We start from the raw sequence: 56084 nt of genomic DNA, 5'->3' as shown, positions 1-56084 counted from the left end.
CCCACCACCCGGTCGCCCGGTCCCACCCCGAGATCGCGCAGGGTCGCGGCCACCGAGGCGACTTGGGCGCGCAGCCGCTGTCCGGTGACCTCGTACGCGGCGCCGGTCTCGTCCAGGGCCAGGATCGCCACGCCGTCGTCCGGCACATGGCGCAGGGCGTGGTGGGCGTAGTTGAGGGTGGCGCCTGGGAACCATCGGGCGCCCGGCATGGTCTCCTCGGCCAGGACCCGCTCGTACGGCGTGTCCGCGTCGATGTCGAAGTACTCCCACACCGCACCCCAGAAGCCCTCCAGCTCGGTGACCGACCAGCGGTGCAAGGCGGCGTAGTCGAAGCCGTCGACCCCGACGTGCCGGGCGAAGTCCACGATCCGGCTGGCGGCCGCGTCCTTCGGGTCGGGGGTGAAGAACGGTTCCGGGTACGGCGTGTTCATCGCGTCGTGCTCCTCAACAGGCTTTTCTCGGCGGTCCGTGGGGAAGGGTGGGGGCTGCGTGTGGTGTGCAGCAGGGACGCCCAGGCGGCGGCGTCCGTGAAGTCGCGGCCGCCGGCCGGGACGACGTCCATGACGACGCGGTCGGGGCGCAGCAGTACGGCGTCCGCCCGGCCGGCGTGCAGCCAGGCAGCGAGCGTGCCGTCGTCGCGCAAGTCGGCCGCGGGAATCGCTCTCACGCCGAGCCCGTGGGCGAGCGCGGTCAGCGAGGGCCACGGGTCGGTGGCGGTCAGGACGGTGAAGGAGTCGCCGAGCACCTCGTCGAGACGGGCGCACCGCCCGTCGGCGTTCACCCAGGGCTGCGGGCAGTGGGTGCCCGCAAGACCTCGGCGGGCACGACGCCGTACCAGAGGTCCTGCGGCCAGGGGCGGGCTGAGATCGCGGCCGGCCAGTTCGGCCAGGCCGGGGATGCGGCAGGCGGCGGCCAAGAGGTTGCGGCGCAGTGCGGCAGCGCCGTCCTGGCCGCCCGTCATGGCCCAGCCCATGGCGACCGCCAGCCGGATCACATGCCGTGCGTGCGGCTTGCGCTCGCTCTCGTACGTGTCCAGCAGCCCTTCGTCCGCCCCCTGTCGGAGGACACGGGCGAGCTTCCACGTGAGGTTGTAGGCGTCCCGCAGGCCCGAGCACAGCCCCTGCCCGATGAACGGCGGGGTGAGGTGGGCGGCGTCGCCGAGGAGGAAGACGCGTCCCTTGTGCCACCGGTCGGCGACGCGTGCCCGGAAGGTGTACTGCGTCTTGCGGACGACCTCGAAGTCCCCGTCGTACGACGGCGGCACCCAGGGGGCGACCAGCTCGCGGACCGGCTCGTCCCCGTCCCGCAGGCGGAACTCCCAGCGGTAGCGGTCCTCGCCGACGCGCATGAACGTCGCCGGCCGCTCCGGGTCGCAGACCTGGTCGACTCCCTCCCAGCAGCGGACATCGGCGTTCGTCCGGACGTCAATGACCGTCCAGTGTTCCTCGAAGCGCAGGTCCTCCCAGACGGCCCCGATGGCGCCGCGCGTGATGCTGTTGGCGCCGTCGCAGCCGAGGACCGCCTGCGCCCACACGTGATGCTCGCCGTCGTCGTCGCGGTAGGTCACGCGCACGGGACCCCCGGTGTCGGGGCCGACAGCGGTGACCTCCACGCCGCCCCGCAGTTCGCACTCCGGGCGCCGGGCCAGGGCGTCGCGCAGCAGGCGTTCCAGCTCGGGCTGGTCGAACATGCTGGTCTGCGGATAGCCGTGATGGCCGTGTCGGGAGCGCCGGAACTCGGCCATCACCCGGTGCCGGTCGTCCAGCAGCCGCAGCCCCTTGGCAGGACGGGAGATGGCGGCGAACTCCTTCTCCACGCCCGCGGCCTGGAGGATCCTGCACACCTCGTCGTCGGTAGCGACGGCGCGTGGCAGCGGGTAGATGTCCCGGTGGCGTTCCAGGACGACGCTGGGGACTCCCCGCCGGGCGAGGAGGAGGGCGGCGGTCACGCCCACCGGCCCCGCGCCGATGATCACGACGGGTGCGTGCTGTGCGGAGTGCGGGGGTGGGGGCTGGTCTGCGGTCATGTGCGGCTCACCTCGGGTCCTACTTCGCGTCCGTGACGGGCGTGCGCTGCTCGCCGAGGTCGATGCGGCCGTCCGGGGTCGCGATCGTCGCCGTGATCACGTCGCCCGTGTGCAGGTAGTGCGGGTTGCGGGCCTGGCTCCTGAAGAACGCCTTCCATTTCGCGGCGGGCGGCAGCAGGGAACCGATCTTCTCCACCGCCTTGGGCGGAGCCTTGAGGGCCGTGCCGCCGGGGGTGCCGGTGAGCAGCAGGTCGCCGGGGTCCAGGGTCTGGAAGCGGGCCAGCAGGGTCAGGGCCTGTGCAGGGCGGACGATCATGTCGGCGAGGGTGCGGTCCTGGCGCAGCTCGCCGTTGACGGACAACTTCAGCCGCAGGTCGAGGAGATGGGCGAAGTCCTCCGGCTCCAGCAGGGTCAGGTACGGGCCGGTCGGGGTGAAGGTCGGGTAGGACTTGCTCTCGTAGAACTGCGTCTTGGTCAGCTGTACGTCGCGGGCGCTGACGTCATTGGTGATCACCAGCCCGGCGACGTACGACGGCAGGTCCCGCGCCTCGACCACGGTACCGACGGGCAGCGGTGCCCCCATGACCAGGCCCAGCTCGACCTCGTAGTCGAGGAACTTCACATGCGGCGGCCGGACGATGCTCTCCTGGGGTCCGCTGACCGAACCGGACGCCTTGCGGAAGAAGGCGGGCGGGATGTCACCCGTGAATCCCGAATCACGCGCGTGGCTGCGGTAGTTGACCATCTGGGCGACCACCCGGCAGGGGGTCGTGACCGGCGAGAGGGCGACCAGGTCGGCGACGGGCGTGCCCGCGTCGTCCGAGAGAGCCGCCTCGCTCACGGCTGCTCGGTCGGCGATCAGTTCGGCGGTGGTCGCGGCTTTGGTGTCGACGGGTACGGCGCGGTGGCCGCGGACGGCCCACCAGCCGTCGATGGTGCGCAGGACGTTGGTGCTCATGGCATTTCCTTCTTGTGAGGGGGATCAGGAGTTCGCGGCCTTCAGCAGGCCGAACAGGCGCGCGCGGTCCATCTCGTTGTCGCCGCGCAGGACCTCGATCACGTCGCGGATCCGCTGCGGGGAGGGGCTCGCGCCGAGGAAGTCGCGGGTGGCCGGCGGGCCCCACTGGGCGAGGCCGCTCGTGGACATCGGCGCCCAGCCCGGTTCGACGTCGCAGGAGAACAGGTCGCCGTCGGCGAAGTGCTCCAGCATGAAGTGGTCGGGGTCGCGCCAGTAGTCGAAGAGCTGGCTGCCCTGGATGTGCCGACCGATACCCCAACTCCGCTTGTAGCCACGCTCGCCCAGGTACTCGCCGCCGGCCGCGATCGAATCCAGGTCGGTCACCTGGCAGGCGGAGTGGACATAGCCGATGCCCGGCCCCAGGTGCATGGCGAGGGTGTGGTGGTCGGCCGGCACGCTGCCCAGATCACAGCGGATGAACGCCATCGTCGGACCCCGGTCGCGCTGGCCGTCCAGGAAGAGGAAGTCGGACACGATCATGCCCAGGGTGTCCAGGTACCAGTCCAGGGCCCGGGCGAACACCCGGGTCTCCAAGACGACGTGGCCGAGGCGCTGGATGCGGGACGGCTCGCGCGGCGGCCGCTGGGTGGCGTTCGTACGGCGGTGATCCGTTCCGAAGTTGAGCAGCAGCGGCCGCTGCTCGGGCAGCGCCGGCAACTCCTCGCCGCAGTGCACCACCCGCACCGGGAAGCCTGAGGGGTCGAGCAGGTCGACCGCCTTGCCACCGCCGGGCACGTCGGCGTCCCGCACGGACGTGCCGGTGGCGCGGGCCAGCCGGTCGAGGTCGGCTCGCTCGGCGGCGCGGAACGCCGGGCCGATGAAACGGGACGTACGGCCGCGGCGGATCACCATGCAGGGCGAGCCCGCGAAGGTGCCGCGCAGCCACAGCTCCCGCTCGGTGCGTGCGGCGATCTGGAAGCCGAAGTCGCGGGCGAAGATCTCGGCCCGGTCGAGGTCGGGCTTCTCGAACTCCAGCCAGGCCAGGTCGGCGACCTTGATCAGCGGGTTCCGGGACCTGCCCGGATGCTCGCCGCGCAGGGCGCCCTGTTCGCTGTGGAGGTCCTGGTGGGCCGTCTTGACGTCAGCCCCATGGACCCGGGTTTCAGACATGGTGCCCTCCGAGCAACATTGCCGTAATGAGAAAATCATCAACTGTGATAGTTCTGACGTCAAGGTGCACCAGGCGGGAAATGATGAATTCATCAGGACTGCAATCGCGATCGCCCTGCCGATAGGATCTGCGCATGCCTACGTCAGCCCCGCCCAGCAACCGATTCGAGCGACGCCGCGCCGAGACCCGTCGCGCGCTCGTCCGCGCGGCCCGGCAGATCCTCGCCGAGACCGGGGACACCAGCGCCAGCATCCAGGCGATCGCCGAACGCGCCGACGTCGGATTCGGCTCCTTCTACAACCACTTCGATTCGAAGACCGAGCTGTTCGAGGCGGCCGTGGTGGACGTTCTGGAGGAGTTCGGCCAGACCTTCGACGAGCACTTGACGGGGATCGACGACCCGGCCGAGCTGCTGGCGGCGGGTTTCCGGCTCAGTGCGCGGATGGCCGAATCCCACCCGGAACTGATGCAGGTCCTGCGCCGCCACGGCCTCGGTCACATCCACTCGGACAACGGCCTGTCGCCCCGGGCCCTGCGCGACCTCCAGGTCGGCATGGCCTCCGGCCGCTTCACCGCCGTCGAGCCGACGGTCGCCCTGTCGGCACTGGGCGGAACGCTGCTGTCCCTGGTGGAGCTGCGGTTCGCCCGCCCCGACCTGGACGGCGACGAGGCCGCGGTCAACCTCGCCGAGATGGTCCTGCGCATGCTGGGTCTCCCGGCGGACGACGCGCACGAGGTCGCCCGGCGACCCCTCCCCGACCTCGCCTGACACTTCACGCGACTGACGACGAACTCGGGCGGAAAGTAACGGACTTGCCGGTGAAGCGGGCATCCATCCCGCTCTTCGTGGGGGTCACCGAACGCAGGCGCAGGCCCTCGGGGACGTTCTGGAGCGGGATGGGCTTCGACAGGGCCGTCTCGAGCAGCGCATTGGCCGGAGGGATCAGTTCGCCCTGCGTGACACGGATGTCCGAGAAGGCGATGCGGTTGCCGCTGGCCGCCGAGACGGCCGCGCTCACGGTCACGTCCCCGGCGAGCGGCAGACCGGCCGTCGCGTCGACCCGTCCTGGCTTGTCGCCCTGTGAGATCTGCACGCCGAGGGCGCTCGACAGGTCGTCGTACGACAGGAAGGCGGTCGCCTCGACGCTGCGCGCATGAGCCTTCTTGGCGTTTCCTGAGGTCTTGAGCCCGTCCAGGCCGACGGTCAACTTCGTCACCGGCAGCGGCCGGGTCGCCCCCCGGGCCGGTATGTCGTTCGCTGTGATGTCGACGTGCCGCAGGCTGCCCTGGGCCAGCTGAGTCAGCACGGGAAAGCCGCCGACGTGCACCGAAGGCCGGCCGGGCGTGCCCATACCCTCCTGGAACCCCTCGGCCGTACGGCTCTCCGCATGGGCCGCGGCGATGCGGTCGGCCACGACGGCGCCGACCAGCAGCGCCGCCAGGGACGCGGCGATGATGATCCTGCGCCACCTCCGGGGAGGGGGCGGGCTCGCGTATACGGCGGCGTCGCCGTAGTACGACTCGCCGACGAACTCGCCATCGGGCTGCGACTGGTACATGGTGCCCTCTCCATCTCTGTGACGCGCTCGGGAACTTCTTGGGACAGGTGTCCGGGACTAGGTGCCGACCGGCTCCGGCCGGCCGAGGCTTCGGACGCGGGTGACGGCGAGGTCGCCGTCCATACCCATGGCGATCAGTGCGGCAGCCGCCGTGTATGTGCCGTCGTCGCTCCAGGTGCCGGCGTTGACGCACTCCAGGAGCCCCAGCAGATGGCCCTCCAGTGCCCGGCTCAACGGCCCGGCAGGCACGCTGGTCTGGAAGACCCCCTGCCGCTGCCCTCGGGCGATGATCACCGCCGCCGTCTCGCGCGCGGGGGCCAGGACCTCGGTGACCCGCTCGGCCCCGAGGTCGTGTGGGGCCAGGCGTAGGAGCATGCGGTACCGGTCGCCGACGGGCCATACGGCGAGGACGAAGCGTGCCAGCGCCGTGACCGCGTCCGCGTCCGGAACTCCCGGGTTTGCGAGCGCCTGCCGCAGTGCCTGCGCGGCGTCCTCCACCAGACCGTCCACGAGCGCGGCCCGGCCGTTGAAGTGGCCGTAGACCGTACGGCGCACCACCCCCGCGGCTTCGGCGATGTCACCGAGGCTGCTGTCGGGGTCCCGGCCGAGTTGCTGCCTGGCCGCTTCGAGGATGCGGGCCCGGGTGAGGCGGGTGCGGCTGCGTCCCGGGGTGTCTGTCACAGGTGCGCTGGTCATGCGGGGACCTCCGGACGGCGGTGGGGTGCGGATCGATAGTTGCACATCGGCGGGCAATAAACTAGCCTGCACATCAATGGGCAATTAACTGCCCCGCCCCGGTGCCTCGCAGGCCCATGGCCGCGCCCGCACCGCTCACCCCGATCCGCGAATCCCGAAGCCTCCGCTTCCCCTCCTGCCGAGGAGCTTTCGATGCCGCTCTTTGCCGACACACCCGCCGAGAAGATGGCCGGGCCCTATCCCCGGCGCTGGTGGGCCCTGCTGGTGCTCTGCCTGAGCCTGCTGATCGTCGTCATGGCGAACACCTCGCTGATCGTGGCGGCGCCGGACATGACGAAGGACCTGGGCCTGTCCAGCAGTGACCTGCAGTGGGTCATCGACGGCTACACCGTCCCGTACGCCGCGCTGATGCTGGTGCTGGGTGCGATCGGCGACAAGTACAGCCGCCGCGGCGCCCTGGTCCTGGGTCTGCTGATCTTCGCGGGCGGCTCGGTGATGGGCAGCCAGGTCCACCACACGGACCTGGTCATCACAGCACGGGCGATCATGGGCGTGGGCGCCGCCGTCGTCATGCCGGCCACCCTGTCCCTGCTCGTCGCGATCTTCCCGAGGGCCGAGCGGGCCAAGGCCATCACCGCCTGGTCCGCCACCTCCGGGCTCGCGATCGCCGCTGGCCCGCTCGCCGCGGGTTGGCTGCTGCAGCACCACGCCTGGGGCTCCACTTTCCTGATGAACGTCCCCATCGCGGTCCTCGGCATCGTCGGCGCGCTGCTGCTCGTGCCGCCGTCCAGGGCCGAGGGCATGGGCCGCATCGACTACGTCGGTGGTCTGCTGTCGATCGTCTCCATCGGCTCGCTGGTGTACGCGACCATCGAGGGCCCGCACTTCGGCTGGGGCACCGGCCCGATCACCGCGGCCGTGGTCGCCGGCGTGGGCCTGCTGGCCTTCGTCGCCTGGGAGCTGCGCCACCCGAACCCGATGCTGAACGTGCGCAAGTTCACCGAGCGCCGGTTCTCCGGCTCGATGATGGCGGTGCTGTTCTTCTTCTTCGGCACCTTCGGGTCGATCTACTACTCCACCCAGTTCCTGCAGTTCGTCCTCGGCTACGACGCACTGGAGACCGGCGTACGACTGCTGCCGCTGGCCGGAGCCGTGTTCGTCGGCGCCGCGGTGACCGCGAAACTGACGCCGAGGCTGGGTGTGAAGGCGGTCGTGGGCGTCGGCATGGTGCTCGGGACTGCGGGCGTCGTTCTGCTCACTCGCATCGAGGCGGGGTCGACGTACAGCGACTTCCTGCCGTCCCTGCTCGTGCTGGGCTTCGCGATCGGCCTGAGCCTGTCCCCGGCCACCGACACCATCATGGCTTCCTTCCCCGAGTCGGAACTGGGCGTCGGCGGCGGCGCCAACGACACCGCGCTGGAACTCGGCTGCTCCCTCGGCATCGCGATCCTCGGCTCGCTCCTCGCCACGACCTACAAGCACAAGCTGACCGACCTGGTCGGCGGCCACCTCCCGGCCGCCGCGATGGACACCGCCAAGGACTCGGTCGGCGGCGGCCTCGCGGTCGCCGAACAGGTCGCCAAGAATCCCCAGGGCGGAGTCCAGCAGGCCCAGGCCCTGGTCGCGGCGGTGCACGAGTCCTTCGCCCACGCCATCGCCCACACCAGCCTCATCGGCGGCATCATCATGGCCGTCGGAGCCGTGATCGTCATCGCGGTCCTGCCCGGCCGGGGGCACACCGGCAAGCACCGTCAGCAGGACACGCCGGTGCCGGCGCAGGAAACCGAGTCCGTGGGCGTCGCCTGAGCCCCACGAGGTGACGGGCCGGACACCTGTTCCGGCCCTCACCACCCCAGGACGGACCGTGCCTGAGCGGCGCACGGTCCCGGACGGTGCCGGGAGGGGACGCCCGGCACCGTCCCCTTTTGCTGTCCGCGCCAGGGAGCCGACCACCGGACGCGCCCATGCTGCGCAGCAGCCCGGAGGACGACAGCCAAGAGTCCTCGACCGCACTCGTCGGTCGAGGACTCGGTGTTGACCGGCGCCAACGAGGTCCTACTGACCACCGGGCGTCGAGGCCGGCGTGGTGGCCACACCGGCGGCCTGTGTCCCGCCGCCCGACGGCTGGCAGCTCATGTCGTGGGCGATGAGAACCACGGTGCCGGCCGCCTCCATCACGGGCTTCGGTCTCCCGCCCCAGCGCCTGCTCCGGCGAGAGATGTTGGGCCGTCCCGGTCACGACCGACGTCTGCGTCGTCCCGTGTCGCCGTACTCCATCACGAGGTACGAGCAGGAGGGGCAGCGCGTGCCGACGGGCAGGCCACAGGGTGCGACAAAATAATTGCACACTCGGGAGTAGTTAAATCTTGGTGCACATGAAAGAGACCCCGGCGCCTTCACGCCGGGGTCTGTCCTGACCACTGCCTCAACGGGGCGCACCGGGGCTCAGTCGTCGGCAACATGCTCCGCCGCCGCCGTGGCAGCGGCGACGTCGACCACGGCGAGCGCCTGCTCCTCCGGGACACCGGCCGCGATGAGCGTGGCAACGGCCACGCGGGTGCCGTCGTCCTCGAACGCCCCGGTGTTGACCTCTTCCAGCAGGGCGACCGCCATCGCCTCCAGACCGGCGCTGAGCACGGCGGGCGGCAGATGGGAGTGGAAGACGCCGTCGCGCTGACCCTGCTCCAGGATGCCGGTGACCCTGACACGGGCGGGCTTGAGGATCTCGTCGACACGTTCCACGCCAAGATCCCGACGGGCCAGCGCCAGGAGCATCCGGTAGCGGTCACCCACGGGCCACATCGACAGGGTGAAGTGCGCGAGCGCCCGGTCCGCCGGCTCCCCCACCGGCGCTTCGACCGCCACGGCTGTCTGCAGAGCCTCGGCGGCCTCCTCGGCCAGCGCCTCCAGGAGCGCCGCCCGTCCGGGAAAGTGCCCGAACAGGGTGCGCCTGACGACACCGGAGGCGCGAGCCAGCTCCTCCAGGGTGATGTCGGGGTTCCGCCCCAGCTCCTGACGTGCGGTGGCCAGGATGCGCGCCCGGTTGGACCGCGCGTTGCGTCGCTGTGGCACGCGGCCGACGGACTGGGACACGGAAGAACCTCGCTGCAGGCGGGCGGAAGGACAGACGCCTTCATTCTGACACGCGAGCTTCGGCCCGATCCGTGGCCGCATCCACGGACCGGGCGGTCCTGATCAGGCGGGGAGCTCCTTGATGTCGGACGGCTCCTGCGGCTCGATCCCGTTGAAGCGGTGGCGGAAGTCGCTGGAGGCGGGGTAGGCGGCCCGACGCGAGCGCATGATGGAACCCAGCGGGCGGTGGGCCTCCAGGGCGTGCCAGGGGCTGAACGAGAGGACGTCGTCGGCGTACCGGCGGCGGGCGTCGCTGTAGGCGTCCTGGGCGGGGAGGTGAAGCACCGCCACGACCTCGTGCGGTGACAGTTCCTCGGGCCACAAGACGGAGGCGTCCTCCACAGGCATGCGCTCGATGTCCGTGCAGAGCTGGGCGCGGATGTCGTACTCGGCGCTGTTGTGGGCGAAGAAGTCGACGACGAGATCGCGCAGCGCCGATCCGCCTGCCTTCTTTTCGACAGGGCGGCCCGTGAGGGCCTTCACGTTCGCCGAGCGCGGGGCGGCTGACACCTTGGCGACGTGGTCGCCGTAGCGCAGGGCGGCCATGGAGTGGAAGGTCTCGCCGAGGATGTGGTGGTTGGCGGCGGCCAGAGTCTCGACGGCCGGTGGGAGTGGGCGTCCGACGCGAGTGAGGGCCTTGGCGGCGGCTCGGGCGGCCAGGCCGGTGAGCTGAAGCTGCTGATCGCTCTGGCGGGGCTGTTTTTCCAGCAGGTCCTGGAGTTTGGCGTACTCGGCGATATTGCCGAAGGGCAGGGTGGGGTGGTTGACCAGCAGGAAGTCCTGGGTGGTGAAGCCGTCGTCGAGGGCGCGGGGCCCGGGTACGCCGATCACCTTGATCGCGATGCCACGTTGGACGGCTACCTGGTCGGAGCGCAGGTCGCCGGGGGCGGAGGAGAAGCGGACGATCACCGGGTAGGTGGCCGGTTCCGCGAAGAGGCCCTGGGCGAGGTGGGCGGGAAGGTTCGGCTGGATGCGCAGTTCGCCGGCGAGGACGCCGTGGCTCTTGGCGTGGGCGTCGCGCATGCCGTGCCGGTGTTTGTCGGCGACCTGCTGGTTGGCCTTGCCCATGGCCTCGACGACCTGGCGGACGAGTTCCTGCTCGTTCGGGAAGGGCTGTTCGAGGTCGGGCCGGTAGCGGACGTACGAGGTCATTGATGCCTCCGCGCGGGGTGGGGGTCAGATGGTGCTCAGCCAGCGGATGGCGGACAGGCTGGGCATGAAGAAGTACTCGCCGCCGAGCAGGGTGTTGAAGGACTGGATGTTCTGCACCCGGCGGGGCGGGGTGCCGGGCACGGTGAAGTAGGCACCCTTGTCCTGGAGCGAGATCATCGGGTCCTTCTCCTTGCCCAGGCCCATGAAGTTGCCGGAGCCGACCCACTCGCTCTGCAGGAACTCGACGTTGTCGATCGCACGAGCGCCGAGGGCGATGAAGTCCAGGCCGCGCGGCTTGCCGTCGTCCTTGAGGCGGTCCGGGGGCAGCGAGGTGCCGTAGGAGGTGCCGCGCCGGATGATCCGGCGGATGTTGACGTCGGTGAGGACCGTCAGCTTCGTGTCGCGCGGGTTCATGCGGCGGATGTGGGAGCCAAGGGGGGTGCACAGCCCACGCGGGTCGGCGGCGTAGTCGAAGTCGTTGATCCGGTTCGGGTCCTCACCGATCGCGGGGTTGTCGCGCTCCGGGGCCAGGGCGAGTGGTGCGCCGCTGCGCCAGCGGCCGACGAGTTTGGCGGCCAGCAGTTCGCGTTCGGCCTCGGTGCGGGCGTTGTCGTGCAGCCACTTGTTGAAGGCGGCTACATGGGAGTGGTACTTCCGGAAGACGACGTACGTGCCGTTGCGGCCGAGGACGTCCGGAGCCGGTACGGGCAGCGCGTGGCCGGTCTCGCTCGGGTAGCCGAGCACGAACTCGCCTGCCTTGATCGGTCGGCCGTCGCCCGGCAGGGGTTCGGCGCCGCTGCCCTCGACCACCGGCTGGCTGAAGCCGTCCCGGTAGCCGAACACATTGAAGCCGTCGGCCGCGAAGTCCTGGTGCGACAGCAGCCGCACGCCGGGGACATCCCGCAACTCCTTCTCATAGGCGGCGACTTCGGCACGCCAGTCGCCCTCACTCGCGGCGTAGACCGTGACGGCGACGTGCACGCGCGGCGTGCCGAAGGGAAACTCCCAGTTCGCCGGCGCGTTCACGCCGGTGTCACGCAGCCGTTCGGCACGGGCGGCCATGCCGGCACGGAAGTTGGCAGGAAAGGAGGCCAGCGACTCCTGCGGCGCGCCCAGGGCGACCAGTCCCTGGTAGCTGAGGGCGAGGGCCAGCCAGGACGGCCGCGGTTCGTCCCAGCGGGCCGCCGAGGTCACCCTCGGGGCCAGCCGGCGCAGCAGTTCCTTGCCCGCCGATGGTTCGGTGATCTCCAGGATCGCGTGGGTGCCGAAGTAGGGTTCGGGCCGGGCACGCAGCAAGGTTGCCTGGATATCGTCGAGATCCAGCGTGGGCGGGCGGCGCAGGCGTCGGAAGACGGACATGGTGCGCCTGCCCTCAGTTGAGGTCGGACAGGAACCGCTGTACGGCGGACTCCTGCCGCTTGAGGCGGGCGCCTTCCGCGACAGTGAGGCCCGGGTGGGCGACGAACCACGCCTCCGCCGGGATCTGGTACTTCACGATGAAGTCCTTCACATCGGGCGAGGTGATGCCGGGCCAGCCCTCGACGTTGCTGAACAGGTAGTCCATGAAGTCGGGGATCTTGGTGGCGAAGTCGTCGATGTAGGGGTCCCACTCGCCGTCGAATGCGGTTGCGAACAGCAGCTTGGTGTCGTTGTCCAGGAACACGAACCGCATGTTGTGCAGCGTGCCGACCTGACCGGCGCCCGCCAGGTTCCCGCCGACCAGCTTGAAGAACTTCCGCAGCCGCTCGGCACCGTGCGGCTTCAGCGGCAGGATCGTCGTCAGCTCCGACACCTCACCGCTCTTGGCGCCAATCCGGCCGGCGGTGGTGACGGCATGCTCGGTCACCTCCTCCTTGTCAGCCAGGATCTCGGCGACCTTCAGCTTGAGCGCGATCTTCGCGTCCGCCAACGTCGCGTCGACCTTCTCACGGACGGCCTCGGGCAGCTTCTGGAACTTCGCATGCAGGTCCTTCTCGCTCATGGCATCTCTCCTTGGGGTGAGGGCGCCCGCCCTGTCGGCGACGCCGTTGATCAAAGCTGCATAACTGATTACATCATCAGTTCATCTCGCCGGTCCTGTCAACGCGACACGCGCAATCGATCGCATGACCCACGCCACCGTGAGGCAAGTCGACTCACAATCCTCTATGAGTCGGCCCTGTCTCACAGATGACGGATCCTTCCGATACGGGCGGCGCAGCCAGCTCCAGCAGACGATGCTGGCGGTGATCGGCCGGTTCCTGACCGGGCGGGCCGGGGCCCGCCTCGCGGCCATGCTGCGCTGCCGGGTCAGCCCGAACACCCAGCTCAGCCTCGTCCGGGCCCTGCCGACAGGGCCGGAGCGGAGGCCGCGGGTGCTGGGTGTCAACGACTTCACCCTCAAACGCGGTCACGTCTACGGGACTGTGCTGATCGACATTGAAGCCGACCGCCCGGTGGACGTGCTGCCGGACCGCAGCGCCGAGACCTTCACCGCCTGGCTCCGACAGCACCCCGGAGCGGAGATCGTATGCAGAGACAGGGCCAGCGCATATGCGGAGGCAGTCCGCACGGCCGCGCCGGACGCGGTCCAGATCGCGGACAGGTTTCATCTCTGGCTCAACCTGTCAAGACGCTCGAGAAGTGCGCCCTCGCCCACCTGCACCGCCTCACGCCACCACAAGACGAGGCCCAGGGCGCGGTTGTGGAGCCCTCCGTCGCGCCCCCGGCCATCGAGGGAAAGCGGGCAGCGAACACCCGGCGCCACTTCGCCGCGGTGCACGAGATGTAAGACAAAGGCGTCGCCATCGACGTCATCTCCAAGCCCCTGCGGATGGACCGCAAGGTTGCGGGCAGCGTCCGGCAGCGAGCGGCGCGTAGCGATGCCACCCGACTACCAGACCGGCAAAGCAGTGCGGCCGCGCGATGAAGAGAGAGAAGTCCTCGGCGGTGACGCGTGAGAGGCTGGCGACCGCCGTCTCCGGCAATGCCGCGGCGGGCGTTCCGATGCTGCAGACATCTCCAAAGGCGTTGAGATTTGCAGGAGTGAAGGATACAGCCTGGTTGTTCGAGAAAGTTCGGGCCGCATGCTGCACATCGGCCATAACAGGCGCGTCGTCTCCGTGGCCTTGCTTCGGGTGCTTGAGAGAGGAGAATCCGAGTGCAATGGTGCCCACGACGGACACTGAATCCCACCTACTCAGAAGCCCCGCCGGGGCGCCCCTGCGGGGCTCCTCGTCGCACGGGCGCTCTCACACGTCTGTCACCAACTACGTCGACTCCCCCGGACCGCGATGCCCTGACCTGCTATTTCGCGGCCGCCCTGGACTGACGTGGACCCCCCAAGACGGTTCCTACAACCTGTGCCATGTGGTACCCAGTGAGGGACCCAAGATCAGGACCGGAGCGTCTTCTGGCCCGTCAAAGCGGTATTGCAGGGTGTTCGGGGGTGTCTCGCGGCGCGGCACGCCCGGCGCTGCCGGGACCCTCGTGGGTCCACGGACGAGTTCTTCGCACTGTGCAGGCCGCGTCCCACGTTGTGGCGGCTCCGCGTGGCGAGATAAGGGCCACCGGGTTCGGTGGGGCGGGGTCAGCCTGATCCCCTGGTTCGAGACGAAACGGGCTCGTTGTGCCCCACTGGGGTCGCGCCCACCCGGGAGCCGACGGAGAAGTAGCCGTGTGCGGCCCGGCATTGAAGAACGGCGTACCCCCGGCCTCTTCCTTCATTCGCCGGTCATGGCTGCGCTCCCGTCGGGCGGTTCGCTGCCATGGGCATAGACGACCAGTGTCTGTTCCGGCTGTTCGGCCAGGTGAAAAGCGGTGTACGCATAATCGATCGCTCCCCGTTGCGGGTGTCGTAGCCGTTTGCGACCGCTGTGCCGGGCCTGCACCTCGTACTGCGGCCACCAGTCCCGTACCTCTGGGCTGCCCTCGTTCAGGTCCTCGATCAGCCGGGTGTACCGCGGGTCGCCGGAGTGGCGTGCCGCTAGCGTCCGAAGCCGGCCGAGCAGGCCGCGTGCCTCGGGTTCCCAGTCGACCAGGATGTCCCGGGCCACCGGTTCGAGGAACACCCAGCGGGCGAAGTTGGCGGGCCGGTCCGCCTCAGTGATCGCACGAGCCGTGTCGTACCGATGTCGTATACGACATCGCCGTGAGACTAGCGCCTGGGTGTGTGGTGCTCGTCGAGCTCCGGTTGGACTCGACGCGTTTCAGTGGTCCATCCGTCTGTGGTGACGGATCTTGTTGCCGTTCCTCTGTGGGCTGGTCGGCCCACTCCATGGCCTGGGCGGCGCACAGAGCCGGCGAGCACGAGATATACGGAGGTACCAGTGAAGGCAATCGTCGCGACGGATCCGTCCGCGGAAGCAGCCGGGATCACACTCGCGGAGCGGCCTGAGCCGACGCCGGCGATCAACGACGTCGTCGTTGAAGTCCATGCGTCGGGCTTCGTCCCCGCGGAGTGGGAGTGGCCCTCGACGTGGGTCGATCGCGCCGGTCGCGATCGAGCCCAGGCGATCATCGGCCACGAGTTCGCCGGAGTGGTCACCTCCCTCGGCTACGGCACGACGGGGCTCTCGCTGGGACAGCGGGTGTTCGGGATCACGGACTGGCACCGCGATGGAACCCTGGCCGAGTACGCGGCCGTGGAGGCACGCAACCTGGCGCCGCTGCCGGGGAACGTCGACTTCACGGTGGGTGCGAGCCTGCCGATCTCCGGCCTGACCGCGTGGCAAGGTCTGTTCCAGCACGGTCGTCTTCAGGCGGGGCAGAGCGTCCTCGCACACGGCGCCGCCGGCGCAGTCGGGTCCGTGGTTACGCAGCTCGCCCGGGAGTTCGGCGCCTACGTCATCGGTACCGGGCGGGCGGCGGACCGCCAGGCGGCGCTCGACTTCGGCGCGAACGAGTTCCTCGACCTCGCCACCGAGGATCTCGACGACATCGGCGGGGTCGACGTGGTCTTCGATGTCATCGGCGCTGACATCCAAAGGCGCTCGGCGAGAATCCTCCGGCCTGGCGGGACGCTGGTGTCGGTGGTCGGGCCTGTTGAGGCTCGCCCTGCCGACGGCTTGGCGGTCGACTTCGTCGTCGAGTCCGTTCCGAGTCAGCTGGTGGAGATCGTCGAACGGGTGCGGGACGGGCGCCTTCGCACGCACATCGGAACCGTCGCGACCCTCGACGACGCCGTCCCTGCGCTCAACCCGGCCGAGCGGCGGAAGGGCAAGACCGTCATTCGCGTGCGCCCCTGAGCGCCGAAAGCCCAGGTCGCAAACGATCGACAGGTCGGACGGGGCAGGGTCCTGCAACAGTGAACCTTGAGCGTGCGCCAACGAAGTTCGGGTGGCACGGGGGGTGGCCGGAGGGCTTGCGGGTGCACCGGATCCCCGCGCCAACTCGCCGACGAGTTCGGCGCCTCGGACGACACACCGACCCCCACCAAGCCGGTGTCGCCCGCCTACGCCGCAGTGCTGCGCGGCGAGGGCAGGCGGCCATCCCGCCCGTTCCCCTGGAAGCCGACGGCCCCAGCGTCGGCGCCGACGAGAACGACGCTCCTGCGTCCGGTGAACTACTGGGTCGTGCGGTCGATCAGGCGGGCGAGTTCGGTGACGTACGGTGGCTCGAACAGGGTTAGGTGGTCTCCTTCCAGGACGTGGTGGGTCAGCCGGGTGGGGGCACAGACACAGGACCAGGAGCGGATCGCGGTGCGCCGGAAGTCCGCATCCTGTTTGTCGGCCTGGACGAGTGCGACCGGGCCGGTGTACCGCGACGGGCGGTAGGCCCGGGCGGCCCGCAGATGGGCGCGGTTGGCGCGCCGCCGGAGGTCCAGCCGGAGCAACTCGGCGGCGCTCATGTCCCCTTCCGCTACGGGACCGGGCTTCTCCCGCTCGTCGTCCTCGTCGAACTCCGGGAGCTGAGCGGAGAGGTAGCTCTCGACGAGGAAGACCATCTCCGTGCGCTCACCCTGCAGTTCGAGCAGCCGGGCCATTTCGAAGGCCACCAGCCCGCCCATGGACCAGCCCAGGAGCAGATACGGGCCGGTCGGCGCCACCGCGCGTACGGCCGTCAGATAGCGGGCGGCCAGCACCTCGACGCTCTGGTCCTCGTGGTCGGCACCGTCCGCCGATGTCTGGAGGGCGTACAGCGGGCCGCGCAGCTCGGGACAGGCGGCGAGATGGCGGAAGCCGGTGGCCTCACCGCCTGCCGGGTGGACGCAGAACAGCGGGGTGCCCTCGCCCCGGGACCGCAGTGCCACGATGTCGTCCGGAAGGGTGTGCGGGACGGTGTTGCGTGCCTTGAGCAGCCGGGCCAGGTGCTTCGGCGTGGCCGCCCTTCCGGGCCGCCCCGCCTCGTGATCCGGCCCCGGCCTCGCCTCCGGTTCTGAGAAGAGCACGGGGACCGGGAGCTCGGCGTGGAACTCCCCGTTGAGCCGTGCGATCAGCCGTACGGCCAGCAAGGAGTGACCGCCGAGCGTGAAGAAGTCGTCGTCCGCGCCGACGGGGGCGACACCGAGCAGTTCCTCGAAGACCCGGGCCACGGCGGCCTCGACCGGGTCGGCCGGCGGTGTGCCGGCCCCGTCCGCCGACGAGACCGGGGAACCGGTGGGGCCGGCCTGGACGAGGGATCTCACCGCGGCCTGGTCCACCTTGCCGTTCGATGTGAGGGGTAGTACGGGCCCGCTGCCGAGGGCGAAGGGCCGACCGCTCTCTTTTGCGAGTACACCCCGCAGCTCCGCCTCGGGCACGGACCCCAGTTGCCGCAGCGGCACGTCGGCCGTCGCACGGACGGTACGGCGCGGCCCGTCCCCGCGATCGTCGAAGGTACTGCGGAGCAGCTCATGGCGGGAGACACAGTCCCGCAGGGCGGACGCCAGTCGACCGGCGTCCAGCGGGCCTTCGACCAAAGTGGCGGCGGACACGTGGTGGACCGGCGCAGCGACGGCGATCTGCTCCAGGTACCAAAGTCTCTTCTGGCCGTGGGAGAGCGCCAGCCGGGGCGCCCCTGCCGAGCGGGCCGTCGGTCGTGTTTCCAGGTCGTCGTGCACGATGGCCTTCCCTGGTTCGCGGTACGGCGGGTGCGGTGACGGACCGAGAGTCAGCCGGCCCGGTCGGCGCCCTCCGCCACCGGTCCGTCCTGTCCGTTCCGTCAGGCCGGTGCGTCCTGTTCGCCCGCCCGCAGGCGACGGCGCAGGCTCAGCGGACGCATGTCACTCCACACGTCCTCAATATGAGCGAGGCATTCGGACTTCGGGCCGGTCCTGCCCACGTCCGACCATCCGGCCGGATTGTCCCGGTCGGCGGGCCAGACGGAGTACTGCTCCTCATGGTTGACCACGACCTTGTACAGCCGGTCGTCATCGTCGGGTTTCGGCGTCATCCCCGTGACTCTCCTCTCGTGGTAGCGGCGCATCAGTGGGCCGCGTCTGCGGGGGCGGTACGGCGGTCTGCTCCGGCCGGCGCTGTCGAATGGGGGTGAAGGCGGCGGCCACCACCACGGCCAGGAAGACGACCGCCACCGCGGTCAGCGGCCCGCGTGTCCCCAGCCGGCCGATCAGGGCGGTGAGCAGGGCCGCGCCGAGGGGCGCGAGGCTGCCGTGGATCGTCCAGAACGCGGAGGTGACCCGGCCGAGCAGATGGTCCGGCGTGACCTGCTGCCGCAGGGACATCGAGCAGACGCCGGCCAGTGCCATGCCGAAGGAGTAAAGACAGATCGTCACGGCCGCCACGGACACCCGCCCGGTCTCGCCCAGCACCAGCACCGACACCGAGCACAGACCCATCGCGCCGAGCCAGCAGGGGCCGAACCCCCAGGAGCGGCGCAGCCTGGCGGTCGCGGCGGCGGCCGCGCACGTGCCGAGCCCGGCCAGCGCGAGGACGTAGCCCACCGTGCGTTCGTCCTGCCCCAGACCGTGCCGCAGGTGGTAGATGAACACATCGGTCATGCCCAGGCTGAGGAAGGTGGTGACGGTCAGCAGCACGGTGAGCGCCCGCAGCACCGGCGTGCGCCACAGGAACGCGGCGCCGCCCCGGAAGCCGGAGCGCAGGTCCTGGGCCCGGGCCGCCTTGCTCTCGGCCTCGTCGGCCGGCGGCCGCGCGATGGGCCTGAACCTGATGAACGCAAGGCCCGCCAGAGAGATCCCGAAGCTGCCCGCATTGATCGCGACGGCGGCCGTCGGCCCGAAGAACCCGGCCACCACACCGGCCAGGGCCGGGCCGGCGATGTACGCGATCGCGTTCGTCGCCTCCAGCCGGCCGTTCGCCGAGACGATCTGCTCCTTGGCGACGAGGTTCGCCACGGCGGTGACATATGTGATCTTGAACAGCATCTCGAAGACCGAGGCCAGCGCCATGACCCCGTACAGCAGCCAGATCTGCGGGCTCAGGGCCCAGCAGACCGGGATCGCGCCGTACAGCACCAGCCGGGCGGCATCACACAGCATCAGCAGGCGCCGCCGGTCGAAGCGGTCGACCCAGGTGCCGCCGACCAGACCGGTGAGCAACGAGGTGGCGCCGGCGACGGCCGTGAGCAACCCCATCTGCGCCGCCGACCCGGTGGTGTGCAGCACCAGCAGCGGAAGCGCCACCAGGGAGAAGGCGTTGCCGACCTCGGACAGCGCCTGGACCGCCCAGAAGACGGAGAAGTCCCGGTTGGACCAGAGTGAACGCGCGGACATGCGAGGGTCTTCCGTCCTGGGGCTAGCGGTCGGGGGTGTACGGCTCCGCCATGGCGACCGCGATCCGGCGGGGCCCCGTGAACGGCTCGCGGCCGTGCGAGACCAGCATGTTGTCGATCACCAGGACGTCGTCCGCACGGTAGTCGAAACGGGTCGCCGCGGCCCGGTAGCAGGCCCGGAGATGGTCCATGACGGCGTCCGGGATCGGTCCGCCGTCGCCGTAGTAGGTCTGGCTGGGCAGATTCTCCTCGCCCAGCATCTCCAGCAGCCCGAGCCGGACTGACTCCGGCAGCGTCGTGACGTGAAAGACCGTCGCGTGGTTGAACCACACCGGCTCGCCGGTCACCGGATGCCGGTGGACGACCTCCCGTACCGCCCGGGTGCGCAGCCCGCCGCCGGGCAGCCACTGTGCCTCGATGTCCCGCTCCCGGCAGTACCGCTCGACCTGCGCGCGGTCCTCGGTGGCGAACGCCTCCTGCCACGGCAGGCCGACCAGGTCGCCGTAGTTGCGTACGACCGTCCAGCCGCGCCGGTCGAACTCCCGGCGCACCTCGTCGTCGACGGCGGCCAGCACCCGCCGGGTGTCGGCCAGCGGCGTGGCGCCCCGGGTCAGCGGCGGGCGCACACAGTGGAAGTACAGGGTCAGCGGCCAACTCGCCTGGTACGAGTTCTCGTTGTGCAGGAAGATCTCTTCACCGGGCGGGTAGTCGGTGGACGTGTAGACGTTCCCCTTGATCACACTCCGGGGGGAGGAACGCTCGGTGTACGGCAGCGGCTCGCCGGAGAGCGCGCGGACGATGTCCGCGAAGCCGTCGGCTCCCCCGACGTCGAAGCCGCGCAGCAGCAGCGCACCGCGTTCGCGCAGCGCGGCCCGCAGTTCCTCCCTCCGGGCGCGCAGCCGTTCGACGGCCGACTCGCCGTGTCCCTCGAGGACCAGCGGGAGCATCGGGGTGGTCTCGACCGTCATCGCGGTGCCTCCGACAACAGCGGCAGCAGCCGCCGGGCGCCGACCGTGGCGCGCTCCTGCCGCGCGGGTTCCTCGATCTCACCGTCCGCTCCGGTCAGCACCAGGCTCATCACCCGGCCGTTCTCCGCGAAGAGGAACCGCTGTTCGGTCAGCGTGTCCAGGCGTTGCCGCAGATCGTCTGGCCCCTCCGGCCAGTCCCGGGCCAGCTGCTCGAGCTTGGCCGGCGAGGACAGTCGACGCAGCAGCCGGCCAGTCACCGAGTCGACCGGGTGCGTCCGCAGGGCCCCGGAACGGGAATCACGAACCGTGAGCCGGCCGTCGTCATCGGCGACCAGCCGCAGTTCGCGACGGGCCGCTCCGTCCTCCTCGTACCAGGCCGCACGCCACTGGGTGACCAGCCCGCTCAACTCGTCATGCCACTCGACCGCGTCGAGCATGTACGGCGCCAGGTTCTGGTCGGCGAAGAAGTACGCGAGATCGGCCAGCGCCGACTCGTCGAAGGGATACGTGAGGGAGTAATAGTCCACCGGCTTCAGGACGAGCCCGTACTCGTCGCTCCGCTTGAAGTAGGGACTGAAGCGGTCGAAGCGCACCATGTACACGCCGTGCGGCGGCACCAGGTGGACGAAGTCGCGCAGTTCCTCGGCGTACTTGCGGTAGACCGTCGGGTCCTCGCCGGGGAAGCCGATCAGCAGGTTCCACTCGGGCTTGATCCCGAACTCCTCACAGTTCTTGAGGAACTGCAGGTTCTGGAACGCGGTCGTGCCCTTGCCCATCAGTTTGAGCGTCGAGGAGGACAGCGCCTCGATGCCGGGCTGGACGACGGTGACGCCCGCGTCCGTCATGGCGTGCAGGTCCTGACGGCTCAGGGGGAGCTTGACCTCGTAGAAGATCTCGACCCCCGGCCGCGGGTCGAGTCGAGGGAAGACCTCACGCGAGTAATTGCGTGGCATCACATTGTCCGTGCAGAAGAACGAGGTGTAGGCGGGCGCGAAGCCGAATAGCCACTCGAACTGCTGGACTGCCAGGTCCGGAGCCATGGCCCGAAAAGCCATGCTTTCGCCGTTCAGCCCGCAGAAGGTGCAGTGCGAACGCTGTCCCCACCAGCAGCCGCGGGACGTCTCGAAGAACAGCATGGGTTTGCTGGTACCCGTGCGCCGCAGTTCCGGATGGCCCTCCAGCGCCTCGAAGAAACTGTCGTAGTCGGGCAGGAAGAAGTCGTCGATATCGCGTTCCGCGCCGATGGCCTTGCGGAAGCGCGGGTCTCGGCAGTTCCGCTCGGAAAGGATTCCTGGAACGGCATCGGCGCGCTCCAGATCCTCGTCGAGGACACACCGCAGGAACTCGCCAAAAGTGTTCAGCGCGGGCCCGGAGAAGACGAAGTCGACGGCCGGCACATGCTCGGCGACCACCGAGCCCATGGGCGCCTCGCAGTTCGCCCCACCGAGCACGACGAGCGTCTGGGGGCTGCGCTCCTTGATCAGCCGCGCCAGGGCGATACTCGGCACATGCTGGGCGAACATCGAGCTGAACCCCACGATGTCGGCCTCGTCAAGCCGGTAGCGGTCAATCAGTTCCTGGCAGAACTCCCGCAGTCCGTCCCGCGCCGACAGGATCTGCTCACGGAAGTCGGCCCACCGGGCACCCCGATAGTAGCGCTGAAAGTACTCGGTGGCAGTGTCAACCTCGCCTGGAAAGGCGATGTGCCGGAACAGCCAGTCCCCGATCCCTGTGTCCACATGATCGTGACTCACGGAGAGGGCCTCGTACAGTCGTGTCCCGAAGAACTCGGCCATGTCCTGGTTGAGATAGCACACGTGCGCTCGCGCCCGGTCGTCGAACTCCCGGTGAACGAGAGTCGACAACTGCCCCAGGGCGAATGACGGACGATTCCAGTCGGCGAATGGCATGTTCACTAAAGCGACATGCAACAACTGCGGCCTCCCCGTGATCATTCGTTCTGAGTCTAGTGCGCCATGGCTTGATTCGGCAGAGATGTTCAGGCCGACGGGGATTCCGACGGGCGCGGGGTGAGGTCCGGATGGAATCGGGTTCTTTTCCTGCTGCCGCACAGGTGCGTTCGCAGTGGTCCGACGTGTGTTCGCCGAAGATTTCGCGGGCGTGGCGGCCGGTCCTCACGCTGGATGACGCGGTCGGGGCGGGGTAATGATCTGGCCATGTGCAACAAGCGCTTGCGCCGGCGGACGGGAGGCCCGGACTCAGGACGTACGCCTCGTCACCGCGTCCAGTGGACGATGTTGCAGAAGTGGGCGGGCGTGGACTTCGACGGCGGGGAACCCCCTCGGATCCCCTGCCGTGCCGGTCCACCCCCACCGCCATGCCTCCGATCGCCGAGCACGGCGGCTGCCAGGCCGGCCAAGGCGGACACCCTGCCGCCGGAGCCGACACCGGAGACGCTCATCGCTGCTCGGGAGGCACCTGTCGAGTCGGCGTTTTCACCTTTCACTGGGTGGTCGTGTCTCCGCCCTTCTTGTCAGAGCCTGCGGCTACGGAAGCACGCGCGGACGCCCGCTGTCGGCCTCCCCGCTCCCCGACGGCTCACCGTGCGCCGCTCGTGGAGGGCAGGTCCTGTTCGGCCCAGACGACCTTGCCGTCCATTGCGAAGCGGGAACCCCATCGGCGCGAGAGCTGCGCGACCAGGTGGAGGCCGCGGCCGTGCTCGTCGAGCGTATGGGGAAGGCGGGGGCGTGGCTGGCCGGTGTTGCTGTCGGAGACCTCGCACGTCAGCACCCGGTGCTGGATGAGCCGCAGGCGGCTGGGGCCGTCGCCGTGGCGGATGGCGTTGGTGACCAGTTCGCTGACGATCGACTCCACGGGCGTCACGAGCGGCTCCAGACCCCATTCCCTGAGCTGACGGGCGGCCAGGCGCCGGGCTGTCGCGACGGTGACCGGTTCGTTCGGCAGGTCCCAGGAGGCGACCTGAGCGGGCTTGAGCGCGCGGGTCCGGGCAAGGAGCAAGGTGACGTCGTCGGCCGGTGCGCGGCCCCGCAAGCCCTGCATCGCTCGCGAGCACATGTCCTCCAGCGACCCACCCGGCTGGGCCAGGGTGGTGCACAGGCGGCGCAGGCCGACGTCGATGTCCTCGTCGCGGGACTCCACCAGCCCGTCGGAGTAGAGGGCGAGCACACTTCCCTCGGGCAGTTCCAGTTCCACGGACTGGAAGGGCACCAGACCGAGGCCGAGGCCGAGCGGGGCTCCGGCGGGCAGGTCGGGAACGGTGACCTCGCCCTGTGCACCGACGATCAGGGCCGGTGGATGCCCGGCCCGCGCCATCGTGCACCGCCCGGTGACCGGGTCGTAGACGGCGTACAGACAGGTGGCGCCCACCACCGCCGGGGCTTGGCCGGAGTCATCGGTGTCCTCGTCGTTCAGCCGCCGGACCGTGTCGTCGAGGTGTGCCAGCAGTTCGTCGGGGGGCAGGTCCAGGTCGGCCAAGGTGCGCACGGCGGTGCGCAGCCTGCCCATGGTCGCCGCGGCGTTGATGCCGTGGCCGACGACATCGCCGACGACGAGGGCCACCCGGGCCCCGGACAACTCGATCACGTCGAACCAGTCACCCCCCACTCCGTGGTCCATGTCGGCCGGCACATAACTCGATGCGACCTCGACGGCTGCACCGCCCTGCACCCGGTGGGGCAGCAGGTCGCGTTGCAGCGTGAGGGCGGCGGTGCGTTCACGGGCGTACTGGAGCGCGTTGTCCAGGCAGAGCGCCGCACGGGTGACCAGCTCCTCGGCGAGGAGCAGGTCGTCCTCCTGGAAGGGCGTCTGCTCCGCGGAGCGGCCGAAGAGCGCCAGTCCCATCACGCAGCGCCGCGCACGGATGGGTACGACCATCAAGGAGTGGACGCCGCTGTCGCGTACCCTCTGCGCCCGTACCGGGTCGTGGTCGACCCAGGGGCCGGTACGGGTGTCCAGCACGGGCTCCAGATAGGACCGGCCCGTGCGTACGGCGGCGGTGAACGGTGAGTCCGGGTGGGCGTGGACCACTTCCTCGCGCACCCACGGCAGCTCCAGGACACCCAGGTCGACGGAGGCCACACCGGCGCGGCGCATCAGCGGCGGGCGGCCGCTCGTCGTGCCGATCCGTGCCGACGGCTCGACGCCGAACGGGACGGACTCCACGAGGTCGACGAGGGCGTGGTCGGCCAGGAGGGGTACGGCGAGTTCGGCCAGTTCCTGCCCGGTCTGCATCACGTCGAGGGTGCTGCCGATGTGCGTGCTGGCCTCGCTGAGGATGGCGAGGCGCTCGCGTGCCCGCCGGTTGCCGGTGACGTCCACGGTCATGGAGCACACGCCCAGGGGCGTGCCGTCCGCGCCCTGGAGGCAGAAGAACGAGGCCGAGAACGCATGTTCACGGCGCCGGTCTGCCGGCGGCCAGGCCCGGTACTCGTGCACCCTCGTGATCCCGCTCTCCAGCACCTGCCGCATCACCACCTCGAGCGCTTCGGCCTCGACGGCGGGCAGCGATTCCTTGAGGCCACGCCCGAAGCGCCGGTGCCGAGGCACGCCGTCGTGACGCTCCATGGCGTCGTTCGCATAGACGCAGCGCAGCCGCGGGTCATAGACGACGATGCCCATCGGAGCGCGGGTGAGGAGCGACTCGCGCACCGGTCCTCCGGCCGTTCCCGAGGACAGGGAACCTATGTCCGTGACGGACACCAGCCACCGGGTGTCGGCGTCCTGCCCGCACAACGACGAGACTCGCAGCGTCATGCTGAGCATGTGACCGTCGCGGTGGCGTATCGCCGTGGTCCCTGACCAGCCACCTCGCGCCCGGCACTGCTCGGCGAAGGCCGAAGCCCTCCGTACCTCCCCGGACGACGGCAGCACGTGTGTGGCGGACCGTCCCACCACCTCCCCGGCCGGGTAGCCGACAAGCTGCTGCGCGGCCTGCGTCCACCCCACCACGATTCCCTCCGCATCGAGCATCGCTATCGCGGCGTCGGGCATCTCTCGGGGGCTCACCGGTTCGGCTAGGGGGGTGGGCTTGGTGTGGGTCATCGTGGTTCATCCCATCGTTGCGGAGGCGAAGAGAGCGTCGGCGCGGGGCGCGGCGGCTCTGTGTGCAGCGGTGGTGAACGGCGTTGTCCGGTTGAGCGGCACACGTGTGGGCATGGCGCCATATCCGACATTCTGCCCACTTATGATGAAATCATCAGATAAAGCGGCGGCATCGTCAAGTGCCTCAAGACTGATTGAATGATCACTTTATGGTGGCGCGCAGGTTTCGCCGTTGCATGGGCACGGAGCGGTCATTCAGGGTCGCCGGACCCCTCGGCGTTCCCGGGGCCGTTGTCTGCGCTCGCCGGCGACCGAAGCGGCCGACCCTTGCGGTGGGCCCAGAGGTCACCGAGGACGACCTGGATGACGCCGGTGACCGGAATGGCCAGCAGGGCACCGAGGATCCCGGCGACCTCGGCGGCGATCAGGATGGCCAGCAGCACGGTGAGGGGGTTGAGTCTCACCGTCCGGGACAGGATGAGCGGTTGCAGCAGGTGGTTCTCCGCCTGCTGATAGACGATGAAGAAGACGATGGCTCCGATGCCGGCCGGCAAGGAGTGGACGAACGCCACCGCGGAGGCGACGACGGCCCCCATGGTGGCGCCCACCAGGGGAATGAGGTCGGTCACGGCGACGAAGAGGGCCAGCAGGCCGGCGAACGGCACGCCGGAAACGAGCAGCATGACGTAGGTCAGGAGCCCGCAGATCAAGCTGATCAGCAAGTTTCCGGTCAGGTAGCCGTTGACGGTACGGGCGCACGCGGCTCCGACGCGGCGTATACGGGCCGCGGGCGCCGTGTCCACGAGGGCCAAGGACCGGTCTATGGCCTTGGGGCCCTCCAGGACCATCAGATAGGCCAGGACGAAAATGGTGAGAGCGCCTGTTGCTGTGGTCGCGGCACCGCGGATGAACTTCAGGGCGGGCGTACTCAGTCCGGTGGCGAACGCGCGGATCTGTGCATGATGCCGCTGGACGTACTGCAGAGCATGCGTCCGCTGAAGCAAGTCACCGACTGGCCCGCGACCGGCCTGGGCGTCCCTGATCATGGCGGGCAGACGACCGGCGATCCGGCTTCCCTCCTGAGCCAGGGGGATGACGAACAGGGCGACCACCGCGCCGACGGCCACGGCCGCAGCCAGGAAGACCAGCAAGGTCGCCACCGGCCGTCGGCATCGCGGCACCCGTCGCTGCAGCGCCTCGACCGCCGGATGAAGGGAGACGGCCAACAACAACGCGATGACCGCCCAGATCAAGACCCGACGAGCATGCACCACCAGCTCGAGTGCGACGTAGGTGGCGAGCACCAGGCCGATGGTGGCGAGGATGGTTCGCACCGGAACCGGACGCGACGCCATGGGCACTGGGTGCCCGGCCCCAGTCACCGGAAACGGGTGAGCTCCTCGCCCGGTGAGCCCTGGTGTCCCGCGCTCTCGCCACTGCCCCCCTCCGGACCACGGCGCACCCAGGTTGCGGGAACGGTGTCGGCCAAGCGGCGATGGAGGGGCTGCGCAGACCGGTCCGCAGGGCGGTGGGCGTTCACGGCTCCGGGCTCCTGGGAGTACTGGCCGCCAGGGCGGAGACGCCCGCCGAGACGGCCGCCAGGCTGTGAAGCGGGCAGATACATGGCCTGACCCGTCTCGCGACACCCGACGACGTCGTCATCCACGCCGACGCCCCGGTCGTCCCCGTCGGGCTCGACGGCGAAGCCGTCACCCTGCCCGCTCCCGTCCGGTGCCGGATCAGTCCCCGGGCGCTACGGGTATGGGTTCCCCGTCATCGACCGGGCGCCGTGCCCGCCGGATGGCGGCCGCCGGGATGGGCCGTCGTCCGGCGGGCGGGCTCACTCGTCGGACGGTCTCATGGCCGTCACACCGACTGACCGGAACGCCGCTCACCGCTTCCAGCCGGTCAGTGCTGAGGGTGCGGACGCGCGTGGAACAGAGGACGCCGCTGGGTGGCCGTGCCCGAAGCGAGATGACCGATCTCGACGCGCGTCCTGATGGCGCGGACCACCTCGGTCAGGCCCACGATGATGGCCATGACGCCCACCACCAGGGTGAGTGTCGCGATCGAGGCGAACGGCATGACGATCATCACGATGCCGGCCAGGGCTCCGATGATCCCGAAGGCGACGTGCCAGCCGCGCCCCGGCATGGCCGGGACTGAGGCCGCCGCGACCGTCTCCGTGGTGCCGCGCAGCAGCCAGCTGAAGCCGATCCACAGGGCGAGCAGCAGGATCGACTCAAGGGTGCCCCGGAAGCAGATCAGTCCCAGCAGGATGGAGGCCGCGCCGGTGATGAAGTGCAGCACGCGAAGGTGCCGTGGGACGTGGGTGCCGAAGGCGGCGGCGAGTTGGAAGACACCGGTGGCCAGTAGGTAGACACCGAAGAGAATGCCAACGACGCGCAGCGTCGCGCCCGGCCAGACCAGGGCGATGACGCCCAGGGCGATGGTGGCGAGGCCCATGGTGAGCAGGATCTGCCAGCCCATGTTCGCCAGGGCGGCCATGCCTTCTGCCACGGGCCTTTCTTCCGGCTCGGTGCCGCGCGGGGGAACGGGGCCCGGGGAATCGGTGGGGAATGTCATGGCGCCTGCCTCCTTCTTGGAGCAGCGTTGTCGCGTCAGTGCATGTCCGTCGTCACCCGACCACGCCGCATGGCGTCGGTACTCATGCGTGGGGGGTGATGACGGCGCGTCCTTGGATCTTGCCGTCGTGCAGGAGCTGGTACGCCTCGGCGGCGCGTTCCAATGGGAAGTGCTCGACCAGCATCCTGATCTTTTCCTGCCGGGCGAGGGTGATCACTTCCATCAGTTCGGGGAGGGTGCCCCAGTAGGGCGAGGCGACCGAGCACTCGTGCGGCGGGCTGGTGAAGTTGACGGGCAGGGCTCCGCCGCCGAGGCCGACGACGGTCAGGTGGCCGAGCACCCTGGCCACCTGAGCAGCCATCCGCAGAGTCGGGTCTGTCCCGACCATGTCCAGCACGAGCTCGGCGCCCAGCTGTCCCGTCAGGTCCTTGATGCGCGTAATCGCCTCGTCGCCCGAGAGAAGCGCCTCGTCGGCTCCCATGTGCTTGGCGGTTTCCAGCTTGCCCGTGTCGGTGTCCACGGCGACTACGGTGGTTGCCGTGGTGAGCGCGCGCAGGATCTGGATGGTCATCTGACCCAGACCGCCCGCCCCGATCACGACCGCGGTCGACCCCGGTCCCAGCAGGTGCAGCGACCGTTTGACGGCGTGATAGCTGGTCAGTCCGGCGTCGCTGAGCGGGGCGGCCTGGCGGGGGTCGAGGGTGCCTAGCGGAATCAGGTACCGCGGCGCCGGGACGAGCAGGTACTCGGCCATGCCGCCGTCGTGACCGCCTCCGAGGCCGGGGCCCTGACCGCCGAGGTTCTGGCAGTAGTTCTCCAGGCCCTGGCGGCAGTTGGCACACACCCCGCAGCCCCAGCAGCCGTAGACGATCACAGGGTCCCCGGGCGTGAACCCGGTGACGCCCGCTCCCAGCCGTTCCACCCGTCCCGCGTTCTCGTGGCCGAGGGTGAAGGGCAGTTCGGTGGCGAGCCCGGGTGGTGGCCCGGGTGCCTCCATGATGTGCAGATCGGAGTGGCACGCACCGGCGCCCGCGACCTTCACCAGCACCTGCCCCGGTCCGGGCTCGGGTACTGGCACCTCGCGCAGCTCCGGCGGTTGTCTCCACCCGACCAGTTGAAAAGCCCGCATGGCGATCCCTCACACACGCCTGGTCAGTCGCGGATGCCGTCGATGTCGACCAGGACGTGCCGCGGTCCGCGGAAGATCTGGTTGTGCCGGTACGGCGGCGGGTCCTCGACGAGCCGGGGGTTCTCCACCCGGCGGACGAACTCGCCGACCGCGACCTGGACCTCGAGTCGGGCGAGCGGGGCGCCGAAGCAGAAGTGGATGCCCTGGCTGAAGCCGAGGTGCTGGTTGTCGCGGCGCTCGAGGTCGAGTTCGTCGGGGTCGGTGAACCGTTCCGGGTCGCGGTTGGCCGAGCCGTACGCCAGGAAGATCGGCGCTCCCTTCGGGATGGTGGTGCCGGCGATGTCGATGTCTTCCAGGGCGGAGCGGGTGTGCCAGAACTGCACCGACGACTCGAAGCGCAACAGTTCCTCCACCGCGGGCACGATCAGCTCCGGCCGGCGGCGCAGCTGCTCCAGCGCGTCGGGGTGCCTCAGCAGCGTGAGGACGCTGTGGGCGATCAGGTTGACCGTGGTTTCGTGTCCCGCGAAGATCAGGAGCAGGGCGTTGCTCGCGAGGACGCCCTTGGACATCCGTCCTTCCGGGCCGTCCTCGTTGACCAAGGCGGAGAGCATGCCCGGGCCGGGCTGGTCGGCGTACCGGTCGAGCAGCTCGGCTGCGAACTGCCCGAAGTCCTGCACGGCCTGCCGGGCCCCGGCCAGTCGGCTCCGGATCTCTTCGGAGGCGGCTTCGGGGCCGAAGTCCAGGGCGTCCAGGGCCGTTTCGATCCAGTGGTGGAAGCGTGGCTCGTCCTCCAGTGGCACGCCCAGGACCTTGCAGATCACCGTCACCGGCAGGGGGTAGGCGAAGTCGTCGACGGCGTCGATCCGGGTCTTGCCCCTCATGCCGTCCAGGAGGCCGTCCACGAGGCGGCGGATGTCGGGTTCCAGGTCGGAGATCAGGTGAGGCGCCTGGGGCGGGCCGACGAAGTGCGGCATCATCGTCCGGCGGTCCCGGTCGTGCTCGGGTGGATCGCAGGTGATGATGTTCGGCTCGGTCAGCGCCTCTCTGATCGGCTCAGCCGCCGGTTCCCCCGAGTCCTCCGTACGGGCCGCGACCGGGACCGGACACTTCCTCGGGTCCGAACTGACCCGGGGGTCGTGGAGCAGCGTGACGATCTCCCGGTAGGTGCTGACGACATAGGTGCCGTCCGGCTGCCGCGCCACCGGGGTCTTGCGCAGTTCCTCGTAGAAGGGGTACGGGTTGGCGCGGTTGGTGTGGCGCAGGGCCTGCTGCCAGGGGGTTTCCTCGACCACGAGGCTCCCCTCCTTCTTCCTGTCGGTGCTGTCCGCTCATCCGCCCGGTCGGCGGTCGGGTCAGCGGTGTCGCGGCCGGAACGCGGCCGTCCGCTCCCTCGGGGCGTGGCCGGTCAGGACGACGTCGGGGATCGCCGTCGGGACCCTCGGGTCCGGAAACTCGGCCGGCATCGGCTTGGCGTCGGGCGGGTGGTCCCATCCCGGAGGGGGAGGCGGGAACGGACCGGACTGCTCGATGAGCTTCCCGTAGTACTCCAGCCACTTGCCGTGATCGAAGGTGACGGCCGCGACGATGCGGCCCCGGTGACCGTAGGCGGCGGCGAAGCGGCGTTCCTCGACGGATCCCTGCGTGAAGACGATCTCGTCGCCGAAAGGCGGCACCCCGACGGACTTGATGTTCACACCGAACTGACCGGACCAGAAGCCGGGCAGCAGCAGATGCGGGCGGTAGTGGGGTTCGAGGTTCACCATGTTGTGGGCCGCGGCCTCCGCGCCGAGCACCGCGTTGTCCCAGTGCTCCATCGCCAGGAACTGATACTCGTAGAGCACATGCGGCGCACGTGCCACATCCCCTGCCACGAAGATGCTGTCGGTGACCACGCCGTTGATGTCGAAGGCCCGTCCGCCGGCGTCGCATCCGACGCCCCAGAAACCGGCCGCCAGTCCGGAGCCCTCCAGCCATTCCACGTTGCGGATCGACCCCAGCGAAGCCACCACCACATCGGCGTCGACGGTCGAACCGTCCGAAAGCTGAGCACGCCGCACGTGCCCGCCAAAGTCGCCCTCCAGCGACGACACGCCCAGCCCGCAGCGCAGGTCCACGCCGTGATCGCGCTGCAGCTGCGCGGCGATCTCCCCGATCACCCCGCCGAGCGCGCCGACCAGCGGCGCCGAACCCCGCTCGACGACGGTCACCGGGATGTCCAGTTCCCGGCAGACAGAGGCCACTTCCGAGCCGATGAACCCGGCGCCGATGACCAGCACCCGCGACGGCGGCTCGGCCAGCTCCTTCTGCAACTGCTCCGCATCATCGCGCGAGCGAATCGTGTGGACCCCGTGCAGGGCGGCCTCGGCCGGGTTCGGCCACTGCCGCGCGCGGGTGCCCGTGGCGATCAGCAACCGGTCGTACGGGACCTGCTCACCGTCGGCCAGGCGCACCTGCTTGGCGGCCCGGTCCAGCCCGATGGCAGCCACCCCGAGCCGCCAGTCGGCATCCACTTCCCGCATGCGGGGCAGCTTGGTGTGGCCGGCCGGCACCCAGCCCTTGAGCACCTGCTTGGACAGCGGCGGACGGTCATACGGCTCGTACGGCTCGTCCCCGATGATGGTCAGGGAACCGGTGAAGCCCTCCTCGCGCAGAGTCTCCGCGGCCCGCAGCCCGGCCAGAGAAGCACCCACGATGACGATCCGGCCGCTGGCCCGGAACTCCCGGACCAGCTCTGCGACCGTTGCCCGCAGAGTCATGGCGCCTCGCCCCGCTCCTCGCCGTCCAAGCGGTCGATCACGATCGCCTGCACCGGGCACGCCGCAGCGGCTCGCTCGACCTGCAGGCGCCGCTCGTCGTCGGGGTTCGGCTCATAGGTGAGCGCCTCCTGGCCGTTCAACCTGAAGACCTCGTGCGCCAGATACACGCATTGCGCGTATCCCTGGCATCGATTCAGGTCCACGACGATCCGCATGGGCGGACTCCTTCCGCTCTGCCTGCGCCCCACGGCGACCATCGACCCGGTCATGCGGCCTCGGTCATGAAGCCCGGGGCCGGTTCTCAGGCCTCCCGTCAGGCGACGGGGCCGGATGCCCCACCCGCCGCCCCGGCCAGGCCACCGAATGAGCAGGTTCGGTGCTCTTCGCTGCGCCGCTTCCTTCACGGTGACGCTTGTCGGCAGTGAGTGTGGGCGTAACCAGACGGGCGCGCTGCATCGACGGTGTCGGCATCAGGGTGTGCCCCGGTCATCACGCCCTAAAAAAATACTCGTCCCGCCTTCCGGCGATCGCAAACCCGACACTGCGGCGAACTGGACGCATCCGTGACTTCGAGCCCTCACTCGCCGGGCTGAGGCGATCTCCGGGCCGCTGAAGCCACCGATCACCAGGCCCCGCTCCGGCCGGCGTGCCGAGGGGACGGCGACGGGCAGCTCGCCCTGAGGAGCGACATCTGCCGGCGCTCGCGCCGGCCGGTCAACGGTTGCCTTCGTCACTTCGACATTTCCGTACAACGTATGGTAACAATGAAAGCGCGCTTCCATACGACGTATGGAACTTCTCGCCCGGACCACACCGGGCGTCATACATCGCCTGACAGAACCGCCGTTGGCGCGGATCACCCTCGGGAAGGAAAGATCATGAACAAGTTCGCGAAGGGCATCGCCCTCACTGTCTCCTCCGTCGCGGTCGCCGGTGTCACCGTCCTCGGTGCCGGGGGCACCGCTTCGGCCGCACCCCTTGCGTCCACGCACGCCCAGCACCCGACCGACGGGGCCGTGGCCGCTGATTACAGCTGGGACCACGGTGTCGGCTACCTGCTCGAGCGGGGCTACTCCTGCGACGAGACCCGCGGCTGGCACCAGGACCGCCACGGCACCGATTCGACCCGGCACGACTGCGACGGTCTCTACTACCGCGATGGTCACTTCTACCGCGGGGAGGGCGAGGGACACGGCCGGACGTCCGACAGGTCCTACCGCCACGACGGGAACCCCCGCGAGCACGACGGTGGGTCCGGCCACCACCATGACCTGAGCCGCGACGACCGGTGAGACGGGTGCCGGCCATGTGCGCAAGCAGTTCCCCCCGGCTCTGTCCCCGCCGGCGGCGGGGACCTGTCCGGCGGTCGGGGGGCGGCGTCCCCGACCGCCGGCCGAGTGAGTGCGGCGCCACCCGTCATGCGGTGCGCCCGTACCGTCCGGCGCCCGCGCCCTGCTGTACCGCCTCCGCCCGCGCTGGCTCTTCGCCACGGGCCGGTGTGAGGCACCGCCGAGCCATACCCAGGAGCGGAAGCCGATGAAGAAGTCCTTGAGAGCCGTAGAACGGCGGGTGACCGTGCAACTGGTCGTCTCGCACGTCTACTCGTTGCCCCTCTGCGTACGTCTGCGCTACGAGCCCGCTGATCCCTATGTCGTCCGTGCCGCCTTCTTCGTCGACTGTGACGAGCCGGTCGAATGGATCCTGGGGCGGGAACTTCTGGCTGACGGGCTGGAGGGTTCCGCAGGCCACGCGGACGTCCGGATCTGGCCGGCCGCAGGGCGGGGTGACGAGTCGGTCTACATCGCCCTCGGGTCTGCCGCAGGCACCGCCTTGCTCGAGGTCCCCGTGCAGGACATCTCGTCCTTCCTTCAGGACACCCAGGCCCTGGTGCCACGGGGTACCGAGTCCGGACTCATCGACTGGGATGCCGAACTGGCACACCTCCTCCCCCAAGGCTGACCGGCGACCATCCATGCTCAGAAGTAAAGGAACCAGTGTCATGTCCCAGTACCAGCTTCGCGTCTACACCCTGCGCAGCTCCGACGCGCTCGCCGCCTACGAGAAGATCTGGGCCCAGCACATTCCCGGTATGGCCAAGCACCGGATCACCACCCACGGCGTCTGGACGGTGCCCGCGGCGCCCGGAAGCGACACTCCCCGGCTGTACGCCCTCGTTTCCTACAAGGATGCCGACGACGTGCAGGAGCGGCTGGAGGCATACCTGTCGAGTCCTGAATTCCGCGCGGACATGGAGGGCTTCGACATCAGCCAGATCGTCGGCCTCGACGAGACCCTCCTGACCCCCACCGTGGACTCACCCCCCCCACTGACGGTTGGCCTGCGACGACTCCGGCAACCACCGTTGGCCACATCTCCGTGATGGCCCCGGCCGGCAGTGGCCTCGCCTGCTCCCGCGGGTGTCACCGTGCCGACCGCCACCGGTCCTCGCAGTAACCGCGTCTCTGCGCAGCCCCTTTGAATCCGACGACAGCCCTTCCGGTGGCCCTCCCCGGACGACTCGAAGCACCAGGAGTACGACCAGTGAAGTCATTGAGAACTGTGGCCCAGGGGCTACCTGTGAAGCTTGTCGGCGTGCATGGGACGTCCTTGCCCATGATCATGAATCTGCGGTACGAGCCGAGTGATCCCTATGTGGTCCATGCCGCATTCACCACCGATGTCGACAGCGACGAGCCGGTGGAATGGATCATCGGGCGCGATGTGCTGATCGACGGCCTGGAGGGTCCCGCCGGCGAGGGGGACGTTCGCATATGGCCCACCGGCGAAGAGGGCTGCCGCGACTTGTACATCCTTCTCAACCCGCCCTCCGGTACGGCCCTGCTCAAGGCCCCAGCGCAGGAAGTCAAGGCGTTCCTGCAGGAAACGGAGGCAGTGGTGCCCCGGGGGGCCGAGCTCGGCCACAGCGACTTCGACCGCTTGCTGGCGCACTTCCTCGCCGGAGGGTGAGTCCTGTCAGAGTGGGACCCGAGGCAGGCACACGGACGTCTGCGCCTCGGTGTTCACCGCCATGGTGAGTGGATGTCCGCAGTCGTGGCGTCGAGGGCTCCGGTCGGTGAGCGGGCTTCCATCACGCCGTCGGTGTAGAGGAGCAGCATGTCTCCCGACTCCAAAGTGAAGGGATCGGTGCTGTCCTTCCGGACGCAGAGGGCGCACAGGTCGACATCCCCGATCAGGGCCCCCAGGCCGAGATGCTCCACTGCGGCCATCCGCCGCCCCTGTTGGTCCGGGGACCAGGTGATCGCCCTGCACTCCCGCCGGCCCGCGCCCAAGCAGTGATGAAGTGCTCGTCGGCGTCATGCACGGTACCGGCGACCTCCTGAGTACCCGGGTGCTGGGGTGATCGGCGCGGGCGACCGCCAAGAGGTCACCCCGAGCTGGGCCTCCTCCCCAGCGGCCAGATGCAGCCAGGCCACCCGCAACGGCCCGATCCGGCGGGGTGGAGGCCGCAGCAGACTCCACTGTGCCGTCCCGGCCACCGACCGCACGCGGCTCAGCGCCCGGGCACGCCGCTCCCGCACGTAGGTAATGAAGACCACCAGAGCCGACAGCACGGCCAGGGCGATGAGCTGGGCCACGTGGCTGGTCGTGGACAGCCCGGCGTGGAAGACCGAGATGATCACCAGGGCTGCCTGCGCCAGAGCCCCGACCAGGGCGGTCAGGTGGGCCCTCAAAGCACTGCTCGTCCCGCTACATGTGCACGACAGGTGCGGCGTTCTCGTTCTGCTGGGGCACACCCCGGCGGTAGAGCACGGCGGTGACGACCAGGCCGGCGACGAAGACGGCCGCCGACCACCAGTACGCAGTGGAATAGCCCTCCAGGCCGGCCTGGGCCAGCACGCCGGGGTTCTTGGGATTGCGGCCGGAGAGGTAGCCGGTGGCTGCGTCGGAGGCCATGGTGCTGAGCAGGGCGATGCCGATGGAACCGCCTATCTGCTGGAGGGTATTGACTGCGGCGGACGCGACTCCGGCATCGGCCGCGGCCACGCCGGAGGTGGCCAGGCTCATGGCGGGCGCGATGACCGTGCCCAGTCCGATGCCGACGAGTACCAGCTGGGGCAGTACCTGCGTCACGTATCCGCTGTTCAGGTCCAGCTTGGTCATCCAGATCAGCCCGGCGGCCACAATGGCCATGCCCAGCGGGACCACCGGCTTCGGTCCTCTGCGCGCCACCAGGACGTTGTTCGCCACCGCGGAGGCGGACGACGACGCAACGATCATGGGCAGGAAGGCGAAGCCAGTCTTCAGAGCGCTGTAACCCAGGCTCTGCTGCAGGTAGTAGGTCAGGAACAGGAACACGCCGAACATGCCCGCGCCGGTGACGAAGAGGGCGGCGAAGGAGGCACCGCGGTTGCGGTCCAGCAGGACCCGCAGGGGCAGCAGCGGATACGCCGCCCTGCTCTGCCACCACACGAAGACGGCAACCAGTACGGCTCCGGCCGCCAGCATGCCCCAGGTCGCCGCCGAGCCCCAGCCGTGCGTCTCGGCGTTCGAGAACCCGTAGACCAGGCAGAACAGTCCGGTGGAGGCCAGCAGAGTGCCGGGGACGTCGAGCTTGGAGGTCGTGTCACGCGGGGTGCGGTGCAGCAGGGCCGCCCCACCGACGAACGCCACCCCCGCGAAGACCACGTTGACGTACATGGTCCAGCGCCAGTCCAGGTACTCGGTCAGCACGCCGCCGAGGATCAGGCCGATGGCTCCGCCGGCACCGGCGACCGAGCCCGCGACGGTGAAGGCCTTCGCCCGCTCGCGCGGTTCGGTGAAGGTGGTCATCAGGAGCGACAGTGCGGAGGGGGCCAGCAGGGCGGCGAACAGGCCCTGGACGGCGCGCGCGATGACGAGCATGGTGAAACCGTTCGCCGCTCCTCCCGCCATGGAGGCGGCCGCGAAGCCGGCCAGCCCCACCAGGAACGTCACCTTCTGACCGACCAGGTCCGCGACCCGGCCGCCGAGCAGCAGCAGACTGCCGAAGGCCAGCGCATAGGCGGTGACCACCCACTGCCTGCCGCTGTCCGAGAAGCCCAGGTCGTGCTGGGCGGACGGCAGGGCGATGTTCACGATGGTGCCGTCGAGGACACCCATCAGCATCGACAGGGAGATGACCAACAGGATCCACCAGCGACGCCGGTGCGACAGGTCGGGCACATCCTCAGCTGTGGTCTCGGCGCCGCAAGCAGCGACGGTGGCGTTCTGGGACATGGGGGCAGCCCTCCGGACAGCGGATGGGGATGGAGGAAGAGAGAAAAGACCGGATCGAGAGATCGGGGAGGTCTCATCCGGTACGGGGCGCCACTTCCCGCTCACGGGCGGGAGCACTCGGCGGCGTAGCCGCCTCGGTGAACGGATGACGCGGGTGATGCAGCTCGACGAGGCCGACGGTCTCCCTTCTCGGGAGGGAGACCCGGAACAAGCCAGCGACCGTGGTCATTTCACGGTTCAGCGTCGGCGTACGGCTGCCGTGCAGGGGCTGGATGGGGAACCACCCCGCCCGGGCGGTCTCACCCGATGTGGCGGGGCGGTTCCCGTGTGCCGCAGCCTGATATCGCCCGACTGCGGGCGCTCCTCAGGCGCCGGCGCCCCGGGGGGGCAGCGTCTCAGGCTGACCGGCTCAATGGCCGGCGTGCCGGCCGTCACGACCGGCGGTGAGGCGGCCTTCCAGGCCCGCGATCAGCGTGTCCATCACGAGACGGAACATGTGGTCCTGGTCAGGGCCTTCAGGGGCCGCACTCGTAGAGGCAGGGGCTGCGTCCGCGGCCCTGTCTTCGCCGGCTTCAGGTCCATGGGACTTGAGGGTCGACCACTGGTGGAGTGCGCCGTTCAGTTCTGCGGTGAGGACACCGATGACGACGGCGACGATCAGCGCGGCGATCTCCGAGACCTCTGACTGCGGCACACCGGCAGCGGCCACGACGGCGGTGAGGGCGGTCCAGAACGGGTCGTCGGGCTGGATGAAGTCCGGCTGGTGGCTGAACGAGTACGCCAGCAGCTTGGGATGACGGTGCGCCAGGGTCCGGAAGTCCGTGGCAAGCAGGCGGATCCGCTCCTGCCAGGGCGCGTCCTCCAGTGTCACGGTGCGGAACTGCGCTCCGACCATTCTCGTCACGCCGCGCAGCACGGCTTCCTTGTTCGGCACGTGGTGGTACAGCGACATCGGGTTCGCGTCGAGCGCGGTGGCGAGTTTGCGCATGGTGAGCGCCTCGACCCCGTCCTCGTCGATGAGCCGCAGGGCGGCGGCATAGATCCCGGCCTCCGTCAGGGGCACGTCTCTCTTCCTCGTTCCCCGCGGGGGGCGTCTCACCTTCTTTTCCATACCTCGTACGGTACCAGTTCCGTACGCAGTATGGAAATGAGCTTCACCACAGCCCCACCTGGAGACCCGGGGTTGCACTCCACTTTCCGTACCGCGTATGGTTCCAATTCCATACGGCGTATGTTTCCGTACGGCGCCACGGCAGCGACCTGCGCAGAGCGCCCTTGCTCACCCCCTCCACACCCTCCGCAGAGGAGCAAGACATGACCACGCAGTCCGCGAACGACCTTCGCCCCATCCGGTCCCCGCGCGGGGTCCCCCTGCTCGGCCACACGCCGCAGATCCCCAGCACCAACCCGTTCGAGTACTTCGCCGAACTGTCCAAGCAGTTCCCCGAGGGCATCTACGGCATGGACGTCGCCGGCATCGAGCAGGTCTTCGTCTATGACCCGGACCTGGTGGCCGAGGTCAGCGACGAGACGCGGTTCTTCAAGCAGATCGACAAGACGCCGCTGATGCATGTCCGGGACTTCTTGAACGCGGGCCTGTTCACCGCGCACCAGCACGAAGAGGAATGGGGCAGGGCGCACCGGATCCTGCTGCCGGCCTTCAGCCAGCGGGCCATGAAGGGTTACTTCGGGCAGATGCTGGAGATCGCCCAGAACCTGGCGGGCAAGTGGGAGGCCAGGGAGGGTCAGCCGGTCAAGATCACCGACGACTACACCCGGCTGACGCTGGACACCATCGCCCTGTCGGGGTTCGGCTACCGGTTCGACTCCTTCGACAAGGAGGAGCTGCACCCCTTCCTCAACGCGCTGCTGGAGACGCTGATCGAGTCGCTGCGGCGCTCGCAGGAGCTGCCGATGATGACCAAGCTCCGCAAGGCGGACGACCGGAAGTACCGCGCGAACATCCAGCAGATGCAGGACCTGGTCGAGAGCGTGATCAAGGAGCGCCGCGAAGGGAAGGGCATCGGTGAGGACGACCTGCTGGGCCTGATGCTGGAGGCCACCGACCCGGACACCGGCAAGCCGCTGGACGACGACAACGTCCGCGACCAGGTGCTGACGTTCCTGATCGCCGGCCACGAGACCACCAGCAGTCTGCTGGCGTTCGCCACCTACTCGCTGATGCGCAACCCGCACGTCCTGGCCCAGGCGTATGCCGAGGTGGACCGCCTGCTGCCCGGCGACACCGTGCCGGACTACGACACGATCATGCAGATGGATGTCATCCCGCGGATCCTGGAGGAGACCCTGCGCCTGTGGGCCCCCATCCCTTTGATCGGCAAGGCGCCGCATGAGGACACCGTCATCGGCGGCCGCTACGAGCTGAAGAAGGGCACGCGGGTCAACATCCTCGAACAACCGCTGCACACCCACCCCAAGGCGTGGGAGCGGCCGGAGGAGTTCGACATCGACCGGTGGCTTCCGGAGAACCGCGCCAAGCAGCACCCGCACGCCTACAAGCCGTTCGGCAACGGTGTGCGTGCCTGCATCGGCCGGCAGTTCGCGCTCGTCGAGGCCCGCCTGGTCCTTGCGCTGGTGCTGCAGAAGTTCAAGTTCGCCGACACGGCCGACTACAAGATGGACGTGCGGGAGGCGCTGACGCGCAAGCCCGACAACTTCGAGCTGATCGTCCGTCGCCGTCAGGAACACGAGCGCACCGTGCTCGGCGCCGCGGACGTGCAGACGGGCGACACGCAGGCGCAGGCCGCGGTGAGCGGCGTCGGTGTGAACCTGACCGTCGCCTACGGCTCCAGCCTGGGTTCGTGCGAGGACCTGGCGCGTACCATCGCCGACCGCGGTGAGCGCTCCGGTTTCGGCACCACCCTGGTCGGCCTTGACGAGCTGGGCGACAACCTTCCCACCGAGGGCCTCCTCGCCGTCGTCGCCGCCAGCTACAACGGCAAGGCCCCCGACAACGCCCAGCGCTTCGACGACCTGCTGGCCGCCGGACTGCCCGAGGGTTCACTGTCGAATGTGCGGTTCGCTCTGCTGGGCGCCGGCAACACCCAGTGGGTGGCCACCTACCAGGCCTTCCCCAAGCGGATCGAGGAAGGTCTGCTGGCCGCCGGCGCCACCCCGGTCGTCGAGCGCGGCATCGCGGACGCCGCCGGTGACTTCGACGGCATGGCCACGCGGTGGATGAACAACCTGTGGGCCACCCTGGCCGAGGAATACGCCGCCGACACCTCCCAGGCCAGCGGCCCCCGCTACCAGGTCCAGCTGCTCACCGAGTCCGACGTGCGCCCCGCCATCGTCTCCGAGCAGGCGTACCCGCTCACCGTGGTCGCCAACGAGGAGCTCGTGGCCGACGCGACCGGACTGTGGGACTTCAGCATCGAGCCGCCGCGCCCGTCCGCGAAGTCCATCACCTTCGAGCTGCCCGAGGGCGTCACCTACGACACCGGCAACCACCTGGCCGTCTTCGCCAAGAACGAAGTCGCCCTGGTGGAGCGCGCACTGAGGCGGCTCGGCGTCGACTACGACCAGGTGCTCCGGCTCGACCAGCCCGCCGGTGGCCGCACCCACCTGCCGGTCGGCACCCCGGTCACCGCCGGCATCCTGCTCACCGAGTTCCTGGAGCTGCAGGACGTGGCCACCCGCTCCCAGATCCAGACGCTCGCCGAGTACACCGAGTGCCCGTGGACCCGGCCGCAGCTCCAGGCGTACACCGCCGACACCCAGGAGGCCGAGGAGCGCTACCAGAAGGAGATCCTCGGCAAGCGCATCTCGGTGCTGGGCCTGCTGGAGCGCTTCCCGGCCGTCGAGCTGCCGCTGGCGGTGTTCCTGGAGATGACGGGCCCCATCCGCCCGCGCTTCTACTCCATCTCCTCCGCCCCGTCCGCCAACCCGCGCCATGTGCGCCTGACCGTCGGCCTGCTGGAAGGCCCGGCCCTGTCCGGCGACGGCCAGTACCGCGGCACCTGCTCCGCCTACGTCGCGGCCCTGGAGCCCGGGGACGTCGTCTACGGCTACGTCCGCGTGCCCTCCCCGACGTTCGCCCCGCCCGCCGACCCCGCCACGCCGCTGATCCTCATCGGCCCCGGCACCGGCATCGCGCCGCTGCGCGGCTTCCTGGAGGAGCGGGCGACACAGCACGCGAACGGCACCCAGGTGGGCGCGTCGCAGGTCTTCGTCGGCTGCCGCCACCCGGAGCACGACTACTTCTACAAGCAGGAGATGCAGGACTGGGAGCGGGCCGGAATCGCGCAGATCCACACCGCCTTTTCCGCGGTGACCGGCCACCCGGCCCGGTTCGTGCAGAACGCCATCGCCAACGCCGCCGACACGGTGTGGCAGGCCATCGAGGACGGCGCGTACGTCTACGTCTGCGGTGACGGCCGCCGCATGGCCCCCGCCGTCCGCGAGGCCCTGGCCGCCATCCACCGCCAGAAGACCGGCAGCGACGACGAGACCGCCCAGCAGTGGCTCGCCCAGCTCGAAGCGGACGAGCGCTACCAGCAGGACGTCTTCGCCTGACCGTCGCACGCCGTCAGGCGCGCCGACCCCCAGCCGCCGGGAGGCGTGCGGACGTCCTGCCTCCCCCGCACGCCTCCCGGCCCCACCAGCCACTCAGCCACCCATGGCACCCATGGCCCGAACCACCGGGCCATGCCGCTCACAGAAAGCAGATCACCATGGACACCATGCTCGCCGGACGCTTCCACCTGGACAGCAAGAAGTTCGCCGTGGAAGAGGTCCCGATCCCCGTGCCGGGCCCGGGCGAGGTCCTCATCGAGGTCAAGGCCGCCGGCGTCTGCCTCTCCGACGTGCACCTGCTCGACGGCTCCCTCGTCCCGCTGTTCGCCACCTCCGACACCATCACCGTCGGCCACGAGGTCTCCGGGGTGATTCACACGCGCGGCCCCGGCCTCAAGCGCGGCCTGCCCGTCGGCGCCCGCGTCACCCTGGAGGCCGGCAAGACCTGCGGCACGTGCGCCGGATGCGTGCGCCACCGCCCCTGCACCCAGATGCTCACCGCCGGCATCGACTACGACGGCGGCTGGGCCGAGTACGTCATCGCCCGCGAGGACACCCTCATCCCCATCCCCGACAGCCTCCCCTTCGACCAGGCCGCGATCATCCCCGACGCGGTCTCCACCCCCTACGCCGCCGTCGTCGCCACCGCGGGCGTCCGTGCCGCCCAGTCCGTCGGCGTCTGGGGAGTCGGCGGAGTCGGCGCGCACAACGTACGCCTCGCCCGCCTGGTCGGCGCCGCCCCGATCATCGCCGTCGACCCGCTGCCCAGCGCCCGCGAGCGCGCCCTGGCCTTCGGTGCGGACCTCGCGCTCGACCCGGCAGCCCCCGACTTCGCCGACCAGGTCCGCGCAGCCACCGGCGGACGCGGCCTCGACTTCGCCTTCGACTGCGCCGGCGTACCCGCCGTCCGCGATCAGGCAGCCTCCGTGCTCGGCCTGGGCGGCTCCCTGATCCTGGTGGGCATCACGCCCAGGCCACTGACCATCACCGAGGGCCTGACCTTCAACTACCTGCAGAAGCAGGTGCGCGGCCACTACGGCGGCTTCCCCGAGTCCGTCTCCGAGCTGGTGCAGCTGACCGCGGCCGGACGGCTCGACCTGGCCCCCTCCATCACCGACCACATCCCGCTCGTCGAGGCCGCCGACGCCGTCCACCGACTGGAGAACAAGATCGGCGACCCGATCCGCCTCATCCTCGTCCCCTGACGCCCGTCAGCAGGACGACAAGCCACCCTGGGCAGGGGTGAGTGGGCGCCGGTGCGTGAGGGAGCACCGGCGCCCACGGCTTTCCGGCAATCGTGGAGAGAAAGAACCATGCAGACGACCGACACCCCGGGCCGTACTGTGCAGCGCAAGGATGCTCACTCCAACCGCCGACGCATCCTCGCGACCGCCCGACGGATACTGCGGGAGGACCCGGACGCGAGTCTCGACAGCATCTCTCAGGCGGCCGGCGTCGCCCGGCGCACCCTCTACGGACACTTCCCCAGCCGGCATGCGCTGATCGCCGGCCTGACACAGGAAGCGGGCCGTGAACTCCGGCAGGCGCTTGCCGGGGCCCGCACAGGTGATGCCGACCCGGTCGAGGCGATGACACGGATGGTGCTGGCGGCATGGACGGTGGGCGACCACTACCGCATGCTCATCGCCTTGGGACGGCGCCATCCGGGAGAGGACGAGATCCGCACCACCCTGGCACCGGCCCGCGCGGAGGCCGTCGCAACCCTGCGGCGAGGTCAGCGCGAAGGCGTCTTCGCGGATCACCTTCCCGCATCTGTCCTCGCCGAAGCGCTGGAGGCACTGATGCTGGCCCTCGCCGAGGAGAACGCCGCATGCCGGTGGCCGGACCCCACTGGTGAGGCCGCGGCAACCGCGTTCCTCGTCGCCGCCGGCGTAGCACCACAGACCGCATCACTCCGGGTTCGAGCCGTGTTGCATGACCAAGTCGTCGCCCCGGTCGGGACGGCTGCACCGACTCCTGTGGCAGGACCCGGGCGCGGGCGACCGCTGGGCCAAGGAGTACGGCCCCGGCGCGTTCGCCAAGGACCTGACCGACAACCTCCAGATCCCGGCTGAGCTGGCCGAACAGACGGCCGGCCGCGTGGGCCGTCCCTGGGTTTCTGGGGGGCGTTCGACCCGGTCTGCCCCGTCGACTGCGGCGAGAAGATGGCGGCTTCCGTGCGCGCCACCCGCTTTCTGAGGCTGGACAGCAGCCACTGGACGCCCATCCAGAAGCCGGCCGAGGCCGCCGCCGCCCTCGAGGAGCACTGGAGCAGCTCTCGGGGGTGAGTGGCGCGCCCACCGACAGCGCCCGTGGGTGCACCCCGGCCGGCGCCGGCCCCATGCCGCCCGACACCCGTCTTTGGCACCAGCCCCCAGTACCTGCCGGCCATGGCCAATCTCGGCATCGACCCCGCCGTGCACGACCTGTCGGTCCGCGTCATCGGCCGCTCCGACGCCACCCTCAACCGCAACGGCGTGCGCCTGGGCAGCGCCGACATCCACGACATCGTCGAACACCTCCCTGAGATCGCCGAGGCCCTCGTCATCGGCGCGGAGGAATCCGACGGCGGCTACTGGATGCCGCTCTTCGTCGTCCTCGCCGACGGGGTCGACGAGATCCTCGCCGTACCGGCCATCCCGCACACGAAGACATACGCAAGGGCGACGGGCTGACGAAACTCCTCCCCGCGGCGACATGCGCGGCTTTGGTCGCCTGGTATCTCGTACTCCTCGCCGGCCTCTGACCCGTTCCGGGCGCCGACGGCCACTCGTCCTGTTAGCGGGCCCACGGCGGGGCTGGCAGACTGAATCTGTGGTTCCGCTGACGGTCGCGGCGGATCAGGTCGCGTCCTCATCGCTTACCGGCGCCAGTGTGGTATCAGTCTGCGCACTGCTCTTCACCGTCGCGTCGTTCTGGTGGCTCAACGCCCGACAGGGACGCCTGCAGGCGTGGGAACCTCATTCCTTCGCGGCGATCGTCCACGGTTCCACGGCACGCCTACGACTGCCGCTCGTCCTGCACAACACCGGTCCCAAACCGATCGTCGTGCAGGACCTCATCCTGACCTTCCCTGATGAGCCCGCCTCTCATCTGCCACTCCTGTGGGTGTCCTCCCCGTCCCGGCTCCAGCCGGGGCCGGACGAGGAGGCGAAGCTACCGGCGGGGTTCGTCGTGCCCGGCAGAGAAGCGCAACAGCTCTTCCTCGAGTTCGAGGCACCGTTTTCCGGATTCCTCCCGGAGGCCCGTGACTACAAGGCCCAGATACAGGTGCGGGTCGGCCACCGCAAGGGTTGGCGCCCCCTGCTGACGTTCAGCTTGAGGGCCGCCAACATCATCGATCCAGATCGCTACACCGTTTACACCAACGCACCGCTCGAGCTGACGAAGGAAGACCGGAAGAGAGCGGATGCCGCGCTCGTCGAACTGCTGGAAGAGCACGGAGACGACTTCCCTCCGGGCGGCAGGAGACAGGGAGACCCTCCGAGTGACGAAGGTGACGCCGACACGAGCCGCTGACATCGCCGTCCGTCCCCTGACGTGGACAGCGGTGACACCGGCCCCGCCGGGCCACCACAGCCACCGCACCGGTCACTCGCGCCGGTCGACGCGACCGGCCGCCGCGAGGTCGCGCGTAGTGTCCGTGATCATGTCCGCCTGGCCGCCGGTCATGGATCTCATGAGTCTGACCCCCGGTCCGGGAGGGCACTGCACAACCGTCCCATCGATCCCGTCACAACGGCGCGACTCGATCAACGCCGGATGGCTTCGAACAACCGACGCTCAACCTGGCCCGAACGGCCTGACAACAAGTCGACATGAGCTGGGTGCGGATGAACCGGGCTCAGTCCTCGTCCTGGGCGCGTCGGTAGAGCTTGGCGATGTCGTCGTCGAAGTACACGGCGTAGGAGACATCGTCCTGGTCGCCGCCGCCCTCGTGGCCGCCCAGGACGCCGATGACGGTGCCGGTGTGGCTCTTGGGGTCGTAGTCGGCGAGCCAGGGGCTGCCGCTGGTCCCGTCCTCGAGATCGGCGCACTGGATGCGCAGCTGGGTGTCGCTGAACTTCGTGGTGCGGTTCTGGCATGAGATCGGGGTGTCCCGGCTGGTGGGATAGCCGGTGATCTTGACCTTGTTGCCGAAGCCGCGGTTCATGCCGAGGGTGTTGCCGCCCAGGACGTCCTGGATGTTCTTGCCGTCCTTTTGGTCGAGGACGAGGAAGGCGACGTCGAGGTCCTCGTCCTGCGACTTGGCCCAGCGGTCGTCGACGACCACCTTGCTGACCTTCCACAGGCCGGTGGGTTCGTCGCCGTTGCGGTAGCCGGGGACGAAGACCAGGTCGTTCCGTGGCTGTCCGGCGTCGGCGTCGAAGGCGCAGTGGGCCGCGGTGATCAGCATGTTCCGGCCCGGACTTCGCACCACGCTCGCCGTGCAGAAGTGGGCGCCCTGGTCGTCCTTTTCGAAGACCGCGCCGATCCGGGCGTTCTCCTCGGTCCTGCGAGGGGTGTACGCGGTGCCGTCCTTGGCCGGGGCCGTCGCGGAGAGGGGCTGGTCCTGGTCCTGCGGGGACTGGCCCAGCTCGCCGGACTTGCCGAAACCGCTGCGCCCGCTGCTTGTGGCCGTATGAGTTTGCCACGCGGCGTCGCCCACCACTGCGGCTGTCCCGACGATGACCAGCGTCAGGGGCAGGACGGCATTCCTGGCTAGCGAGCGCACAAGGTCATTATCGACGCGGGCCGGGAGTCCGGCAGGTGCTCCACGGGGAGGTTCCCGTCACATTCCACCGTCCCCAAGGCACCGGCCTGACAGCCCACACCCACAAGGACCTGCCGTCCGACCGCCGCGGCAGCACTGCCGAGCCAGGCGTCGCCAACCAAGCCGCACATGACTGGTCGTTCATATGGACATGGATTTCATTTCCATCTACGGTGGGGCATGCCAACCCGGCACGAGCCACAGGGGGTGATGCGCCATGGGCGGCCGGACGACCCGACAACGCAAGGCGGTCACGCGGGCACTCGCGGGCTGCCAGGACTTCGTGTCGGCCCAGGAGTTGTACGCCCTTCTGGTGGCCGGCGACCACGCGATCGGCCTGACCACCGTCTACCGCGCCCTGCGCGAGCTGGAGGCGGACGGTGGTGTGGACGTCGTACGCGACGGCGGGCGGCTGTACCGGCTGCGCCCGGCCGACGGGCACCGCCACTACCTGATGTGCCGTGACTGCGGCCGCAGCCGGCCGGTGGACTCCGAGGTTGTGGAGGAGTGGGCGGGCCGGATCGCCGCCGCGACCGGTTTCACCGCGGTGGAGCACACCGTCGAACTCACCGGCGTCTGCGCCGGCTGTCTGCCCCACACCGACGGAGGCCGGCCGTCCGGGGACGCAGAGGGAGGAGAGGAACAGCCATGCCACTGGGATCGCGGCCCGGGCCTCCGGGACCCAGTCCGCAGGTGCGCGAGCTGAAGGAGACCGTGCGTGCCCTGCTCGGTCTCGACGACGACACCGCCGTCCTGATCCGCCAGCTCGCCTGCACCGAACCGGGCTGCCCGCCGCTGGAGACCGTCGTCGTCGTGCTGCCGATGGAGGGCGACGCCCGCCGCTGGACGCTGCACCGACCCGCCGACCAGATCACCGAGGACGACCTGCGGGCCGCCCTCCTCGCCACACCTGAACAGCACGACTAGGAGACCGACTTGACCACCCTCGAACCCGGCGAGCCGCGCGACGTGGGAGCACCCCCGAACGAAGTCTGGGGGAGGGTGCCCGTCACCGTTCTGACCGGCTTTCTCGGCTCCGGCAAGACCACCCTCCTCAACCGCATCCTCACCGAGAACCACGGCATGAGGATCGCGGTCATCGAGAACGAGTTCGGCGAGGTCGGCGTCGACGACGCCCTCGTCCTCGACGCCGAGGAAGAGATCTTCGAGATGAACAACGGCTGCATCTGCTGCACCGTGCGCGGAGATCTCATCCGCATCCTGGGTGCGCTCATGCGGCGCCGCGAGAAGTTCGACCACATCCTCATCGAGACCACCGGACTGGCCGACCCCGCGCCCGTCGCGCAGACCTTCTTCATGGACGACGAGATCGCCGCCCAGCTGCGGCTGGACGCCATCGTCACCCTCGTCGACGCCGCCCACGTGCTCCAGCACCTGGACGAGGTCAAGCCGGAGGGCGTGGAGAACGAGGCCGTCGAGCAGATCGCCTTCGCCGACCGCGTCGTCCTCAACAAGACCGACCTGGCCGACGAGGAGACCATCGGACAGGTCGTGCGCCGCATCCGGGCCATCAACGGCGGAGTGCGGATCATCCCCGCACAGCACGCACGCATCAATCTCCACGAAGTCCTGGACGTGGGCGCGTTCGACCTGGAGCGGGTGCTCGCCGACGACCCCGCCTTCCTCACCGAGACCGAGCACCAGCACGACACCACGGTCACCTCGGTCGGCATCGAGCTGACCGGAGAGCTGGACGAGGACCGGCTCAACGCCTGGCTCGGCCGGTTGCTGCGCACCAAGGGCGTCGACCTCTTCCGTTCAAAGGGCATCCTCGCCATCGCCGGAGCACCCAAGCAGTACGTCTTCCAGGGCGTGCACATGCTGCTGGACGGCACCTTCGGACGCGACTGGAGGGAGGACGAACCCCGCACGAACAAGCTGGTGTTCATCGGCCGCGACCTCGACCGCGAGGCCCTCGAACGCGGTTTCGCCGACTGCCTGGCCACGGCGGGAGCGGCCGCGTGAGTACGACGGCGCAGTCCCCGCTCGCCTGGGAGGCCTGCGTCGACGACGCACCCGTCGCGCTCAGTGCACGGGGTGATCTGGTCGCCGTCGCGGGGGCCGAGGGGTCGGTGAAGGTTCTCGACGCGGCGATGGGCGCCGAGATCGGGGCGTTCGACCTTCCCGGAGGCGCACTCGCGGTCGCGCTCTCCCCGGATGCCGGGCACGTGGTGGCGACCGGCCCCCTGGGGTACGCACTGTGGCGCCGCTCCGACGGGCGTACGACGGTGCGGGAGTCCGGTGCCTGGTCGGCCGCCGCCGCCTGGGCCGACGGCACCCGGGTCGCGGTCGCCTCCGGCCGCCGCGCGTTCGTACTCGACACGGACGGAGGCGAGTTGTGGCGCACGGAACCCGCCGCGTCCACCGCCACCGACCTCGCCTGGATGCGGCAGGGGCGGCGCCTGGCCGTGGCGGCGTACGGCGCCGTGCGCTGCCACGAGCGGCACACCGAGAAGCCGGTCGCCACCTACCCCTACGTCGGTTCCCACCTCGCACTCGCCGTCGCACCCACCGGCAGGTGGATCTGCAGCGGCAACCAGGACGCCTCCATCCATATCTGGCGTGCCCGCGACGGCGGCGAACTCACCATGTCCGGCTACCCGGAGAAGGTCTCCCGCCTCGCCTTCGACGACACCGGCTTCTGGCTGGCCGCCGACGGCGCACCCGACGTGACGGTGTGGGACTTCTCCGGCAAGGGCCCGGAGGGCACGGCGCCGCGCTCCCTGCGCTGCCATGAGACGGTCACCGCGCTCGCCTGGCGGCCGGGCGCGGCCGGGCACCTCGCCAGCGGCGGCGCCGACGGCACCGTAGCCCTGTGGCACGCCACGGCCGGGCGGCCGCAGGCACGCCTGCGCCCGGCGCGCGAACTGGACGGCACCGGCGAGGCGGTCGCCGCACTGGCCTGGCCAGGCCAGCACCTGCTGGCCGTCGCCTGGCGGGACGGCCGGATCCGGACGTACGGCGTCCCGTCCCGGACCGCGCTGTGAACCGCTCCGTGATCCGGGCGGCCGCTCCCCGCCCCTGCACCCTCGTCGTGTGCCGGGGCTGCTGCTGCGGCAACCCCCGCAAGCTCCCCCATTCTCGGCTTCGCTCGACCGGGGGGACACCCATCGGCACCGACCACGCCTGGCAACTGGAGCGCCTGCGTGCCGGCGCGGCACAGTACGGCTTCCAGCTCCGTACGACGGACTGCCTCGGCCCCTGCGACCAGGCCAACGTCATCGTCGTCCAGCCCTCCACCGCCGGGCGCCGGGCCGGGGCCCGCGCAGTCTGGGTCGGCTTCGCCATGGAGGACGACAGCACCGACGACCTGCTGCGCTGGGCAGCGCAGGGCGGACCCGGCATCGCCGAACCGCCCGCCGCCCTGGCTCTCCAGTTCATCCGCCCACCGCGCGAGGCCCGCGCTCGTGCATGCCGATGACATCGAGCCGGGCGGCTGCGACGTCCTCGCGGCCGCCCGGCTCGACGAGGCCACCGCCGCCTCCGTCGCCACGACGCTCCAGGCCCTGGCCACGCCGTCCCGCCTGCTGATCCTCACCGCCCTGCGGCAGCGCCCGTATCCGGTGGGCGAACTCGCCTGCGCCGTCGGCATGGAACAGTCCGCCGTCTCCCATCAACTGCGCCTGCTGCGTGCCCTCGGCCTGGTCACCGGGCGCCGCGACGGCCGGCGCATCGTCTACAGCCTCTACGACGACCACGTCGCCCAACTCCTCGACCAGGCCGTCCACCACATCGAGCACCTCCGCCTCGGCGTGCGCGACCAGCCCGTCAGTTGAGGTGGGCGATCCGCTGGGGCGCCGGGGCCGCGCGGAGCCGGTCGGGCAGTGTGCCGTCGTCGGGCATCCCGGCCCGCAGCCACGCCCCCACCGCCTCGGCGTCGGCTTCCGTCACCAGCGGGCCGAGGCGTACGACGACACCACTGGGCCTGCGGTCGACTCCGCACGGCTGCACGGCGGCATGCAGCCCCCGGCCGCTCCGACAGTGCAGCACCATTCCAAGACAACCGGTGGAAACCATGACTCCTTGAGGGCAGCCCCGAACCGCGCGGCGCAGCCCGCTCATCACCTGCCCGGTCGGGGCGGCACGACAGGAGCCGCAAACGACCAGGGTGAAAGGGCGGCCCCCATGGCCGCCTGCGGCATCGCTCATCGCTACATCTCCTCCGTATGGGTCAAAGGCATGCCCTGTTTGCGCCACGGATGACACAACTCGCTTCTGCGGCTGGGCAGTTGGGTATGCGAGCGATTTGACATCGACCCGCCACACCCCCAGCCTATGCTCATGACATCCATTTTCAATAGGAGTGGTTAGCCGTGCGTGTTGCCTTCGTGGGCAAGGGTGGCAGCGGCAAGACGACGCTGTCCGCTCTCTTCTCCCGTCACCTGGCGCGCTCGGGTGCGCCGGTCGTCGCCATCGACGGCGACATCAATCAACACCTGGCATACAGCCTCGGCCTCGACGAGGGCGAGCTCTTCGCCGCTCCCCCGCTCAGCGCACGCACCGGCGAGATCAAGGACTATCTGCGGGGCACCAATCCGCGCATCCCGTCCCGCGACGCCATGGTCAAGACAACCCCACCCGGACGCGGCTCCAGACTTCTGCGCCTGCTCGGTGACGACGAGATCCACCACCACCACGTGCAGGAGGTCGGCGGCGTCCCGCTCATGGTCACCGGCGCCTTCGAGGAGAGCGACCTCGGAGTGGCCTGCTACCACTCCAAGCTGGGCGCGGTCGAGTTGTACCTCAACCATCTCGTGGACGGCCCCGGCGAGTACGTCGTCGTCGACATGACCGCTGGCGCCGACGCCTTCGCCTCCGGTCTGTTCACCCGCTTCGACATGACGTTCCTGGTCGTCGAACCGACCCGCAAGAGCGTCTCCGTCTACCGCCAGTACCGAGACCACGCAGCCGAGTTCGGTATCCCGGTCGCCGTCGTCGGCAACAAGGTCACCGGCGACGACGACCTCGGCTTCCTTCACAGCCACGTGGGCGACGGCCTCATCGCCCACTGCGAGCAGTCCTCGTACGTCCGCGCCCAGGAACAGGGCCGCGGTCACGGCGAGCTGGAGCCGCACAACACCCGCACCCTGGACCTGCTGCGCGCGGCTGTGGACGCCCGCACCAAGGACTGGGCGTCCTTCCAGAAGCACGCCGTGGAGTTCCACCTGCGCAACGCCACCGCCTGGGCCAACGAGGCCACCGGCCAGGACCTCAACACCCAGGTCGACCCGGACTTCCAGCACGGTCCCGCGGCACTGGCCGCCCCCGCCTGATCCCCCACCGACCCAAGAACCAGAGAACAGGACAGCCCTTCATGTCACTCGACGTCTCCCCGCAGCTGCTCGCCGAAGCCGAGAACGGCGAGGTGCGAGAGGAGGACTTCGTGGAAACGGTACGCACGTCCCTGCCGTACGCCTACGACCTCATCGCCCGCCTGGCCCGCGACCTGCGCTGCGGCACCGCGGAGTTCGCGGACAACCAGACACCGCCGCCCTCCGAGAAGGAACGCGGCCAGCTGCTCCGCGCCCTGTCCAGCGACGCCATCCGCGGCAGCCTGGAACGGCACTTCGGTATCGCCCTCGCCTTCCAGAACTGCCACCGCGTCGCCGCCTTCCGCCCCGAGGCGCGCGGCGGAGACACCCACACCCGCTTCACCTCGCTCCGGGCACAGATCCTCAACCAGTCACCGGAGTTCCGCGACTGCTGAGCCACGCGCAAGGTCAGCGGATCGCGACGACGACGCAGCTGTCGCCGTACTGCCAGACGGCGCCGGCCCGCCCGAACCCCGCCTGCCGCAGCAGGCGGATGTGGTCCGACAGGGACAGGCGGGCGGCGCTGTCGGTGCCGGTGACCGGCTGCCGCCGGCCACGCTCGGCGAGCAGGTCGGCCAGCTCGGCGTCCTCGGCGACGGCCGTCCACCAGGAAGCCCAGTCCTCCTGGGCGGAGGCCCGCTGCCGCTCGGCCCGACGCCGCCCCACGTACCCCGCCACCCCGGCGAGCACGGCGTCATTCTGCGGGAAGTGGTCACCGTTGACGAGGACGCCCCCCGGCCGCAGCAGCGCGGCGAGTTCCCGGTAGACGCGGCGCAGCGTGTTCGGGTCCAGGTAGTGCAGGGCGGTCGTCGAAACGGCCGCGTCCAGGGGGCGGTCGAGGGCCAGGGCCTGCGTCCAGCCGTCCTCGCCGATCACCGTGTCGACGTAGCGGGCCACGTCCGCGTGATGGGTACGGGCCAGCTCCAGCAGCAGGGGGTCCTGGTCCGCGGCCACGATGTCCGCGTGCGGCAGCCTGCGGGCCAGGCGGGCCGCAAGCGATCCGGGGCCGCAGCCGAGGTCGACGACCAGGGGCCGGTCCGTGCGGCCCACGGTGATGTGCTCGACGACGTCGGCGATCACGGTGAAGCGGTCTTCACGGTCGACGGCGTAGCGCTGCTGCTGGAGTTCCCAGCGTTCCACCCACTTCTCGGCCGTCGCCAGGCTGAGTCCCATCCGGTCGTTCCACCTTGCCGTCTCGCGCTGCGATTCCTCCCCTCCGACCCTACATGGAAACGGTTTCCATTACCTTTCGGCGGGCGTCCTGTCACCCGAGAGTGGCAAGGACGCACAGCAGCCGGTCGATCTCCTCGACGGTGTTGTAGACGTGCAGGCTCACCCTCACCGACTCGTGCTCCTCCCCCGCGCTGCCCTGACAGTGGTGGTCGCAGCGGACCATGAAGCCGTGGCTGAAGAGGATGAACCCCAGGTCGCCGGAGCCGATCTCACGGTGCCGGAAAGTGACGATGCCCTGGCGCCGCTGGACGGGTGAGTCGGCGGCCAGGCTGGTCTGGCAGCCGAGGACCTCGTAGGCGTCCAGGCGGCGCAGCTCGTCGGTGAGACGGGACGCCAGGGCGACCGTCCACCGTTCGATCCGGTCCGTACCGGCGTCCTGGAGCCAGTCCAGGGCGGCGGCCAGGGAGACGATTCCGACGGTGTTGGGAGTGCCCGACCAGCCGCCGGGCACGAACTGCGGGCCGCGCTCCTGGCGGGCCCAGACGGCCCCCGAGCCAGGCAGGGCCAGGGCCTTGTGCCCGGAGAAGACGACGAAGTCGACGTCCAGGCCGGCCACGGACACCGGCAGATGGCCGATGCCCTGGGCGGCGTCCAGGCAGATCACCGCGTCCGGGCCGACCGCCTCCCGGATGCGGTGGATGTTCATGTCGCCGCCGTAGACGTGGTGGACGTGGGTGACGGCGACGAACCTGGTGTGCGGCCCGGCGAGGTGAGCGAGGGCGTTGTGGTCGTAGTCGCCGGATGCCCGCTGGTAGGGCATCGGCACGATGCGGACGTGCGTGCCCTGGCGGGCCAGCTGCCGCTGGGTCTCCAGCCAGGGCTCGATGTTGGCCTGGTGATCGGCGACGGGCACGACGACCTCGTCGCCGTCCGAGAGGAGCCCGGGGAGCCAGTCGCGGGCGATCGTGCGCAGCCCTTCCGTGGTGCCGCTGGTGAAGTGCACGGCCGACTGTTGCGGAGCCGGGTCGCCCAGGAAGCGACGGATCCGGTCACGCGTCTGCTCGACCAAGGCCGTGGTGCGGTTGGCCCATGGGTACGTGCCGCGTCCGGCGTTGGCGTTGGTCGTGGTGAGGTACGTCTGCACGGCGTCGAGGACCGCCCGGGGCTTCTGGGAGGTGGCCGCGCTGTCGAGGTACGCCAGGTCCGGGTGCCCGGTGACGATCGGGAACTGGACGCGCAGTGCACGCTGCCACTCCCTCAACTCCTCGATGACGGCCGCGTTGTCGGCACACGTCGTCATGGGTGGTCAGTCTCGTACCAGAGGGGCGCCCGCGTCGCGCCAGGCGATGATGCCACCGGCCAGGCTGCGTACGTCCGGGTGGCCCATCCGCGTCAGCAGCGCGGCGTAGCGGGCCGACTTCTCGCCGACCGGGCAGGCCAGCAGGACCGGACGACTGCGGCTGAAGGGCAGGCCGCCGTGCAGCAGCTCCTCGAACAGCTCGTCGACGATGTTGACCGAGCCGTCGATGTGCAGGGCGGCGAAGGCGAAGGGGCTGCGCAGGTCGACCACGAGGGGGTTGCCGGTGGCGATCCACGTCTGGGCGTCCGTGACACCGATGGCGGGCGCCGCCTGCACCTCGGCGTCGGTGAGGTCGGCCGGCGAGTTGGCGCGGCGGGGGCGGCCGAACAGGTCGGGGCGGCGCTGCCGTACGTAGCTCAGGTAGCTCTCGACGCGGTCGCAGACGATGAAGACGGCGGTCTGCCGCTCTGTCGCCTCGATGTCGACGGCCTTCAGCGTGCGCACAGCGCCGAAGTAGGCGGCGCCCCCGGTGGGCCCGGCCAGGATCCCGCAGCGGCGGTTCAGGGTCAGCATCCCCTCGATCGCCTGGTCCGAGTTCACCGCCTCGATCGAGTCGTAGGTGCCGGGGTCGAACAGACCCACCTGGTGGGCCTCGTCGATGGTGCGGATGCCGGGGATGAAGTCGGACTTGGCCGCGACCAGCCCGACGACCCGTACGGCGGGTTCGTGTTCCCGCAGCACCCGGGCGACACCCGTGGAGGAACCCGCAGTCCCCACGCAGGCGATGAACCAGTCCGGAGCGCGGCCGTCGAGGTCCTTGACGATCTCCGGTCCGGTGCCGGCGAGGTGGGCCCCGGTGTTGCGCGGGTTGAAGTACTGGTCGGTGTGCAGGTAGGCGCTGCCGGGCTCGGACAGGGCCCGGTGGAAGAGGGTCAGCGGGTCGTCGGTGGCGGTGGGGTCCAGGCACTCGCTCTGTCCCGGCAGCTCCTCGATCTCCGCGCCGAGCAGCAGGAGCAGGTCCTTGATCTCAGGGACACGCATCCGGTTGGTGACGCTCTTGAAGGTCAGTCCGTGCATCCCCGCGAGGACGGCCAGGGCCTTGGCAGTGTTGCCACTGGACAGCTCCACGACCTGGCTGCCACGCGCCGCCGCATCGGCCAGATGCGGACCTGCCATGCTCCAGGCGGCCCGGTCCTTGACCGACCCGAACGGATTGAGCAGCTCCAGCTTGGCGTACAGATCGATGTGCCGCAGACCGTGCACGGCCGGGTCGATACGCACCAGCGGCGTGTTACCGATGGCCTCGGTGATGCTGTCGTACCTCACTGCACTCCCCCCACGTCGTACCCCACCCCACCCATGGATGCAGTCGGCCAGTACTGGTCGTCCAGGCACCAGCGCCACGCGCCGCCCTCCTGCCATACGGCGACCTTGTGCGCGGCCGGCTGCCGCTGGGCGTGCGTGGCGTGGAAGTCCATGCAGTAGCCGGCGGTGTTGGCGAACGCCACCAGGTCGCCCGGTTCGGGCCGGCGCGGCAGGAACACGGTCCGGCGTGTGATCAGATCGCTTTCCAGGCACAGGGTCCCGAAGAGGTGCACGGCGACCGGTCCCGCGCCCGCCCGCGCCGGATCCCTGGGAACGACTACGGGGTCCATGAGCACCCCGTGCTCCTCCAGGGCGATGTCGTCGGCCTTGGCCGCGAGCCGTACGAGAAGCTCGCCGCCGCTCTCCGTCTCACGCACCTCCAGCACCCTGGCCAGGGTCAGCCCGCACTGGTCCAGCAGGGCCCGGCCCGGCTCCACGTGCAGGTCGTACAGGTGCTCCAGCAACAGCGCGGCCAGGGGCCGGCCGCCAAGGGATGAGGCCGGGTGCGCGAGCAGTTCGTCCAGGTAGCGCGGCCCGGCGACCGGGCGGTGGGCCGGGTAGAGGCCGAGGGATCCGCGGAGCGTGCCGCCTTCGTTTCGCAACCCA

Annotated in this window: 52 protein-coding genes and 3 pseudogenes (2 of these 55 running past the window's edge); 21 read left to right on the top strand and 34 right to left on the bottom strand. The window is 69.8% G+C overall.

The annotated features are described in order from the left end of the window. The 4 genes in view from ACZ7HQ_RS08805 to ACZ7HQ_RS08790 are tightly spaced (at most 24 nt apart) and all read right to left on the bottom strand, a layout consistent with a single transcriptional unit that may run on beyond the window. Nucleotides 1-431 carry the start of an acetoacetate--CoA ligase gene (locus ACZ7HQ_RS08805; protein WP_470986560.1) on the bottom strand. 1543 nt of this gene lie to the left of the window's left edge, so 431 of the gene's 1974 nt are visible here — the first part of the coding sequence; its start codon is at nt 429-431; its stop codon lies off the left edge, out of view. After that, nucleotides 428-2026, bottom strand: a complete 1599-nt coding sequence (gene mhpA, locus ACZ7HQ_RS08800) for a bifunctional 3-(3-hydroxy-phenyl)propionate/3-hydroxycinnamic acid hydroxylase MhpA (protein WP_470986559.1) — start codon at nt 2024-2026, stop codon at nt 428-430. The genes ACZ7HQ_RS08805 and mhpA overlap by 4 nt, the downstream gene beginning before the upstream one ends. 19 nt (nt 2027-2045) lie before the next feature. Further along, the gene (locus ACZ7HQ_RS08795; RefSeq protein WP_470986558.1) at nt 2046-2984 is read right to left on the bottom strand and encodes a fumarylacetoacetate hydrolase family protein; all 939 of its coding nucleotides are present in this window, start codon (nt 2982-2984) and stop codon (nt 2046-2048) included. A 24-nt stretch (nt 2985-3008) separates the two neighbouring features. Continuing rightward, complete coding sequence (locus ACZ7HQ_RS08790; RefSeq protein WP_470986556.1) at nt 3009-4154, bottom strand: VOC family protein; 1146 nt, start codon at nt 4152-4154, stop codon at nt 3009-3011. A 134-nt stretch (nt 4155-4288) separates the two neighbouring features. Between ACZ7HQ_RS08790 and ACZ7HQ_RS08785 the strand changes: the two genes are divergently transcribed. Next, nucleotides 4289-4924, top strand: coding sequence for a TetR/AcrR family transcriptional regulator (locus ACZ7HQ_RS08785; protein ID WP_470986555.1), 636 nt, complete (start codon nt 4289-4291; stop codon nt 4922-4924). 4 nt (nt 4925-4928) lie between these two features. Here the strand turns inward: ACZ7HQ_RS08785 and ACZ7HQ_RS08780 are convergent, their stop codons facing one another. Together ACZ7HQ_RS08780 and ACZ7HQ_RS08775 are read right to left on the bottom strand one after the other, a co-directional pair. Further along, the gene (locus ACZ7HQ_RS08780; protein ID WP_470986554.1) at nt 4929-5714 is read right to left on the bottom strand and encodes an LmeA family phospholipid-binding protein; all 786 of its coding nucleotides are present in this window, start codon (nt 5712-5714) and stop codon (nt 4929-4931) included. A 57-nt stretch (nt 5715-5771) separates the two neighbouring features. Continuing rightward, complete coding sequence (locus tag ACZ7HQ_RS08775) at nt 5772-6410, bottom strand: TetR/AcrR family transcriptional regulator (protein ID WP_470986553.1); 639 nt, start codon at nt 6408-6410, stop codon at nt 5772-5774. A 192-nt stretch (nt 6411-6602) separates the two neighbouring features. Between ACZ7HQ_RS08775 and ACZ7HQ_RS08770 the strand changes: the two genes are divergently transcribed. Further along, entirely contained in the window at nt 6603-8216 is a 1614-nt protein-coding gene (locus tag ACZ7HQ_RS08770) for an MFS transporter (RefSeq protein WP_470986551.1), read from the top strand. Between the two features lie 639 nt (nt 8217-8855). Here ACZ7HQ_RS08770 and ACZ7HQ_RS08765 read toward each other — a convergent pair. From ACZ7HQ_RS08765 to ACZ7HQ_RS08750, 4 genes are all read right to left on the bottom strand, one after another. Beyond that, complete coding sequence (locus ACZ7HQ_RS08765) at nt 8856-9503, bottom strand: TetR/AcrR family transcriptional regulator (protein WP_470986550.1); 648 nt, start codon at nt 9501-9503, stop codon at nt 8856-8858. Between the two features lie 102 nt (nt 9504-9605). Beyond that, nucleotides 9606-10694 carry a catalase family protein gene (locus ACZ7HQ_RS08760; RefSeq protein ID WP_470986549.1) on the bottom strand — a complete coding sequence of 363 codons (1089 nt, stop codon included), beginning with the start codon at nt 10692-10694 and terminating at the stop codon, nt 9606-9608. 24 nt (nt 10695-10718) lie between these two features. After that, nucleotides 10719-12053 carry a Dyp-type peroxidase gene (locus tag ACZ7HQ_RS08755; protein WP_470986547.1) on the bottom strand — a complete coding sequence of 445 codons (1335 nt, stop codon included), beginning with the start codon at nt 12051-12053 and terminating at the stop codon, nt 10719-10721. Nucleotides 12054-12066: 13 nt separating this feature from the next. Further along, nucleotides 12067-12675, bottom strand: coding sequence for a hypothetical protein (locus ACZ7HQ_RS08750; protein ID WP_470986545.1), 609 nt, complete (start codon nt 12673-12675; stop codon nt 12067-12069). A 124-nt stretch (nt 12676-12799) separates the two neighbouring features. On the opposite strand from ACZ7HQ_RS08750, the pseudogene ACZ7HQ_RS08745 reads away from it, so the two are divergent. Beyond that, nucleotides 12800-13276 (top strand): annotated as a pseudogene (locus tag ACZ7HQ_RS08745) (ISL3 family transposase); the annotation flags it as partial. 210 nt (nt 13277-13486) lie between these two features. On the opposite strand, the gene ACZ7HQ_RS08740 reads toward ACZ7HQ_RS08745, so the two are convergent. Together ACZ7HQ_RS08740 and ACZ7HQ_RS08735 are read right to left on the bottom strand one after the other, a co-directional pair. Then, the gene (locus ACZ7HQ_RS08740) at nt 13487-13849 is read right to left on the bottom strand and encodes a hypothetical protein (RefSeq protein ID WP_470987153.1); all 363 of its coding nucleotides are present in this window, start codon (nt 13847-13849) and stop codon (nt 13487-13489) included. A 546-nt stretch (nt 13850-14395) separates the two neighbouring features. Beyond that, a pseudogene (locus tag ACZ7HQ_RS08735) lies at nt 14396-14821 on the bottom strand (MmyB family transcriptional regulator); the annotation flags it as partial. A gap of 180 nt (nt 14822-15001) precedes the next feature. On the opposite strand from ACZ7HQ_RS08735, the gene ACZ7HQ_RS08730 reads away from it, so the two are divergent. Then, a complete protein-coding gene (locus ACZ7HQ_RS08730) occupies nt 15002-15919 on the top strand; it encodes an NADP-dependent oxidoreductase (protein WP_470986544.1) in 918 nt (305 codons plus the stop codon). Nucleotides 15920-16236: 317 nt separating this feature from the next. On the opposite strand, the gene ACZ7HQ_RS08725 is transcribed toward ACZ7HQ_RS08730, so the two are convergent. From ACZ7HQ_RS08725 to ACZ7HQ_RS08670, 12 genes are all read right to left on the bottom strand, one after another. After that, nucleotides 16237-17712, bottom strand: coding sequence for a thioesterase domain-containing protein (locus tag ACZ7HQ_RS08725; RefSeq protein ID WP_470986541.1), 1476 nt, complete (start codon nt 17710-17712; stop codon nt 16237-16239). Between the two features lie 101 nt (nt 17713-17813). Then, on the bottom strand, nt 17814-18044 hold the full coding sequence (locus ACZ7HQ_RS08720; protein ID WP_470986539.1) for an MbtH family protein: 231 nt from the start codon (nt 18042-18044) through the stop codon (nt 17814-17816). Further along, nucleotides 18022-19341 carry an MFS transporter gene (locus ACZ7HQ_RS08715; RefSeq protein ID WP_470986538.1) on the bottom strand — a complete coding sequence of 440 codons (1320 nt, stop codon included), beginning with the start codon at nt 19339-19341 and terminating at the stop codon, nt 18022-18024. The genes ACZ7HQ_RS08720 and ACZ7HQ_RS08715 overlap by 23 nt, the downstream gene beginning before the upstream one ends. 22 nt (nt 19342-19363) lie before the next feature. After that, entirely contained in the window at nt 19364-20308 is a 945-nt protein-coding gene (locus tag ACZ7HQ_RS08710; RefSeq protein ID WP_470986536.1) for a TauD/TfdA family dioxygenase, read from the bottom strand. Further along, nucleotides 20305-22263, bottom strand: coding sequence for a RiPP maturation radical SAM C-methyltransferase (locus ACZ7HQ_RS08705; protein ID WP_470986534.1), 1959 nt, complete (start codon nt 22261-22263; stop codon nt 20305-20307). Before ACZ7HQ_RS08705 ends, ACZ7HQ_RS08710 begins: the two co-directional genes overlap by 4 nt. 604 nt (nt 22264-22867) lie before the next feature. Beyond that, nucleotides 22868-25330, bottom strand: coding sequence for a SpoIIE family protein phosphatase (locus tag ACZ7HQ_RS08700; protein WP_470986532.1), 2463 nt, complete (start codon nt 25328-25330; stop codon nt 22868-22870). 251 nt (nt 25331-25581) lie between these two features. Next, on the bottom strand, nt 25582-26685 hold the full coding sequence (locus tag ACZ7HQ_RS08695) for an AI-2E family transporter (protein ID WP_470986530.1): 1104 nt from the start codon (nt 26683-26685) through the stop codon (nt 25582-25584). A 553-nt stretch (nt 26686-27238) separates the two neighbouring features. Then, a complete protein-coding gene (locus ACZ7HQ_RS08690; protein ID WP_470986529.1) occupies nt 27239-27916 on the bottom strand; it encodes an HdeD family acid-resistance protein in 678 nt (225 codons plus the stop codon). Between the two features lie 82 nt (nt 27917-27998). Continuing rightward, nucleotides 27999-29045: an NAD(P)-dependent alcohol dehydrogenase gene (locus ACZ7HQ_RS08685; protein WP_470986527.1), complete on the bottom strand. Its 1047-nt coding sequence runs from the start codon at nt 29043-29045 to the stop codon at nt 27999-28001. Between the two features lie 23 nt (nt 29046-29068). Further along, nucleotides 29069-30337: a cytochrome P450 gene (locus ACZ7HQ_RS08680; protein ID WP_470986526.1), complete on the bottom strand. Its 1269-nt coding sequence runs from the start codon at nt 30335-30337 to the stop codon at nt 29069-29071. A gap of 60 nt (nt 30338-30397) precedes the next feature. After that, on the bottom strand, nt 30398-31801 hold the full coding sequence (locus tag ACZ7HQ_RS08675) for an NAD(P)/FAD-dependent oxidoreductase (protein WP_470986525.1): 1404 nt from the start codon (nt 31799-31801) through the stop codon (nt 30398-30400). Beyond that, complete coding sequence (locus ACZ7HQ_RS08670) at nt 31798-32016, bottom strand: ferredoxin (protein ID WP_470986523.1); 219 nt, start codon at nt 32014-32016, stop codon at nt 31798-31800. Before ACZ7HQ_RS08670 ends, ACZ7HQ_RS08675 begins: the two co-directional genes overlap by 4 nt. Nucleotides 32017-32679: 663 nt before the next feature. Here ACZ7HQ_RS08670 and ACZ7HQ_RS08665 point away from each other — a divergent pair. The 4 genes from ACZ7HQ_RS08665 (at nt 32680) to ACZ7HQ_RS08650 (ending at nt 34768) form a co-directional block, all read left to right on the top strand. Next, nucleotides 32680-33093 (top strand): hypothetical protein, encoded by a 414-nt coding sequence (locus ACZ7HQ_RS08665; RefSeq protein WP_470986521.1) that lies wholly within the window; start codon nt 32680-32682, stop codon nt 33091-33093. A 244-nt stretch (nt 33094-33337) separates the two neighbouring features. Further along, entirely contained in the window at nt 33338-33760 is a 423-nt protein-coding gene (locus ACZ7HQ_RS08660; protein ID WP_470986520.1) for an SsgA family sporulation/cell division regulator, read from the top strand. Nucleotides 33761-33800: 40 nt separating this feature from the next. Further along, nucleotides 33801-34181, top strand: a complete 381-nt coding sequence (locus ACZ7HQ_RS08655) for an NIPSNAP family protein (RefSeq protein ID WP_470986518.1) — start codon at nt 33801-33803, stop codon at nt 34179-34181. 197 nt (nt 34182-34378) lie between these two features. Then, nucleotides 34379-34768 (top strand): SsgA family sporulation/cell division regulator, encoded by a 390-nt coding sequence (locus tag ACZ7HQ_RS08650; protein ID WP_470986516.1) that lies wholly within the window; start codon nt 34379-34381, stop codon nt 34766-34768. Between the two features lie 53 nt (nt 34769-34821). Here the strand turns inward: ACZ7HQ_RS08650 and ACZ7HQ_RS08645 are convergent, their stop codons facing one another. The 4 genes from ACZ7HQ_RS08645 to ACZ7HQ_RS08630 form a co-directional block, all read right to left on the bottom strand. Continuing rightward, nucleotides 34822-35028, bottom strand: a complete 207-nt coding sequence (locus tag ACZ7HQ_RS08645) for a SpoIIE family protein phosphatase (protein ID WP_470986514.1) — start codon at nt 35026-35028, stop codon at nt 34822-34824. A gap of 87 nt (nt 35029-35115) precedes the next feature. Continuing rightward, a complete protein-coding gene (locus tag ACZ7HQ_RS08640) occupies nt 35116-35493 on the bottom strand; it encodes a hypothetical protein (RefSeq protein ID WP_470986513.1) in 378 nt (125 codons plus the stop codon). Nucleotides 35494-35509: 16 nt separating this feature from the next. Beyond that, nucleotides 35510-37018, bottom strand: a complete 1509-nt coding sequence (locus tag ACZ7HQ_RS08635) for an MFS transporter (protein WP_470986511.1) — start codon at nt 37016-37018, stop codon at nt 35510-35512. Nucleotides 37019-37427: 409 nt separating this feature from the next. Further along, nucleotides 37428-38081 (bottom strand): TetR/AcrR family transcriptional regulator, encoded by a 654-nt coding sequence (locus tag ACZ7HQ_RS08630; protein WP_470986509.1) that lies wholly within the window; start codon nt 38079-38081, stop codon nt 37428-37430. A gap of 251 nt (nt 38082-38332) precedes the next feature. On the opposite strand from ACZ7HQ_RS08630, the gene ACZ7HQ_RS08625 reads away from it, so the two are divergent. The 5 genes and pseudogenes from ACZ7HQ_RS08625 to ACZ7HQ_RS08605 all read left to right on the top strand — a co-directional run bounded on the left by ACZ7HQ_RS08625 (nt 38333) and on the right by ACZ7HQ_RS08605 (nt 45073). Further along, nucleotides 38333-41554: a bifunctional cytochrome P450/NADPH--P450 reductase gene (locus tag ACZ7HQ_RS08625; RefSeq protein ID WP_470986508.1), complete on the top strand. Its 3222-nt coding sequence runs from the start codon at nt 38333-38335 to the stop codon at nt 41552-41554. 158 nt (nt 41555-41712) lie between these two features. Next, on the top strand, nt 41713-42759 hold the full coding sequence (locus tag ACZ7HQ_RS08620; RefSeq protein WP_470986507.1) for a zinc-binding dehydrogenase: 1047 nt from the start codon (nt 41713-41715) through the stop codon (nt 42757-42759). Between the two features lie 108 nt (nt 42760-42867). Beyond that, entirely contained in the window at nt 42868-43629 is a 762-nt protein-coding gene (locus ACZ7HQ_RS08615; RefSeq protein ID WP_470986506.1) for a TetR/AcrR family transcriptional regulator, read from the top strand. Between the two features lie 354 nt (nt 43630-43983). Next, nucleotides 43984-44208, top strand: a pseudogene (locus tag ACZ7HQ_RS08610) (acetoacetate--CoA ligase); the annotation flags it as partial. A 160-nt stretch (nt 44209-44368) separates the two neighbouring features. Further along, nucleotides 44369-45073, top strand: coding sequence for a hypothetical protein (locus tag ACZ7HQ_RS08605; RefSeq protein WP_470986505.1), 705 nt, complete (start codon nt 44369-44371; stop codon nt 45071-45073). Nucleotides 45074-45398: 325 nt separating this feature from the next. Here the strand turns inward: ACZ7HQ_RS08605 and ACZ7HQ_RS08600 are convergent, their stop codons facing one another. Then, nucleotides 45399-46268 (bottom strand): trypsin-like serine peptidase, encoded by an 870-nt coding sequence (locus tag ACZ7HQ_RS08600; protein WP_470986503.1) that lies wholly within the window; start codon nt 46266-46268, stop codon nt 45399-45401. 256 nt (nt 46269-46524) lie between these two features. On the opposite strand from ACZ7HQ_RS08600, the gene ACZ7HQ_RS08595 reads away from it, so the two are divergent. The 6 genes from ACZ7HQ_RS08595 to ACZ7HQ_RS08570 are packed head-to-tail and all read left to right on the top strand — an operon-like array spanning nt 46525 to nt 50104. Further along, a complete protein-coding gene (locus tag ACZ7HQ_RS08595; RefSeq protein WP_470986501.1) occupies nt 46525-47013 on the top strand; it encodes a Fur family transcriptional regulator in 489 nt (162 codons plus the stop codon). Continuing rightward, on the top strand, nt 47001-47234 hold the full coding sequence (locus tag ACZ7HQ_RS08590) for a hypothetical protein (RefSeq protein ID WP_470986499.1): 234 nt from the start codon (nt 47001-47003) through the stop codon (nt 47232-47234). Before ACZ7HQ_RS08595 ends, ACZ7HQ_RS08590 begins: the two co-directional genes overlap by 13 nt. Before the next feature lie 9 nt (nt 47235-47243). Then, nucleotides 47244-48293 carry a CobW family GTP-binding protein gene (locus ACZ7HQ_RS08585; RefSeq protein ID WP_470986497.1) on the top strand — a complete coding sequence of 350 codons (1050 nt, stop codon included), beginning with the start codon at nt 47244-47246 and terminating at the stop codon, nt 48291-48293. Then, nucleotides 48290-49315 carry a WD40 repeat domain-containing protein gene (locus ACZ7HQ_RS08580; RefSeq protein WP_470986495.1) on the top strand — a complete coding sequence of 342 codons (1026 nt, stop codon included), beginning with the start codon at nt 48290-48292 and terminating at the stop codon, nt 49313-49315. Before ACZ7HQ_RS08585 ends, ACZ7HQ_RS08580 begins: the two co-directional genes overlap by 4 nt. Continuing rightward, nucleotides 49312-49749, top strand: a complete 438-nt coding sequence (locus ACZ7HQ_RS08575) for a (2Fe-2S) ferredoxin domain-containing protein (RefSeq protein ID WP_470986494.1) — start codon at nt 49312-49314, stop codon at nt 49747-49749. Before ACZ7HQ_RS08580 ends, ACZ7HQ_RS08575 begins: the two co-directional genes overlap by 4 nt. Further along, nucleotides 49736-50104 (top strand): ArsR/SmtB family transcription factor, encoded by a 369-nt coding sequence (locus ACZ7HQ_RS08570; protein ID WP_470986492.1) that lies wholly within the window; start codon nt 49736-49738, stop codon nt 50102-50104. The genes ACZ7HQ_RS08575 and ACZ7HQ_RS08570 overlap by 14 nt, the downstream gene beginning before the upstream one ends. Here ACZ7HQ_RS08570 and ACZ7HQ_RS08565 read toward each other — a convergent pair. Then, the gene (locus ACZ7HQ_RS08565) at nt 50097-50279 is read right to left on the bottom strand and encodes a hypothetical protein (protein WP_470986491.1); all 183 of its coding nucleotides are present in this window, start codon (nt 50277-50279) and stop codon (nt 50097-50099) included. The two genes, ACZ7HQ_RS08570 and ACZ7HQ_RS08565, sit on opposite strands and share 8 nt — an antisense overlap. Before the next feature lie 362 nt (nt 50280-50641). On the opposite strand from ACZ7HQ_RS08565, the gene ACZ7HQ_RS08560 reads away from it, so the two are divergent. Both ACZ7HQ_RS08560 and ACZ7HQ_RS08555 read left to right on the top strand, forming a co-directional pair. Then, nucleotides 50642-51601 carry an ATP-binding protein gene (locus ACZ7HQ_RS08560; RefSeq protein WP_470986489.1) on the top strand — a complete coding sequence of 320 codons (960 nt, stop codon included), beginning with the start codon at nt 50642-50644 and terminating at the stop codon, nt 51599-51601. 41 nt (nt 51602-51642) lie between these two features. Further along, a complete protein-coding gene (locus ACZ7HQ_RS08555; protein ID WP_470986488.1) occupies nt 51643-52035 on the top strand; it encodes an SCO5389 family protein in 393 nt (130 codons plus the stop codon). Between the two features lie 13 nt (nt 52036-52048). On the opposite strand, the gene ACZ7HQ_RS08550 is transcribed toward ACZ7HQ_RS08555, so the two are convergent. From ACZ7HQ_RS08550 to ACZ7HQ_RS08535, 4 genes are all read right to left on the bottom strand, one after another. Next, complete coding sequence (locus ACZ7HQ_RS08550; protein ID WP_470986486.1) at nt 52049-52813, bottom strand: class I SAM-dependent methyltransferase; 765 nt, start codon at nt 52811-52813, stop codon at nt 52049-52051. Nucleotides 52814-52904: 91 nt separating this feature from the next. Continuing rightward, the gene (locus ACZ7HQ_RS08545; protein ID WP_470986485.1) at nt 52905-54113 is read right to left on the bottom strand and encodes an aminotransferase class V-fold PLP-dependent enzyme; all 1209 of its coding nucleotides are present in this window, start codon (nt 54111-54113) and stop codon (nt 52905-52907) included. Between the two features lie 6 nt (nt 54114-54119). Further along, nucleotides 54120-55439, bottom strand: coding sequence for a pyridoxal-phosphate dependent enzyme (locus ACZ7HQ_RS08540; protein WP_470986483.1), 1320 nt, complete (start codon nt 55437-55439; stop codon nt 54120-54122). Continuing rightward, on the bottom strand, nt 55436-56084 hold the end of the coding sequence (locus tag ACZ7HQ_RS08535; RefSeq protein ID WP_470986482.1) for a Y4yA family PLP-dependent enzyme. 839 nt of this gene lie beyond the right edge of the window; the window shows 649 of its 1488 coding nt (coding positions 840-1488); the start codon falls outside the window, past its right edge; its stop codon occupies nt 55436-55438. The genes ACZ7HQ_RS08540 and ACZ7HQ_RS08535 overlap by 4 nt, the downstream gene beginning before the upstream one ends.

The sequence above is a fragment of the Streptomyces sp. NPDC037290 genome (assembly GCF_055603245.1).
Note: the sequence above shows the minus strand (reverse complement) of the source record. Positions and strands in the feature narration are given on the sequence as shown.

What these genes read in the sequence shown, in the direction of transcription:
- ACZ7HQ_RS08645 (WP_470986514.1), bottom strand. Translation starts at nt 35,028, where the DNA reads ATGGCCGCAGTGGAGCATCTCGGCCTGGGGGCCCTGATCGGGGATGTC.
- mhpA (WP_470986559.1), bottom strand. Translation starts at nt 2,026, where the DNA reads ATGACCGCAGACCAGCCCCCACCCCCGCACTCCGCACAGCACGCACCC.
- ACZ7HQ_RS08715 (WP_470986538.1), bottom strand. Translation starts at nt 19,341, where the DNA reads ATGTCCGCGCGTTCACTCTGGTCCAACCGGGACTTCTCCGTCTTCTGG.
- ACZ7HQ_RS08780 (WP_470986554.1), bottom strand. Translation starts at nt 5,714, where the DNA reads ATGTACCAGTCGCAGCCCGATGGCGAGTTCGTCGGCGAGTCGTACTAC.
- ACZ7HQ_RS08625 (WP_470986508.1), top strand. Translation starts at nt 38,333, where the DNA reads ATGACCACGCAGTCCGCGAACGACCTTCGCCCCATCCGGTCCCCGCGC.
- ACZ7HQ_RS08670 (WP_470986523.1), bottom strand. Translation starts at nt 32,016, where the DNA reads ATGCGGATCGTCGTGGACCTGAATCGATGCCAGGGATACGCGCAATGC.
- ACZ7HQ_RS08790 (WP_470986556.1), bottom strand. Translation starts at nt 4,154, where the DNA reads ATGTCTGAAACCCGGGTCCATGGGGCTGACGTCAAGACGGCCCACCAG.
- ACZ7HQ_RS08785 (WP_470986555.1), top strand. Translation starts at nt 4,289, where the DNA reads ATGCCTACGTCAGCCCCGCCCAGCAACCGATTCGAGCGACGCCGCGCC.
- ACZ7HQ_RS08665 (WP_470986521.1), top strand. Translation starts at nt 32,680, where the DNA reads ATGAACAAGTTCGCGAAGGGCATCGCCCTCACTGTCTCCTCCGTCGCG.
- ACZ7HQ_RS08685 (WP_470986527.1), bottom strand. Translation starts at nt 29,045, where the DNA reads ATGCGGGCTTTTCAACTGGTCGGGTGGAGACAACCGCCGGAGCTGCGC.
- ACZ7HQ_RS08695 (WP_470986530.1), bottom strand. Translation starts at nt 26,685, where the DNA reads ATGGCGTCGCGTCCGGTTCCGGTGCGAACCATCCTCGCCACCATCGGC.
- ACZ7HQ_RS08545 (WP_470986485.1), bottom strand. Translation starts at nt 54,113, where the DNA reads ATGACGACGTGTGCCGACAACGCGGCCGTCATCGAGGAGTTGAGGGAG.
- ACZ7HQ_RS08595 (WP_470986501.1), top strand. Translation starts at nt 46,525, where the DNA reads ATGGGCGGCCGGACGACCCGACAACGCAAGGCGGTCACGCGGGCACTC.
- ACZ7HQ_RS08775 (WP_470986553.1), bottom strand. Translation starts at nt 6,410, where the DNA reads ATGACCAGCGCACCTGTGACAGACACCCCGGGACGCAGCCGCACCCGC.
- ACZ7HQ_RS08755 (WP_470986547.1), bottom strand. Translation starts at nt 12,053, where the DNA reads ATGTCCGTCTTCCGACGCCTGCGCCGCCCGCCCACGCTGGATCTCGAC.
- ACZ7HQ_RS08795 (WP_470986558.1), bottom strand. Translation starts at nt 2,984, where the DNA reads ATGAGCACCAACGTCCTGCGCACCATCGACGGCTGGTGGGCCGTCCGC.
- ACZ7HQ_RS08655 (WP_470986518.1), top strand. Translation starts at nt 33,801, where the DNA reads ATGTCCCAGTACCAGCTTCGCGTCTACACCCTGCGCAGCTCCGACGCG.
- ACZ7HQ_RS08660 (WP_470986520.1), top strand. Translation starts at nt 33,338, where the DNA reads ATGAAGAAGTCCTTGAGAGCCGTAGAACGGCGGGTGACCGTGCAACTG.
- ACZ7HQ_RS08675 (WP_470986525.1), bottom strand. Translation starts at nt 31,801, where the DNA reads ATGACTCTGCGGGCAACGGTCGCAGAGCTGGTCCGGGAGTTCCGGGCC.
- ACZ7HQ_RS08770 (WP_470986551.1), top strand. Translation starts at nt 6,603, where the DNA reads ATGCCGCTCTTTGCCGACACACCCGCCGAGAAGATGGCCGGGCCCTAT.
- ACZ7HQ_RS08750 (WP_470986545.1), bottom strand. Translation starts at nt 12,675, where the DNA reads ATGAGCGAGAAGGACCTGCATGCGAAGTTCCAGAAGCTGCCCGAGGCC.
- ACZ7HQ_RS08760 (WP_470986549.1), bottom strand. Translation starts at nt 10,694, where the DNA reads ATGACCTCGTACGTCCGCTACCGGCCCGACCTCGAACAGCCCTTCCCG.
- ACZ7HQ_RS08710 (WP_470986536.1), bottom strand. Translation starts at nt 20,308, where the DNA reads ATGACGGTCGAGACCACCCCGATGCTCCCGCTGGTCCTCGAGGGACAC.
- ACZ7HQ_RS08690 (WP_470986529.1), bottom strand. Translation starts at nt 27,916, where the DNA reads ATGACATTCCCCACCGATTCCCCGGGCCCCGTTCCCCCGCGCGGCACC.
- ACZ7HQ_RS08705 (WP_470986534.1), bottom strand. Translation starts at nt 22,263, where the DNA reads ATGATCACGGGGAGGCCGCAGTTGTTGCATGTCGCTTTAGTGAACATG.
- ACZ7HQ_RS08555 (WP_470986488.1), top strand. Translation starts at nt 51,643, where the DNA reads ATGTCACTCGACGTCTCCCCGCAGCTGCTCGCCGAAGCCGAGAACGGC.
- ACZ7HQ_RS08550 (WP_470986486.1), bottom strand. Translation starts at nt 52,813, where the DNA reads ATGGGACTCAGCCTGGCGACGGCCGAGAAGTGGGTGGAACGCTGGGAA.
- ACZ7HQ_RS08615 (WP_470986506.1), top strand. Translation starts at nt 42,868, where the DNA reads ATGCAGACGACCGACACCCCGGGCCGTACTGTGCAGCGCAAGGATGCT.
- ACZ7HQ_RS08700 (WP_470986532.1), bottom strand. Translation starts at nt 25,330, where the DNA reads ATGACCCACACCAAGCCCACCCCCCTAGCCGAACCGGTGAGCCCCCGA.
- ACZ7HQ_RS08635 (WP_470986511.1), bottom strand. Translation starts at nt 37,018, where the DNA reads ATGTCCCAGAACGCCACCGTCGCTGCTTGCGGCGCCGAGACCACAGCT.
- ACZ7HQ_RS08720 (WP_470986539.1), bottom strand. Translation starts at nt 18,044, where the DNA reads ATGACGCCGAAACCCGACGATGACGACCGGCTGTACAAGGTCGTGGTC.
- ACZ7HQ_RS08620 (WP_470986507.1), top strand. Translation starts at nt 41,713, where the DNA reads ATGGACACCATGCTCGCCGGACGCTTCCACCTGGACAGCAAGAAGTTC.